This window comes from Curtobacterium sp. PhB128 (assembly GCF_004340725.1).
GTDB lineage: Bacteria > Actinomycetota > Actinomycetes > Actinomycetales > Microbacteriaceae > Curtobacterium.
The window spans coordinates 802,560-860,230 of the sequence record NZ_SLUR01000001.1 but is presented as its reverse complement, the minus strand read 5'-3'; the positions used below and the strand labels follow the sequence as shown (position 1 = coordinate 860,230).

The 57,671-nt window shown below is 69.6% G+C and carries 42 protein-coding genes and 1 pseudogene (1 of these 43 only partly in view); 32 read left to right on the top strand and 11 right to left on the bottom strand.

Annotation, left to right across the window (positions count from 1 at the left end; genetic code table 11):
• Window positions 1-65 precede the first annotated feature (65 nt).
• The 3 genes from EDF23_RS03885 (at window position 66) to EDF23_RS03875 (ending at window position 2,809) form a co-directional block, all read left to right on the top strand.
• Window positions 66-887: an ABC transporter permease gene (locus tag EDF23_RS03885; RefSeq protein ID WP_131920587.1), complete on the top strand. Its 822-nt coding sequence runs from the start codon at window positions 66-68 to the stop codon at window positions 885-887.
• Between the two features lie 44 nt (window positions 888-931).
• Window positions 932-1,612 carry an ABC transporter ATP-binding protein gene (locus tag EDF23_RS03880; RefSeq protein WP_111039170.1) on the top strand — a complete coding sequence of 227 codons (681 nt, stop codon included), beginning with the start codon at window positions 932-934 and terminating at the stop codon, window positions 1,610-1,612.
• 90 nt (window positions 1,613-1,702) lie between these two features.
• Entirely contained in the window at window positions 1,703-2,809 is a 1,107-nt protein-coding gene (locus tag EDF23_RS03875; protein WP_131920585.1) for an acyltransferase, read from the top strand.
• 169 nt (window positions 2,810-2,978) lie between these two features.
• Here the strand turns inward: EDF23_RS03875 and EDF23_RS03870 are convergent, their stop codons facing one another.
• The gene (locus EDF23_RS03870) at window positions 2,979-5,627 is read right to left on the bottom strand and encodes a CDP-glycerol glycerophosphotransferase family protein (protein WP_131920583.1); all 2,649 of its coding nucleotides are present in this window, start codon (window positions 5,625-5,627) and stop codon (window positions 2,979-2,981) included.
• Window positions 5,628-5,771: 144 nt separating this feature from the next.
• On the opposite strand from EDF23_RS03870, the gene EDF23_RS03865 reads away from it, so the two are divergent.
• Complete coding sequence (locus EDF23_RS03865; protein WP_131920581.1) at window positions 5,772-8,483, top strand: CDP-glycerol glycerophosphotransferase family protein; 2,712 nt, start codon at window positions 5,772-5,774, stop codon at window positions 8,481-8,483.
• A 6-nt stretch (window positions 8,484-8,489) separates the two neighbouring features.
• Here EDF23_RS03865 and EDF23_RS03860 read toward each other — a convergent pair whose 3' ends face one another.
• Window positions 8,490-10,094 (bottom strand): hypothetical protein, encoded by a 1,605-nt coding sequence (locus EDF23_RS03860; RefSeq protein WP_131920579.1) that lies wholly within the window; start codon window positions 10,092-10,094, stop codon window positions 8,490-8,492.
• Between the two features lie 97 nt (window positions 10,095-10,191).
• Here EDF23_RS03860 and EDF23_RS03855 point away from each other — a divergent pair, with 97 nt between their 5' ends.
• The 4 genes from EDF23_RS03855 to EDF23_RS03840 are packed head-to-tail and all read left to right on the top strand — an operon-like array spanning window position 10,192 to window position 15,787.
• Complete coding sequence (locus EDF23_RS03855) at window positions 10,192-11,907, top strand: glycosyltransferase family 2 protein (protein WP_131920577.1); 1,716 nt, start codon at window positions 10,192-10,194, stop codon at window positions 11,905-11,907.
• 24 nt (window positions 11,908-11,931) lie between these two features.
• Window positions 11,932-14,019 carry an acyltransferase family protein gene (locus tag EDF23_RS03850; RefSeq protein ID WP_131920575.1) on the top strand — a complete coding sequence of 696 codons (2,088 nt, stop codon included), beginning with the start codon at window positions 11,932-11,934 and terminating at the stop codon, window positions 14,017-14,019.
• Between the two features lie 55 nt (window positions 14,020-14,074).
• Window positions 14,075-14,752, top strand: coding sequence for an SGNH/GDSL hydrolase family protein (locus EDF23_RS03845; RefSeq protein ID WP_165900992.1), 678 nt, complete (start codon window positions 14,075-14,077; stop codon window positions 14,750-14,752).
• 42 nt (window positions 14,753-14,794) lie between these two features.
• Window positions 14,795-15,787 carry an acyltransferase gene (locus tag EDF23_RS03840; protein WP_131920571.1) on the top strand — a complete coding sequence of 331 codons (993 nt, stop codon included), beginning with the start codon at window positions 14,795-14,797 and terminating at the stop codon, window positions 15,785-15,787.
• A 51-nt stretch (window positions 15,788-15,838) separates the two neighbouring features.
• Here the strand turns inward: EDF23_RS03840 and EDF23_RS03835 are convergent, their stop codons facing one another.
• The 5 genes from EDF23_RS03835 to EDF23_RS03820 form a co-directional block, all read right to left on the bottom strand.
• Window positions 15,839-16,891: a glycosyltransferase gene (locus EDF23_RS03835; RefSeq protein WP_131920569.1), complete on the bottom strand. Its 1,053-nt coding sequence runs from the start codon at window positions 16,889-16,891 to the stop codon at window positions 15,839-15,841.
• 41 nt (window positions 16,892-16,932) lie between these two features.
• Window positions 16,933-17,088 carry a hypothetical protein gene (locus EDF23_RS19105; RefSeq protein WP_165900991.1) on the bottom strand — a complete coding sequence of 52 codons (156 nt, stop codon included), beginning with the start codon at window positions 17,086-17,088 and terminating at the stop codon, window positions 16,933-16,935.
• A 101-nt stretch (window positions 17,089-17,189) separates the two neighbouring features.
• Window positions 17,190-19,838 (bottom strand): glycosyltransferase family 2 protein, encoded by a 2,649-nt coding sequence (locus tag EDF23_RS03830; protein ID WP_165900990.1) that lies wholly within the window; start codon window positions 19,836-19,838, stop codon window positions 17,190-17,192.
• The gene (locus tag EDF23_RS03825) at window positions 19,838-21,289 is read right to left on the bottom strand and encodes a glycosyltransferase family 2 protein (RefSeq protein ID WP_131920565.1); all 1,452 of its coding nucleotides are present in this window, start codon (window positions 21,287-21,289) and stop codon (window positions 19,838-19,840) included. The genes EDF23_RS03830 and EDF23_RS03825 overlap by 1 nt, the downstream gene beginning before the upstream one ends.
• Window positions 21,286-22,662 (bottom strand): hypothetical protein, encoded by a 1,377-nt coding sequence (locus EDF23_RS03820; protein ID WP_131920563.1) that lies wholly within the window; start codon window positions 22,660-22,662, stop codon window positions 21,286-21,288. The genes EDF23_RS03825 and EDF23_RS03820 overlap by 4 nt, the downstream gene beginning before the upstream one ends.
• Window positions 22,663-22,714: 52 nt before the next feature.
• Between EDF23_RS03820 and hisD the strand changes: the two genes are divergently transcribed.
• From hisD to EDF23_RS03805, 3 genes are read left to right on the top strand one after another with little or no spacing between them, the layout of a single operon-like run.
• On the top strand, window positions 22,715-24,022 hold the full coding sequence (hisD, locus tag EDF23_RS03815; protein WP_131920561.1) for a histidinol dehydrogenase: 1,308 nt from the start codon (window positions 22,715-22,717) through the stop codon (window positions 24,020-24,022).
• A 13-nt stretch (window positions 24,023-24,035) separates the two neighbouring features.
• On the top strand, window positions 24,036-24,557 hold the full coding sequence (gene nrdR, locus EDF23_RS03810) for a transcriptional regulator NrdR (RefSeq protein ID WP_131920559.1): 522 nt from the start codon (window positions 24,036-24,038) through the stop codon (window positions 24,555-24,557).
• Window positions 24,554-25,630 (top strand): quinone-dependent dihydroorotate dehydrogenase, encoded by a 1,077-nt coding sequence (locus EDF23_RS03805; protein WP_131920557.1) that lies wholly within the window; start codon window positions 24,554-24,556, stop codon window positions 25,628-25,630. Before nrdR ends, EDF23_RS03805 begins: the two co-directional genes overlap by 4 nt.
• A 379-nt stretch (window positions 25,631-26,009) precedes the next feature.
• Here EDF23_RS03805 and EDF23_RS03800 read toward each other — a convergent pair whose 3' ends face one another.
• A complete protein-coding gene (locus EDF23_RS03800; protein WP_235035956.1) occupies window positions 26,010-26,585 on the bottom strand; it encodes a DUF3043 domain-containing protein in 576 nt (191 codons plus the stop codon).
• A gap of 53 nt (window positions 26,586-26,638) precedes the next feature.
• On the opposite strand from EDF23_RS03800, the gene EDF23_RS03795 reads away from it, so the two are divergent.
• The 6 genes from EDF23_RS03795 to EDF23_RS03770 all read left to right on the top strand — a co-directional run bounded on the left by EDF23_RS03795 (window position 26,639) and on the right by EDF23_RS03770 (window position 33,443).
• The gene (locus EDF23_RS03795; protein WP_131920555.1) at window positions 26,639-28,066 is read left to right on the top strand and encodes a dipeptidase; all 1,428 of its coding nucleotides are present in this window, start codon (window positions 26,639-26,641) and stop codon (window positions 28,064-28,066) included.
• 58 nt (window positions 28,067-28,124) lie between these two features.
• Window positions 28,125-28,496: an iron-sulfur cluster assembly accessory protein gene (locus EDF23_RS03790; protein WP_111085771.1), complete on the top strand. Its 372-nt coding sequence runs from the start codon at window positions 28,125-28,127 to the stop codon at window positions 28,494-28,496.
• 268 nt (window positions 28,497-28,764) lie between these two features.
• Window positions 28,765-29,667 carry a cytochrome c oxidase subunit II gene (gene coxB / locus EDF23_RS03785; protein WP_111085770.1) on the top strand — a complete coding sequence of 301 codons (903 nt, stop codon included), beginning with the start codon at window positions 28,765-28,767 and terminating at the stop codon, window positions 29,665-29,667.
• Window positions 29,668-29,678: 11 nt separating this feature from the next.
• The gene (gene ctaD, locus EDF23_RS03780) at window positions 29,679-31,415 is read left to right on the top strand and encodes a cytochrome c oxidase subunit I (protein WP_173168381.1); all 1,737 of its coding nucleotides are present in this window, start codon (window positions 29,679-29,681) and stop codon (window positions 31,413-31,415) included.
• A 4-nt stretch (window positions 31,416-31,419) separates the two neighbouring features.
• Window positions 31,420-31,836 (top strand): cytochrome c oxidase subunit 4, encoded by a 417-nt coding sequence (locus tag EDF23_RS03775; RefSeq protein ID WP_111085768.1) that lies wholly within the window; start codon window positions 31,420-31,422, stop codon window positions 31,834-31,836.
• 233 nt (window positions 31,837-32,069) lie between these two features.
• On the top strand, window positions 32,070-33,443 hold the full coding sequence (locus EDF23_RS03770) for a glucose-6-phosphate dehydrogenase (protein ID WP_131920554.1): 1,374 nt from the start codon (window positions 32,070-32,072) through the stop codon (window positions 33,441-33,443).
• Window positions 33,444-33,545: 102 nt separating this feature from the next.
• Here EDF23_RS03770 and EDF23_RS03765 read toward each other — a convergent pair whose 3' ends face one another.
• Window positions 33,546-35,477, bottom strand: coding sequence for a glycoside hydrolase family 15 protein (locus EDF23_RS03765; protein WP_131920552.1), 1,932 nt, complete (start codon window positions 35,475-35,477; stop codon window positions 33,546-33,548).
• Between the two features lie 97 nt (window positions 35,478-35,574).
• Entirely contained in the window at window positions 35,575-36,639 is a 1,065-nt protein-coding gene (locus EDF23_RS03760) for a phosphatase domain-containing protein (RefSeq protein WP_131920550.1), read from the bottom strand.
• 139 nt (window positions 36,640-36,778) lie between these two features.
• Between EDF23_RS03760 and EDF23_RS03755 the strand changes: the two genes are divergently transcribed.
• The 13 genes and pseudogenes from EDF23_RS03755 (at window position 36,779) to holA (ending at window position 53,946) form a co-directional block, all read left to right on the top strand.
• On the top strand, window positions 36,779-37,426 hold the full coding sequence (locus EDF23_RS03755; protein ID WP_166673162.1) for a TetR/AcrR family transcriptional regulator: 648 nt from the start codon (window positions 36,779-36,781) through the stop codon (window positions 37,424-37,426).
• A gap of 215 nt (window positions 37,427-37,641) precedes the next feature.
• The gene (locus tag EDF23_RS03750; RefSeq protein ID WP_123292493.1) at window positions 37,642-38,565 is read left to right on the top strand and encodes an ATP-binding cassette domain-containing protein; all 924 of its coding nucleotides are present in this window, start codon (window positions 37,642-37,644) and stop codon (window positions 38,563-38,565) included.
• The gene (locus tag EDF23_RS03745) at window positions 38,562-39,278 is read left to right on the top strand and encodes an ABC transporter permease subunit (RefSeq protein WP_123292494.1); all 717 of its coding nucleotides are present in this window, start codon (window positions 38,562-38,564) and stop codon (window positions 39,276-39,278) included. The genes EDF23_RS03750 and EDF23_RS03745 overlap by 4 nt, the downstream gene beginning before the upstream one ends.
• On the top strand, window positions 39,275-40,003 hold the full coding sequence (locus EDF23_RS03740) for an ABC transporter permease (protein ID WP_111085762.1): 729 nt from the start codon (window positions 39,275-39,277) through the stop codon (window positions 40,001-40,003). The genes EDF23_RS03745 and EDF23_RS03740 overlap by 4 nt, the downstream gene beginning before the upstream one ends.
• On the top strand, window positions 40,000-40,920 hold the full coding sequence (locus EDF23_RS03735) for an ABC transporter substrate-binding protein (RefSeq protein WP_123340387.1): 921 nt from the start codon (window positions 40,000-40,002) through the stop codon (window positions 40,918-40,920). Before EDF23_RS03740 ends, EDF23_RS03735 begins: the two co-directional genes overlap by 4 nt.
• 274 nt (window positions 40,921-41,194) lie before the next feature.
• Entirely contained in the window at window positions 41,195-42,607 is a 1,413-nt protein-coding gene (locus EDF23_RS03730) for a cytochrome ubiquinol oxidase subunit I (protein ID WP_131920548.1), read from the top strand.
• 1 nt (window position 42,608) lies between these two features.
• Window positions 42,609-43,613: a cytochrome d ubiquinol oxidase subunit II gene (gene cydB / locus EDF23_RS03725; RefSeq protein ID WP_131920546.1), complete on the top strand. Its 1,005-nt coding sequence runs from the start codon at window positions 42,609-42,611 to the stop codon at window positions 43,611-43,613.
• 10 nt (window positions 43,614-43,623) lie between these two features.
• Window positions 43,624-45,282, top strand: coding sequence for a thiol reductant ABC exporter subunit CydD (cydD, locus tag EDF23_RS03720; protein ID WP_131920544.1), 1,659 nt, complete (start codon window positions 43,624-43,626; stop codon window positions 45,280-45,282).
• The gene (cydC, locus tag EDF23_RS03715; RefSeq protein ID WP_131920542.1) at window positions 45,279-46,985 is read left to right on the top strand and encodes a thiol reductant ABC exporter subunit CydC; all 1,707 of its coding nucleotides are present in this window, start codon (window positions 45,279-45,281) and stop codon (window positions 46,983-46,985) included. The genes cydD and cydC overlap by 4 nt, the downstream gene beginning before the upstream one ends.
• 50 nt (window positions 46,986-47,035) lie before the next feature.
• Window positions 47,036-49,576, top strand: a complete 2,541-nt coding sequence (gene leuS / locus EDF23_RS03710) for a leucine--tRNA ligase (RefSeq protein WP_123938283.1) — start codon at window positions 47,036-47,038, stop codon at window positions 49,574-49,576.
• Between the two features lie 184 nt (window positions 49,577-49,760).
• The gene (locus EDF23_RS03705; RefSeq protein ID WP_243648795.1) at window positions 49,761-50,504 is read left to right on the top strand and encodes a helix-hairpin-helix domain-containing protein; all 744 of its coding nucleotides are present in this window, start codon (window positions 49,761-49,763) and stop codon (window positions 50,502-50,504) included.
• A 207-nt stretch (window positions 50,505-50,711) separates the two neighbouring features.
• A pseudogene (locus EDF23_RS19705) lies at window positions 50,712-52,307 on the top strand (ComEC/Rec2 family competence protein); the annotation flags it as partial.
• A 619-nt stretch (window positions 52,308-52,926) separates the two neighbouring features.
• Window positions 52,927-53,946 carry a DNA polymerase III subunit delta gene (gene holA / locus EDF23_RS19535; RefSeq protein ID WP_123292542.1) on the top strand — a complete coding sequence of 340 codons (1,020 nt, stop codon included), beginning with the start codon at window positions 52,927-52,929 and terminating at the stop codon, window positions 53,944-53,946.
• Window positions 53,947-54,173: 227 nt separating this feature from the next.
• Here holA and rpsT read toward each other — a convergent pair whose 3' ends face one another.
• On the bottom strand, window positions 54,174-54,434 hold the full coding sequence (gene rpsT / locus EDF23_RS03690; protein ID WP_111085752.1) for a 30S ribosomal protein S20: 261 nt from the start codon (window positions 54,432-54,434) through the stop codon (window positions 54,174-54,176).
• A 200-nt stretch (window positions 54,435-54,634) separates the two neighbouring features.
• Between rpsT and EDF23_RS03685 the strand changes: the two genes are divergently transcribed.
• Both EDF23_RS03685 and lepA read left to right on the top strand, forming a co-directional pair.
• Window positions 54,635-55,801, top strand: a complete 1,167-nt coding sequence (locus EDF23_RS03685; RefSeq protein WP_131920536.1) for an aminotransferase class I/II-fold pyridoxal phosphate-dependent enzyme — start codon at window positions 54,635-54,637, stop codon at window positions 55,799-55,801.
• A 144-nt stretch (window positions 55,802-55,945) separates the two neighbouring features.
• A protein-coding gene (gene lepA / locus EDF23_RS03680) for a translation elongation factor 4 (RefSeq protein ID WP_123292544.1) crosses the window boundary here: on the top strand, window positions 55,946-57,671 show its 5' portion. It continues 122 nt past the right edge of the window; only the first 1,726 of its 1,848 coding nucleotides appear in the window; its start codon is at window positions 55,946-55,948; its stop codon lies beyond the right edge, outside the window.

The window sequence follows — 57,671 nt, the reverse complement described above, 5'->3', positions numbered from 1 at the left end:
TGCCTCGTCCCTGAATCCCTGTGAGGAGCGCTCCGTTGCGCCCCGGAGGAGCCTGCACCCGAAGCATGACGTACCTGAACGAGCTCATGTCGTCGCGCGAGTTGCTGATGAACCTCACTGCGCGCGAGGTCAAGGGCAAGTACCGCCGCACGGTCTTCGGGCAGCTGTGGTCCCTGATCAACCCACTCGCGACGATGCTGATCTACACGATCGTGTACTCGTTCATCTTCCGGGCGCGTCTCGAGGTCGGTGACCCCAGCGGACTGAACATCTACCCGCTGTGGCTCATGTGCGGCCTGCTGCCGTGGATCTTCGCGCGCAACGTCATCAACTCGGGGATGACCTCGATCGTGGCCAACGGGTCGCTGATCAAGAAGGTCTACTTCCCGCGGATGACGCTGCCGCTCGCAGCGGTCGGGTCGTTCGGGTTCACCTGGCTGGTCGAGATGGGTGTGCTGCTGATCGCCCTCGCGATCGCGGGGTCGAACTTCTGGATCTACCTGCCGGTGATCGCGCTGACGATGGTGTTCCTCGCCATGTTCGCCGCTGGCCTCGGGCTGATCCTGTCGATCATCAACGTGCACTTCCGCGACATGCAGCACCTCGTCGGCATCGGCCTGCAGATGTGGATGTACCTGTCGCCGATCATCTACCCGCTGTCGCTCGTCGAGGACGCCGCGAACAAGGCCGGACACCCGTGGATCATCCACGTCTACAAGCTCAACCCGATCGAGCGGTTCTCCGAGGTCTTCCGGAACCTCATGTACGACAACCGACTCCCGAACTGGACCGACCTGGTCGCGTGCGCCATCGCTGGATGCGCCTCGCTCGCACTCGGCTACTTCGTGTTCTCCCGCAACGAGAAGAAGCTGGCTGAACTGCTGTGAGCGATGCTGCCGTCACCGTCGACCACGTGTCGAAACGATTCCGCATGTACAGCGAGCGCAACGACTCGCTGAAGAGCATGGTCATGCGCGGCAAGAAGTCCGTGCACGAGGACTTCTGGGCACTGAAGGACGTGTCGTTCGAGGTCCCGCAGGGCAAGACCTTCGGCCTGATCGGCAAGAACGGGTCCGGCAAGTCAACGCTGCTGAAGTGCCTGGCGAAGATCCTCTGGCCGGAAGAGGGCTCGATCACTGCCCGCGGCAAGCAGGCGTCGCTGCTCGAGGTCGGTTCCGGCTTCCACCCCGAGCTCTCCGGTCGCGAGAACGTGTTCCTGAACGGCTCGATCCTCGGGATGAGCCGCAAGGAGGTCACGCGGAAGTTCGACGACATCGTGTCGTTCTCCGGCGTCGGCCACTTCATCGACCAGCCGGTGAAGAACTACTCGTCGGGCATGTACGTCCGACTGGGGTTCTCCGTCGCGGTCGCGGTCACCCCGGACGTGCTCGTCGTGGACGAGGTGCTCGCCGTCGGTGACGCGACCTTCCAGAAGCGCTGCCGGACGAAGTTCAAGGAGATGAAGGACGAGGGCCGCACCGTCATCCTCGTCTCCCACTCGATGAGCACGGTCAAGGACATGTGCGACGAGGTGGCTTGGCTCAACGAGGGCGAGCTGAAGATGATCGGCAAGACGAACGACGTCGTCAAGGCGTACAACGAGACCGTCTGAGCGAGGGAATCCTCACCTGCTGAGCCACTCGCGGTAAGCGTTCCAATCGAAGGCGCGAGTGATGCTCTTTTTCAACACTAAGATGTTCCAGTGACTTCCGCCCCCCTGACGCAAGACGTTCGTGCGCGCGCGCGGAGGAGTCGACCGCGGTTCTCCATGCTCGATGGACTTCGTTTCGCTGCTGCCCTCGGCGTCGTTCTGTTCCACTTCACCGCTAAGCAGCACCAAGCATGGGGGCGACCAGTTCCCGAGGTCTTTCCTCACTTGCACACCTTCACGGCGCTGGGTTACTACGGTGTGCATCTCTTCTTTGTCATTTCCGGGTTCGTCATCCTCATGACCGCTTGGGGAAAGGACATACCGTCCTACGTTGCTTCAAGGATCAGTCGTCTCTATCCGGCGTACCTCGTCGCGGTTCCGACGGCTGCGGTCTTGTTGGGGGTGATCTGGCTCGAGCAGAAGCACATCACGATCTACCAGGTCGCGGTGAACCTGACCATGATGCAGGGCGCGTTCGGTGTGGACCACATTGATGGTGTCTACTGGACGCTCTGGGTGGAGCTGCGCTTCTACGTGCTGATCGCCATCCTGATGATGATCGGCATCACCAGGCAGAGAGTCCTCGCGTTCGCCGCTTTCTGGCCGGTCGCCGCAGCGTTCGTCCGCACTACTGACCAGGCGTGGCTCGCCGAGGCCCTCAACGCCGATTACGCTGCTCTGTTCTCCGGGGGCATGGCGATCTACTTGCTTTCCCGCAACCAGCGGGACCTCGCAGCGTGGTTGGTACTTGCGATGTCAGCCTTGCTGGCCATTGCAGTGCCCGGCCAGGCGAGCCAAGCCACCCTCGCGAGTTCGACAGGCGTCAGCTTCTCGGGCCACACCACGGCACTGGTCGTCCTGTCTTGCTTCGGCGCTGTCGCGGTCGTCACGTTGACTCCATTGGCGCGCGTCAACGTGAGATGGCTGACCGCACTTGGCCTCCTGACGTACCCGCTGTACTTGGTGCACGAATGGTGGGGCTGGTGGATGATCCACCTTCTCTCCGGGAAGCTGCCAGACCTTCTGGTACTTGCGATCACTCTTGCGTTCGTCGGTGGATTTGCAGTCCTGGTTTACTACTTCGTAGAAAGGCCCTTTGCGCCGCGAGTCCGATCTGCCGTGGAGAAGACCCTCCGCGGCGTCCCGACCCTCAAGTAGGAACCACTCGGTGTGCCGCTCGCGCTTGGTCACGCGGTCGGGTAGGGAACCTACGGGCTGCAGCGAGACGTCATCCAGCGATCGCCCCGGCCGTCGCTCGCCTTGCTTCCTGCCGGACATCTCCGCGGAGCGGCGTCCCAACGAGGAAGACGCCGCTCCACAAGACGGATCAGCTGCCCCCGGAGGAGATAAGTGCCTGCATCGCGCGGAACACTCGCTCGCTACTGTTCCCATCTCGGAACGGGAAGGCAGATTCTGTCCGGAGGGCGTACTGGTCCGGTTGTGTGAATGAACCGCCGGCGAGCCGCAGGAGTTCACGGACCGTCTCGGAAGCCGTGGTCGTGACCGGGCCGAATCCGTCCCTGTGGTAGTCGAAGTACCCGCGCCGGCCGATGTGGCTGCCACCGAAGAATCGGTCGATGTCGAAGTGCAAGTAGACAAGCGGAATGTCCAGTAGCGCTGCTTCAAACCCGAGGGACGAGTAATCGGTGACGACGGCGCGAGCGTGCGCGAGGACATCCTGGATGTTCTCAGTCTCGAAGTCGGTGACGCGAACGTCAGGGTGGATGGTGAAGTCGGCGAGGTACGGCTTCATATTCGGGTGCGGCATGAACACCACGTCGCAGCCTTGGTCCCTCGCAGCGGCGACGAACTCCTCGGAGGAAAGCAAGGCACTGTACTCGCGAGCGTAGTCACTTGAAGCGAACGATTCGGACCGAGACCGCATGCCGGTCAGCGGGTCCACCGCGCCGAGGAGGTAGTGCCGCCACGTCGGCATGACGACCACGAGATTTCGTTCAGTGGTCGCTGTGAACTCGCGCTTGTGGATCAACTTGTCGTGGCGCGGCATCCCTGTGAGCACCACTTCGCGATCCGTGAACGTGTAGGGGCCGTCACCAGCGATCGACTCCTGCTCGTCGACGGTAGTGGTCACGAACAGCCGGAACGGCTTGTTGTTCAGCCACCTCGACAAGTCGTAGTTGATCACGCCGTGCTGGAGGAACGTGAAGTGGTATCGCTGTCTCCCGAACCGTCGGGTCGGGAGCGGCTGGACTACTGGCTGATCCGCGTGGGAGGAGGCATAGTGGACCGCGCACATCATCAGGAGCTCCCAGTCCCTTGACCCGTGCGCGACGAGGCGGAAACCCTCCGCTTCGAGTCGGTTCCAATCAGCCGATTTCGGATGCAGGACGAACCACGCGTTCACCGAGGGGTGGTTGTCGCGGACGTACCGGTAGAGGTGTTCTGCGTTGTCGTTCGCGGCATGGATCTTGTCCATGAACACCCACGCATCGGTGAAGCGACTTCGAATCCGCTTCGAGCGGAGCTGCGCGGACATCTTGCGTTCCACGAGTGAGGTCTTCGAGAACCTGGAGCGAAGCTGTCGGAGTTCGTTACGAACGTCTGCCGCGATCCACTGCCCAGGTCTCTGGCTGTCCTGAGTGAAACGGCGGTAGACGGACCGGCGCTGCCCGGTGATGGCCGGGTCGAGCTGCGCACGTGAGAAGCTCTCGGAGACCAGACGCAGCTCGCGGTTCGACGCGAGCAGGCCACGGCCCTCGACGTAGATCTCGATACGGTGCCCGTTCGGGACCCAGAGATGGCGCCGCTTCAGGAGTTCGCGGCCATAGAACGTCAGAGTCTCCGTCGTCGCGTACGTCGGCGAGACGTCTTCCCCATTGACCACGATCCGAGTTTCAGGTGCGTCGCCGGTGAACCAGTACGTGAGGTGACTCAACTGCGCACGCTCGTCGACTTCCATCAAACGCGCCTCGACCGGTCGGTAGTCGGCCTTCTCGTAGCCCGTCAGGAGCGCGAACCGGACTGCGAACTCGACTCCCATCACGTCGAAGGATTTGATCGAGTCCTTGCTGAGTCGGGAAAGCATCTCACCGACGAGTTGATGGAACCGTGGGAAAGCGTCCGTCGGGGCGCCCGCGCTGGGAGAGTGCATCGCGCGCTCGTTCTTGAAGTACCAGAACAGGTCGTAGAGGACGGTGTTCTCGAGCCATCGCGGCAACGACCCACGTTCCTGCGCCACACGAAGGATGTCGAGGTACCCGAACTCGATCACATCGTCGTACTTCTCGCGCATCGAGTAACTGGTCTGGATCAGCGATGACTGGTCACCCCGTCGCCGATAGTGGTACTTAGCGGACGCGAGCAGGCCCACCTTGGGATCGGGCTGAAGCAACAGGTACCGAGCAATGAAGTGCGCGTCCTCGAAGTTCGGCTTGACACGTTCATCGAAACGCAGTTCCGCTTCGAGCACCCGTCCGGTGCGGAGGAAGGCCGAGGCTGCGCTCAGTTGGATCATCGGCTCAGCAGTCAGGTGGGCAATGCGCGTTCCCAGCGCGAACTTGCCCCGTAGCGGGTGCTGATCGTTGAGCTCAGTGCCGTCATTGTCGAGGTAGACGAGGTGGGAGGAGAGCAGCGCGACGTCCTTTTCCCCGTGGAGTCGGATGAACTTCAGCGCCTGGGCGAAGTAGTCGGGGTGGAGCACGTCATCGGGGTCGGGGAAGGTCAGCCATGGTCCTCGAGCGCGCAGCAAGCCCGTGTTGCGCGCCGCGGCGGCTCCACCGTTCTCTTGGCGGATCAGAACGGTGGCCTGTTCGGGGTGACTGGATGCCCATGCCTCGATGAGCGATGCGCTTTCGTCAGTCGCGCCGTCGTCCACGAAGATGAACTCGACCGCCCCCGCTGGGGCATCCTGCTGCGCGAGCGAAGCCAAGAACGCCGGAAGCCAGCGTGCGACGTTGTACGTCGGGATGACTGCGGAGATGATGGGCGCTTCGTGTTGGAACGTCTTCTCGGGCATGGATCTTTCTCGGTCGCCGACTGCGGGTCTCGGGGTTCGCGCGCGGATCGGCGAGTGCCCCAACACATGAGTCTAGGTCGAGACTGCGGTCCGCTAGGCTCCCCGAGCGACTGACAGCTGCTCACGCCGAAGATCGGCGTGCGGATGACCCGAGAGGACGAAAGCATCGTGACGACTGCGGGCAACGGGGGACGCTACGACTTCAAGATGGCGGCTGTGATCGCCGTCTACAACGTCGAACGGTACCTGCCCGAGTTCCTCGCGTCGCTCGAGGCGCAGACGATGCCGGTCGAGCAGGTTCAGGTGATCCTGGTCAACGACGGTTCGACTGACGAGAGCCTGCGGGTCCTTGAAGAGTGGGCGCACGGCCGCGCCTCGCACGTCACCGTCATCGACCAGGAGAACCAGTGGGTTGCGGCCGCCCGGAACGCGGGGATCCGGCACCTCCGAGCCCAGTGGGTGACGTTCGCCGACCCTGACGACGTCTTCGACGTCAACTACTTCGCCGAGGTCGAGAAGTTCATCGACCTCCACGGGGACGAGTCCGTGGGGATGCTCGTGACGCACCAGATGCGTCTCAATGAACGTCTCGAGCTCGCGAACACCCATCCGCTGCGCGTCAAGTTCTCCCGGGGGTCGCGCATCGTCGATCTGGCAGTGGATCCCATCATCCAGCTGGCGGTGAACTCCGCGTTCTTCCGCGTCGACCAGATCACCTCGGCGGAGATCGCGTTCGACGACCGCGTGCGCCCGGTGTTCGAGGACGCGCACTTCATCGGGCAGTACCTGCTGTCCCTCGATGACGCTCGAGTTGGGGTCCTCGCGTCTGCGAAGTACCACTACCGAGTGCGAGGCGACGGTACTTCGTTGATGGAGTCGCACTTCGACAAGCCGACCAAGTACACGAGCGTGCTGGAATTCGGGATGCTCGACCTCCTCGAACGAGCTCGGCGATCTCGGGGGGTCGTGCCGCGGTGGCTCGAGAACACCGTGCTCTACGACCTGTTCTGGTACTTCAAGAACGAGCGTGCGCTCAACTCCCCGTCGGCTCTTGCGCCCAGTGACGTGTTCGACGAGTTCCACGCTCTCGTTGCGAAGGTTCGTTCGTCCCTGACTGCCGACGCGATCATTGCGTTCGACATCATGGGAGTCGAGTTCGCAGTCAGGAAGGCGTTGCTCGACGGGTACGGAAGCTCCTCCAATCGACCGAACTACGTGAGGTTGGCCCGCGTCGACGAAGGTCCGCAGCAGGTCAAGCTGAGCTACTGGTTCAACGGGACTCGTCCGAGCGAAGAGTTTCGGGTCGACGGAGCGACCGTGCAGCCCGTCTTCGAGACGGTGCAGGAGTACGTGTTCTACGGCCGTGCCGTGATGAAGCAGCGCCATGTGTGGCTCGAGCGAGGAAGAACCACCACGGTCACTCTGGACGACGTGCAGATGCCGATCTCGACCGAGGAGTCCCTCGGACTTGAACTGAGCCTCACGCGTCACCAGCTGCATCCGCTGATCATGAAGCAGCGCGAAGCGTCCGAGCCCCGCTGGACTGACCTCGATCTGCCGGCCTCGCGGCAGGTGCGCCGCGCCGTCGGCAACGTGCTTCGCGAGGTGCGATCGGGTGCGGCACGTCGACGGGCGTCCGATGCGTTCGTCGGGCTCCGCGCGCGATCGAAGCGGTTCGGCTCAGAGTTCCGAGATGCTTGGGTGTTCATGGACCGGGACACGAATGCGAACGACAACGCAGAGCACCTGTACCGCTGGGTGAAGAATCACCACCCGGAGATCAATGCGTGGTTCGTGCTGCGACCGGAATCTCAAGACTGGCGGAGGCTGGAAGGAGAGGGCTTCCGGCTCGTGGCCTACGGAAGTTCGCGATGGAAGGTGCTCTTGCTGCACGCGATCCACTTGGCCTCCTCGCACATCGACCAGTACGTGGTCGACCCACTCGACAAGCGACGCTACGGGAAGCTGCCCTTCCGCTTCACATGGCTCCAGCACGGTGTGACGAACTACGACATCTCCCGATGGGTCAACCCCAAGCCCGTCGAGTTGTTCGTCACGGTGACGCCTCAAGAAACCGCCGCGATCGCTGGAACCGGTCCGTACTTCTTCAGCGACCGGGAAGCGGTCCTCACGGGCTTCCCGAGGCATGACGAACTCATCAGGAAGCGCAGCGAGGTCCCCGACGCGGACCGCGACCTGCTGTTGATCATGCCCACGTGGCGCAAGAAGCTCGCCGGCAGGCAGATCGCCGGGAGCAACGAGCGCGTCAAGAACCCCGATTTCATGCACAGTACGTACGCGCGCGCTTTCAACGGTCTCATCGGTTCGGAACGCCTCCGCGATGATGCGCGTCGTTCGGGGAAGCGGGTGGTGTTCATGCCGCACCCGAACATGCAGCCCTACCTGTCGGACTTCGACATCCCCGATTGGGTCGAGGTGTGGGACTTCGACTCCAAGAACGTGCAGGACGTGTTGGCTCGTGCGGCTCTCGTCGTCACGGACTACTCCTCCTTGGGATTCGAAGCCGCTTTCCTCGATGTGCCGCTGGTGTACTTCCAGTTCGATTCTGCTTCGTTCTTCGATGGGACCCACGTCGGACGCCGGGGGTACTTCGACTACGAGCACGACGGATTCGGACCGGTCGCCTTCGACGTCGAAGGCGTTGAAGACGCCATCGCGGAGATCGCTGCGAGCGGATGGCGGTCTTCCCCCGTCTACCTCGGGAGGACCGAAGCAGCGTTCGTGACGCGGGATGAGCGAAGCTGCGAGCGCGTGTTCGGAGCGATGCTCGCGCTCGACGGCGCCCCGCGCATCACTGAGCTGCAGCGAGAGGTGGGACGAGTGGCCAGCAACTGATTCCCGTCACCTCACGACTGGAACGCGGACCTTCGCCTCGATCATGTTGTGGTCGGAGGGGATCACCGACGTCCCGGGGTTCCAGTTGTTGACGAACTCGTCACTGCCCTGCAGCCCCTGGGTCAGGATGTAGTCGATCCGCTGACCGTCCTTGTTCGGGTCATCGGCTTGCTTCGACGGTGCCTGGTAGTTGTTGTACGTCGTCTTGGCAGTTCCGTAGCGGTGCTGTGATGCCGAGGCGTCGTAGAAGCCCCCTCGGATCAACGTGGGCTGCGCGCCGTCGATCGCGTCCTCCGGGTACCGGCTGTCGTTGAGGTCGCCGCCCAGCAGGACGGGAAGCCGCTTGCCCGCGGCGTTCGGGGTGTTGACCCGGTTGAAAGCCGTCAGGAGTTGCGTCGAGTTCTGACCGAGGAGCGTCTTCCGCGGTGTGCTGTACGCGCTCGACGGGATGCCGTAGTGCGCGGCGACGACGTAGAAGGTGGTCCCGCTGCCGTCCTTGGCCTGCAACTCCGCCCAGGGGGTGTTCGTGTCCGGCGCCGCCGAGGCAGGGGAGACCTCGTAGTCCTTGATGCCGGCGAGGACACCGTGGTCGAGGACCGTGTACTTCGCCGGGTCGTAGTAGATCCGGTTGCCCTGGTGGGACTTGCTGACGGTCATCGGGGCGGTGTCGACCAGCTGCAGGTTCGGGAGGCGTCGATCGAGATCCAGGTAGGCCTGCTCGGATCCGGCACCGTTCGAGAGACCACTGGCCTCGAGGACGGTGAGTACGTCGGGGGCCTTGTCGTTGATCACCTTGGCGATCGCTGGCGCACGCTTGGCCCAACCGGGAGCGCCGCTCGTCTCGCAGCCGGAGCACAGGACGTTGTAGCTGGCGAGGTGCACGGGCGTGCCGGAAGCGTTCGGCTTCGTGGGCGTGGGCCAGGCGCTCACCTGCGCAGACTTCCGGACGAAGGTCGAGTTGAAGTAGGTGTTGCGCGCCATCGCGCGGACGTAGATCGGGTTCCCGTACGCGACCGAGGTCAGGTCGCTGTCGGATCCCGGCAGGGTCCACGTGCGGGTGGCAGGGTCGAACGCCGACGACCACGGCGTGAAGTGGGGCGTCCACCGGTCAGGGGTCCGGTTCTCGTTGGGACCCGCTGACCATCGCACTTGGTAGTCGCTCGCGTTGGCGACCTCGGGGATCGACACCGTGACGCCGTTCGTCGCGGGCTTCGCCGTGATCGTGCCGAAGTTCGCCACGGCGTTCGGTTGGAGCTTCGTCGTGACTGTCTTCGCCCACGCGCCGGCCGTCGTGCCGGTCTTCGCCGCGACCGTCACGTAGTACGTCTTGTCGGGCTGGAGCTTCGTCATCCATGCTCCGACGGTGGTCGAGTCCTTGTAGACCGGGCTGCCGAGATCCGACCGCGTCGACCACTTGAGGACGTAGGCGGTCGCCTTCGGGACCGCTTTCCAGGTCATCTTGACGCTCTTACCGGCCCAGTCCTGTGTGGCCTTGGCCACTCCGGTGACCTGCGCGGGCTTCGCCGCAGCCTGAGCCGGTGCCACCACGAGCACCGACGACACCGCGATCGCGCCGACGACGGCGAAACGAGTGATCCAACGAGAAGACATCCCGACCCCCTGACCTGATCTCCGCTCGACGGTAGACTGTCTCGGCTCCGGGCGGTATCCACCGAACGGGGGACCGCAGACGAGGAGTGTCGAAAACGTGCCAGGTCCGCTCCTCTCGGTCGTCATCCCGGTGCACGACGCGGCGCCGTGGATCGGCGAACTCCTCGACAGCGTGCTCGACCAGGACGTCGAGGCGATGGAGGTGCTGGTCGTGGACGATCGTTCGTCCGACGGGTCGGCCGCGATCATCGACACCTTCCGTGCTCGTGACGCGCGCGTCCAGCGCCTCCGATCGGACGCCCCCGGCGGTGCGGCCGCGCGGAACACCGGAGCGGCAGCAGCCCGGGGGGAGTACCTCGTGTTCGCCGATGCGGACGACCTCGTCCCGCCGGGCGCGTACCGAGCGATGGTCGGGTCGCTCGAGGCGTCCGGGTCAGATCTGGTGATCGGCGACCACCTCAAGTTCTCGCCGACACGCACCTGGAGTCCCACCGCCCGCTGGCACGCATTCGACCACGCGGTGCAGGGGACGACCCTCGCCGAGACCCCAGCGCTCCTGACCGGTAGAGCGTGCTGGAACCGGCTCTTCCGACGGTCGTTCTGGGAGCGGGCTGCGCTGGGGTTCCCGAACGTCGGCCACGCCGATGACATCGAGCCGATGACACGGTCGGTCGTGGAGGCGCGTGCGATCGACGTCATCACGACGTGCGTGTACCTCTACCGCGAGCGCGCCGGGGGAGCTGGCGGATCGATGTCGAACCAGGTGGATGAGGCCGCCCTGCTCGACTACCTGCGTGAGGAGACGGCGTGCGCGACACTCGTGCGTGCGGCATCCCCGGCGGTCGTCCGACAGCAGTCACTGCTGGTCCTCGACGCGGACGGCTGGGTGCACCTCGATCGGTACTTCGCATCGGTCCCGTCCGGCTCGCCGATGCCGGGCGGTGTCGAGCAGTCCCTCGACCGCCTGCTCGACGAGTTGGACGCAGCGGTCCTCGACGACGTCGCCGCCGAGCGCCGGTGCTTCTTCGCCCTGCTCTGGGCCGGGCAGCCCGATGCCGCGTCCGACTTCGCCGCTGCGATGCGTGCTCGGGAGTCAGAGCCCGAACGGTTCCTCCGGGAATGGGTGTCGGCCACTGCGGTCCTGCTCGACTCCGTGGCACCCGCTGGCCTCGACCGGCCGGCGCTGGTCGATGACGGTCTCCTGACCGCCCTGCTGCACGCGGCGGACCGGATCGATGCCCCGGGCCTCGCACCGCTCGTTGCCGCTGCGGAGCGTGTCGTCCGGCGCGCTCCGACGGGCCCCGGCGGATCCGAACTCCTCGGGGCGACCCGTCGAGCTGTGCTGTCTGCTGATCCCGAGGCTGTCCGCCTCATCTCGCTGTTGCGGCACCACGCTCCGGTGGTCGTCGACCAGGTCACGCCCAGCGTCGACGCGCTCCGTGTCGAGGGGCCGGCGCCGTCACCGTCCCTCTCATCGTCCATGCGGCTGGTGCTGCGTTCGGGCGATCAGGTCCGCACGGTCGACCTCGATGGGGCAGGTCCCCGATGGCTGGGGCGGATCCCCGCCGACGGGGGTCCCGACGCAGCGGGGCGTTGGACGGTCACCGCCGGGTTCCGGCTGTCCACCATCGACGTCGAAGTCCCGGTCGTGACCGCGCGGATGCCGTTGCCTCCGCTCGACGCGCGCCACGTGCTGCAACCACTGAGCAATCGGCGCGACGGCTGGCGTTTCCTGGTCGAGCACCGGGCGCCCCGATCGGTGCTCAGCCGGGTCCGGTCGGCCGCGGAGCGACTGCGCCGTTCACGGACCTGAGCGCCGCTCCGGTAGCATCGCCGGGTGCGTCGTGCGAAGGACGGGTCCGATGGGCCCCAGCGAGGATTCCGAGCCGACATCCAGGGGATCCGAGCGGTCGCCATCGCCCTGGTGATCCTGTACCACCTCTGGCCGAACCGGATCACCGGCGGGTACGTGGGCGTCGACGTCTTCTTCGTCATCTCCGGCTTCCTGATCACCGGTCACATCCTGAAGGCTGCCGAGCGCGAACGGCCGGTCCCGATGCTCATCGGGTTCTACGCACGCCGGATCCGACGGCTGGCGCCCGCCGCAGTCGTCGTGCTGGTCGCGGTCCTGGTGTTCACGGTGCTCCTGCTGCCGGCATCGACCTGGTCGGCGACGGGCTCGAACGTGCTCGCCGCGTCGTTGTTCTCCGAGAACTGGTTCCTCGCCGCCCAGTCGGTCAGCTACCTCGACGCCGATGCCGTCCCCTCCGCGGTGCAGCACTTCTGGTCGCTCTCGGTCGAGGAGCAGTTCTACATCGTCTGGCCGCTCGTCCTGCTGGCCGCGATCGCCCTCCTCGCACGTCGTCGTGCAACCTGGATCGTCGTCGTGATCGGCGCGGTCGGCATCGTGAGCTTCTGCTGGGGGCTCCTGCACACCGCGACCAACCCGGATGCGGCGTTCTTCGACACCACCGCTCGGGCCTGGCAGTTCGCGGTCGGGGCGCTCGTCGCGTTCGTGCCCCTGCCCGGCCCGCGCACACGGCTCTGGGCGCCGTGGGTGGGGCTGGCCGCCATCGCGGCCGCCGCACTGCTCTACTCCGAGGCCACGCCGTTCCCCGGCATCGCTGCGGTGCTGCCGACGGTCGGCGCTGCGGTCGTGATCGCCGGACGCGCACCCGCAGCGGAACCGTGGTCGTTCGGGTTCCTCGCTTCGTTCGGACCGGTGCGCTGGCTCGGCGACGTCTCGTACTCCGCGTACCTCTGGCACTGGCCCCTCATCATCCTCGTTCCGCAGTGGCTCGGCGTGGACCTCGGCCTGCGGTTGAAGCTCGCCATCCTGTGCGCCACGGTCGCCCTGGCGTGGGCTTCCCACCGGTACGTCGAGAACCCGGTCCGTCGGAGTGCGGTCCTCACGAAGCGACGTCGACGCAGCTTCGTGGCCGGCGGTGCGACCCTCCTCGTGTTGGTCGCCGGGTGCTTCGGCACGGTGGGGGTGGCGAACGCCCAGATGGACGCTGCGGACGACCGACTCCTCGCGCAGGTCACCGGAGGGCAGACGTGCCTCGGCGCAGGTGCGATCGGCGACCGGTCGTGCGCTGACCCGTGGGGCGACATCGACGTGGCCGACGTTCCAGCGCCACTGTCGGACAAGCCGCTCGTCTGGAAGGACGACTGCATCGACGACGTCACGGAGAACACCGAGAAGTACTGCACCTACGGTGACCCCGACGCATCCGAGACCCTCTTGCTCTGGGGAGACTCGCACGCTGGCGCCTGGTCGAGTGCCTTCGACATCGCGGGGAAACTCGACCACGTGAAGGTGATCGTCGCGGCGCGGAACCGGTGCCCGTCGAGCATGGAAGCCCCGACCGGCACGACCTACGGGGACGTGATCCCGGCCGATCAACGCGGGTGGTGCGCGGCGCGGAACGACTGGGTGATGAAGACCCTGGTCCCACGTGCCGATCGCGTCGTGCTCGCTGACCTCTGGGCGAACTACCGTTTCGTGGGGACGGACTCGGCCCAAGCGGACGGCTACTCCGAGCTCATCGACGGCGTTCGGGATGCTGGGCTGCCGGTGACGATGCTGCAGCACGTGCCGCTCACCGGACAGACCCTCGAGGACAAGGTGATCGGCCCGTCGTGCCTCGCCTCGGGTCGGTCGTGCACGAACGACGTCGCACACGCTCTGCCGCCGTCGACCTCGCTGCCGCAGCGCCTGCTCGTGGACGAAGGCTACGGGGACGTCGTGCGTTGGGTACCGGTCGAGTCGCAGTTCTGTCACGACGGTCGCTGTTACTCGGCGATCGGTGGCGTCTCCGTCTACTTCGACGGGTCCCACCTCTCCAACACCTACAGCGCTTCGCTCGGTCCGTGGCTCGCGACCGCTCTGGACCGCACCCAGCCACTCAGCGTCGTCGGCTGATCTGGGGGTACCCGCACGGGCCGTGGCAGACTCCTGGTGCGGGATAATGTCGTTCGTGCGTCGCTCTCGGTACCTGGTGGCTGCCGTTGCGCTGGCAGTCGCCGTCGCGGTCCCCGTGGTGACCGTCGAGCCGAACGCCCTCCGAGCAGCCGAGGTCGCGCCCGAGCACGATCTGCGTGTTGCCGTGGTCGGGGACTCCCTGAGCGCGGGACGATCGGGTTTCCTCGGGAACGGCCTGGACGACGAGAGCTGGATGACGTACGCACAGGGCGACGGCATCGAGTACGCCGGTGGATGGGCACGGGCCGGCGCGACCCCGGACGCCATGGCGGCAGCCGTCAGACCGCTCGGCGACGTCGACGTGCTGGTGATCCTGGCGGGCACGAACGCCGTCCGCCTCGGGAAGTCGCTCGACGAGGAGCGCTCGGCGTACGAGCGGATCGTCGAGACGGTCGGCGCCCGCAGGGTCATCGTGGCGGACCTGCCGCCGTACCGGTGGCGGCCGGGAGCAGCGGCCACCTACCGGACGGCGCTGCAGCAGTTCGTCGCCGACGAGGGGTGGACGTGGGCGGATCCGTGGACCTTCGCCCGGTCCGGGTCCTCGTGGGCGGCCGGAGTGAGCACCGACGGCACACATCCGGCGGGCCCCGCCGAGTACCGACAGCTCGGCGAGGCGTTCCGGAGCATCATCCTCGCCGTGGGGACGTCCGCCGCACAGGACGATCGCCGCTGACGCTGCGGCCGGCCCGTCCTCTGTCGGTCGGTACGATGAAGCATGCTCTCGACGCCGGCCGTCCCGGAACACCTCGCGACGCGCCGGAGCCGATCAGACCGTTCGGTCGCGGTCGACCTCATCCGGGTGGTGGGCGTCGTCGCGATCGTCGCCGGGCACACCTGGGACCAGCGGCACTTCGCCCAGGCGGGTCTCTACACGTGGCACGTCCCGGTCTTCTTCGTCCTGACCGGGTACCTCTGGAAGCCTGGTCGTTCAGCCTCCGACGAACTCGGGAGGCGTGCGCGCACCCTCTTGGTCCCGTACCTCAGCTGGCTCGTCCTGGTCACCCTGATCTGGTTCGGCTTCCGCGCTGCGTTGGGCGAGTCGCTGGACACGAAGACGCTCACCCTGCTGCCCCTCGGCGGTGACTGGATCTCGCGGCCGTACTCGGCGTTCTGGTTCGTCACCTGCCTCTTCGTCGCCGCAGTGCTGATGCGGTGGCTCGAACGCGTCCACCCGGTCCTGCCCTGGTTCGTCGCTGGTGTCGGCATCGCCTGGTGCATCGGGGACCGGTTCCCCATCTCGCACATCCCCGAGTCGGCGGGCATGGCGATGCCCGCTCTCGCGTTCATGCTCGTCGGGATGCTCCTCCGTCGCTTCCGCGCCACGATCGACCGCCCCGTCGTCACAGGGCTGGTCCTGCTCGTGCCGTCGTGGTGGCTCGGCTGGTCGGGAGCCCTCGACACGCTCAACGTGAAGGGCGGGAACCTCGGGACGCCGGTGCTCAGCGTGCTGATGGCGGCGGCGATCTCGTGCGGCATGCTCCTGGTCGCTGAGGGGACGGAACGCTGGATCCCGCGCTGGGGCCGCACCGTGGTCTTCGCCGTCGCCGCCTGCGCGATCCCGATGATCCTGACGCACACGCTGTCACTGGCGATCACGGAGCGTCTCGGCCTGCCGTCGTCGAAGTGGACGTTCCTCATCGCGTACTTCGTGCCGCTCCTCGTCGCGCTCGTCCTGCGGGCGACCCCGGCGAAGCGCTTCCTGTTCTGAGCCGACGGCCCTGGGGCAGTCGACACCTGGGCCCGATGAGTGGCCGCTCCGCTACCCCCGAACGGCGTCGAGCAACTCCGCGTACCGCCGCGACGATGCGAACGGCGCCAGCCGACGGCTGAACTCCGCGGCCACGGCAGCACCCGCAGCAGGCCCCGCCAGCACCACACGCAAGGACTCCACGGCATCGCCGGCGTCGAACCACCTGATCCACCCCTCGTCGCCGAACTCGGCACGCAGGTGCGGCTCGTCCGGCAGGACCGACGGCACGCCGAATGACGCGGCGAGGTGCAGGACGCCCGAGTTGAGCACCCGCCGGTAGGGGAACACCGCAGTGTCTGCCGCTCGGAACCACCGCTGGACGTCGATGTCCTCGACCTGGTCGTGCTCGCGCACTGCACGCACGTCGTCGCCGAGCGAGCGGTCGATCTCCTCGAGGTCGTCGGACGTGGTCCGGCCGGCCAGCAGGAGGACGGGGCGCTCGGACGGCTCCGTCCGACGCACGGCCTCGACCAGGACGTCGATGCCCTTGTACGGGCGCATCTGGCCGAAGGCGAGGACGGCGTGGTCGCGGTCCGTGAGTCCGAGCGAGGCACGCGCTTCCTCGCGCGACACCGAGTCCGGGTACACGCCCTGGTAGCTCGGGTGCGGGAGGTGCACGACCTTTGCCGGGTCGAGCTCGTAGTACGAGGACACGGCCGTGGGCGTGTCCCTGTTCATCACGTGCACGACGTCTGCGGCGCCGGCCAGGTAGCGGTTCAGTTCGAGTTCGAGCTCGAGGTGCCGTGCGTCGTGAGGGAGGACGTTGTGGATGGTCCAGACGAGACGTGCTCCGCGCGTGCGTGCCGCGTCGACGGCGGTGCGGAAACGATCGAGCCGCGCCTGCGCTTCGTCGAGATCGTCGTCGTGTCGCTGCACGATCGGGGACGTCCAGTGCATGTGGAAGACGTCGCCAGTGCCGAACCGACCGAGGTGCTGCTCGAGCTGCTCCAGACGCAGGCTTTCGAGGACGTTCCAGCCGCGTGCCCGCGGGGCCAGCAGCATGAGGTTGAGGTACGGGTTGTCGCGGTAGGCAGGGAACACCGCGAGGAGGCGATCGGGCACCGACCGATCCTACGGGGACTCGGCCGGAGAGCGGGGTGGCGTCAGTCGAGCGTGGCGACGATGTACTCGGCCTCGTGCAGGACCGAGCAGAACGCCTGGCCCTCGTGGTCGAGCGCATCGCGCTTCAGGATGACTGCGCCGCACACCGAGCACTTGGTCGTGAAGGTCGACCGCACGACGTCTGAGATGAGCGACATGGGACCATGCTGCGCGCCGAAGGTGAACAACGGGGAGCGATCGCCTCGGAAGCGGGTGAACGACCCCGAAGAATCCGCCTGGGACGCGACGAAGCCTCGGGTCAGAGCGTCCGGATGACCTGATCGGCACCGGCACCGGCCGGCACCACCTCGGCGAAGTCCCCGTCCGCCACGACCTGCCCCGCCGCGAGCCACACGACGTTCCGCGCGCCCGGCTGCGGCACGAACGACGAGACGTCCGATCCCGCGCCGCCGCTGACCAGCACCGTGACGTCGTCGAGTCCGCTCGACCCCCGGTACCAGGACGTCGGCAGGTCGATCTGCACGGCGTGACCGACCGCCTCGAGCGAGGTCACCAGCGCGGTGACGTCTGCCACCCGACTCCCGTCGTGCTTCACCGCGACCCGAAGACCGGCAGCACCGGGACCGCCGGCAGCGCCGGCAGGACCAGCAGCACCAGCGGCCCCGGCGAAGTCCCGGACGACGATCGGCTGCGACGACCGCACCATCACGGCGTGCCCCTTCGGCAGCCCCGGCTCGACACCGAGCCACCGCAGCCCGGCCGCCTCGTAGTGTCCTCCGGCGTCCGCCGCCGGGTACCGCCCACGCCAGCGCTCGTCGAACACCCGCCGGTTGTCGACCCGGGCGTCGTCGCGACCGGGGGTGCGGCTCTCGTGGTGCACGACGACCGACGACGGCACGACGGCGAACGCCGAGCCGTCCGGCGACGCATCGAGGGCCCGCAGGCACAGGTCGACGTCCTCGAGCCCGTTCGCGAACACCGGGTCGAACCCGTGCCAGCGGATCAGGTCGACGGCCCGGAACGCAGCGGCAGCAGCAGTGATCGCCGAGAAGCGGCGACCACCGGCAGCACCCAGCCGTGCGGTCCCGGCACCTGCCAACGCCCGCGAAGCATCGTGCCGCGGGTGGTCGCCCAGGAAGTGCCAGGGCAGCACCTTGTCCCCGCCGAACACCGTGCCCGCTGCCTGCACGACCCCGTCCGGGTACACGAGCAGCGGTTGCGCGCCGAGCACGGACGGGTCGTCCAGCGCGGAGACCAGCGGCCGCAGCCACCCGGTCGTGACCTCGGTGTCGTTGTTGAGCATGACGACGGTGCCGCCAGAGGACCGGGCCAGGCCGAGGTCGCTGCCCAGCCCGAAGTTCCGGTTGCGGTCCTCGCGCTGCAGCAGGACCCGCGGCTCGTCGCCGAACCAGGCGCCGAGCACGGCCGAGACCGAGCGCGGTGAGCCGTTGTCGACCAGGACCACCTCGACCCGGTCGCCCTCGTGGTCGGCGGCGTGCAGCACGGCGTCCACGGCACGCCGGGTCATCGTCCAGTCGCGGAACACCGGCACGACGACCGAGACGAGTCCGGCGTCGCGCACCGGCGCGGCCTCGGCCAGGGCGTCCCAGTCGATGCGGTGGCGGGCGAGCGCGACCTCCTGCCACGAAGCGGGCTGTGCGGAGGAGACCCGCCGCGGGTCGCGGACGTTGTCGTAGTCGACACCGATCACGGGCACGTACGCGGGCACGCCGGAGCGCTTCCCGATGCGCAGCAGCCACTCCCAGTCGATCCAGCGGCGCAGGGTCTCGTCGAACGGCCCGACGGCAGCGGCGACGTCACGACGGACGACGAGCGCGTTCAGGTCGATGAAGTTGCCGGCGAGCAGGTCGTCGAGCGTGCCGTCCTCGCCGCGGTACGTCTCGGCGGGCGCGGTGGAGTCGTCGGCGTTGTTCGCGCCGATCATCCGCACGCCGGTGTGCACGCCGGGGCCGTCCGTCTCGAGCAGCCCGGCGAGTGCGGCGGACAGGTGCTCGGGTCGCCAGGTGTTGTCGGCATCGAGGAACGCGACGAAGTCGCCGCGCACCGCCGCGAGTCCGGTGTTGCGCGCGGCTCCCGCCCCGCCGTTCTCCCGCTCGACCAGGCGGACGCGCGGTTCGTCGGCGGCGATCCGACGCACGACCTCGGCGGTCTCGTCACCGGATCCGTCGTCGACGACGAGGAGCTCCCAGTTCGCGTGCCGCTGCGCGCGCACCGAGGCGATCGCCGCACCGACCACGTCGGCGCGTCGGTACACGGGCATCACGATCGACACGAGCGGTTGCTCCGCGTCGCGTCGCGCGACACCGCGCGGGTACCGGCCGAGCGCCTCGGCGACGTCGGGCCCGTCCCACGTGGCCCGGTAGCGGCGCCGGGTCCGGTGCTGCGCGTCGGCGAAGGCGCGAGCAGCGGAGACGGCTGCGTCGCGTGCGGCGCCCCAGGTCGGTGCGTGGCCACGGCGGCCGGGAGGCACGGGGAGCGTGGTCGCGTCGGTCGCGTCCCGCAGGAAGTCGCGGAGCGCATCGAGCGTGGACGCCGGGCGGTCGGCTTCCGGCACCGAGGCGGCGTACACGCCAGCGTCGAAGAGGGGTCCGGTCTGGAAGAGCTCCGGGCCCTCCTGGTGCAGGGCGTCGTACCAGGACATCGCCGGGACGGGCTGGTGCTCGCGCATCCACTCGTGCTCGATGAGCGGGTGCAGCGAGAGTCCTCGCTGCCCGTCGTTGTGCACGTAGAACGCGATGGCGTCGGCGTCGCTGTCGAACGTCCGTCCGGTCTGGGCCTCGAAGTACGCGCGGTCGAGCACACCGAACTCGGCGATCCGCCGGGCCCAGCGGTCGAGCCGGTCCGTGACGGTCAACGGCTTCTCGGGGCCACGGAACGGGCGCGCCAGGCGTCGCGCGACGCGGCCGAGGCCCTTCGCCTCGGCCATCAGCGGCGACCCGGCAGCCGTGCGGCGACCTTGGCGATCGCCTGGCCGGTGCGGAACGAGCGGCTCGCGCGCAGGTCGTCGAGCTCGCGGCGGAGCCGGGTGACCTCGTCGGAGGCGTTCCCCGCCGCGACCTCGGCGGCGGTGAGGTCGAGGGGGAGGAGCGCTGCCCATCGGCCCTCGAGGGCCTCGGAGCGCGACGCGAGCGGCGCGGTCAGGCGACGGTCGAGCTGCTCGCGCGCCGCGACGAGTCCGCCGCGGGTCGTGGCGACGGCGTGCGGGTCCAGCAGCACGGCGACCTGGTCGGCTCCGGCTCGGTGCGCCGGGGACGACCACGGCAGGGCGGTCGGCGCGGACCGCACGACCACGAGCTCGAGCGACCGTCGGTTGGCGGCGACGACCTCGGCGGGTGTGGGGTCCACGAGGACCGTGACGGTGACGAGGTCGTCCGGGTTCGGGGCGTCGGAGGTGACCGTCCACCCCACGGGGGCCGACGTGCCCGGGGCGAGCCGGGCCTCCAGGTCGAAGCCGTCCGCGAAGGCCGCGTCGATCTCGCGGACCAGACCACCGGCGTCCTCGACGTGCCGCAGGTCGACGGCGAGGCGGGGCGGGGGACCCGCGGGGACCAGGGCGTCGGCGAAGCGCTCCGTCGCCGTCGAGCCGTGCCGCTGGTAGGCGGCGACGGCGTCCGGCAGGAACGGGTACCGGCGCTCGAGTTCGCGCTGGTGCGCAGCGCGGAGGGCGTTGCGGTTGCCCGAGAAGCTCTTGCCACCGGCGTGCAGCACCAGCGCGCGGTTGGCGATCCGCGACGTCCAGCTGTGCTCGGCGAGGCGCAGGCAGTAGTCGTTCTCCTCGCCGTACCCGGGGGCGAAGGCGTCGTCGAACAACCCGTGCTCGGTGATCAGCTCGCGGCGGGTGAGGAAGCAGAAGCCCATCGCGACGGGCAGGACCTGCGAGACCGGCAGCAGCGGGGCGACCGCGCCCCAGACGGCCCGCGTGCGCTCCTCGGTGCGTGCGGCACCCCGGTTGGTCAGGCGGTACGGGATGCTCGCGATCGTGGCGTTGTCGCTCCGTGCCGTGACGACGCCGGTGCGGTCCTCGTCGAGCACGTCGAGCATGGCGTCCAGGAACCCCGCGGTGGGCACGGCGTCGCTGTTGAGCAGCAGGACGGCCTCGCCGGCGTCGTCGGTGCCGCGGTCGAGTTCGAGGACGGCGCGGTTGCAGGTGCCCACGAACCCGAGGTTGCGGTCGTTGCGCTCGTACCGGAACCCCGGTCGGCCGTCGATCCGCTCGAGCAGGGCGCGTTCGATCGCGTCGGCGTCGGGGCCGCAGTCGTTGACGAGCAGCACCCGGTGCGCGGACGTGTCGAGGTGCTCGACGAGCCCGTCCACGCAGCGCAGCAGGGACTCGAGGTCCCCGTAGACGGGGACGACGACGAGGGTGGTGCGGGTCATCGGGCGGGCTCCTCGTGGTCGTGCTGCTCGTCGTGCTCGATGGCGGTGGCGAGTGCGTCGACGGCCGCGTCGAGCGGACCGCCGAGCGCGTGCTCGGCGAGCGGGGCGAAGCCGGTGGGGCCCTCGGCCGCGGCACGGCGGACGGCGTCGGCGACGGCCAGGCCGAGCGACCGGGCGTCGGCGGGCACGGCCGCCAGGTTGGGGTGCAGGTGCGCACGAGTGCCGCGGAACTCGTTCGTGACCACGCGAGCGCCGGAGATCGCACCGTCGAACGGCGGGTGGCTCGGGTGCGGACTGTGCTGCAGCGAGAGCACGACGTTGGTCGAGGCGATGAAGCGGAAGTAGTCGTCCCAGGGCATCGTGCCGTGGCTCACGAGCTTGACGTCGCCCCTGCCGCTGTCGAGCTCGACGTCGCCGTGCTGCTCGCCGGCCGAGTGGAACTCCACCCGGATCCCGTCGGCCGCGAGCTCCTGCACCGCGACGCGCAGGGCGGCGACACCGAGCCGGAACAGGTTGCGGTGCTTGCTCGGGCGGCCGTAGAACAGCACCCGGACGACGTCCTCGTGCCGTCGGGCCGTGGCGACGCGTTCGAGCAGCTCCACGTCGAGGTGCGGTGCGAAGGTCCGCTCCGCCGGCACGTCCAGGTCCTCGACGTCGGCCAGGTACTTCCGCAGGGGCTCCGAGTTGACGAGCACCCGGAAGCCGGCACGGTAGGTCGAGGCGGCGACGGCGTACTCGGTCGACCACGGGCTGAAGCCGGGCTCGTAGTCCTGCACCAGGTACACCACCCGGTCGCGCGGGACGACCCCGGCGGTCACGGCGACGTCGATCGGGTGCGCGGTCTTCCAGTGCGTGGCGATCCAGACGTCGTCGCGGCCGAACTCGGTGTCCAGGACGTCCTCGCGTCGGACCACGCGGACCCCCGGGCGGCCGTCGACCCGCGACTCCGGGAACCGGTCCGCCACGAGCGCCGCGGCCGCGGCCGCACTGTTGCCGGGCGTGGTCCAGCGGACCATGACGACCCGGACCGACCGGCCCAGGCGTGCACCGAGCGCGATCGCGACGGCCAGCGCCGTCTGCACCCCGGCGAACGCCGCGCCCTCGCGGAGCTCGTCGACGACGAGCACCACCTCGGGCTCCCGGTCGACCGTCCGGATGCCCGCCAGGGCGAGGCTCGTCTCGACCAGCCCCTCGAACGGTCGGGCAGCCAGTGGTGCGCGGTCACGCTCGCGCCGGGCCACGCCGACGTCCACGCGGGACACCGTGCGCCCGAGCCGTTCGCGGACGTCGTTGCGGTAGTGGCCGTCCCGCGCGTACCGCTCGTTCACCCGGACGAGGTCGCTGACGAGGCGCCGTGCCTTCTCGAAGTTCATCGACCCTCACGTTACTGGGCGTGGGGGAGCACCTCGGTAGGCTTGTCCCCTGATGATGCAGCGAATCGACCTCCGTGGCGGCCTGCCCGCCCGTGCCGAACTCCTCCGACTCATGCCGCGCGCCGTGGGCGACGTCTCGCACGCGGTCGACGCCGCCCGCGAGCTGGTCGAGGACGTCCGACACCGCGGAGCGGACGCACTGCACGACCAGGCCGAACGCTTCGACGGCGGCGCCCCGGCGAACGTCCGGGTGCCGGTCGCCGAGATCGCGGCAGCCGTCGCCGGGCTGACCCCCGAACTGCGGGAAGCGCTCGACGAAGCCATCCGCCGCGTCCGAGCCGCCAGCGCCGCACAGGTGCCGGCCGGCTCCGTCACCACGCTCGCCGACGGCGCCGAGGTGCACCAGCGCTGGCAGCCGATGCGCCGCGTCGGCCTCTACGTGCCCGGTGGCAAGGCCGTCTACCCGTCGAGCGTCGTCATGAACGTCGTGCCCGCGCAGGTCGCCGGGGTCCGGTCGATCGCACTCGTGTCCCCGCCGCAGCGCGACCACGGCGGTGCGGTCCACCCGACGATCCTGGCCGCGGCCGGACTGCTCGGCATCGACGAGGTCTTCGCGATGGGCGGCGCCGGGGCGATCGGCGCGCTGGCGTACGGCGTCCCCGCGATCGACCTCGAGCCCGTCGACCTGGTCACCGGTCCGGGCAACAACTACGTCGCCGCCGCGAAGCGTCTGGTGCGCGGTGTCGTCGGCATCGACGCCGAGGCCGGTGCGACCGAGATCCTCGTGATCGCCGACGAGACCGCCGACCCCGGGTTCGTCGCTGCCGACCTCATCAGCCAGGCCGAGCACGACGAGCAGGCCGGCAGTGTGCTGGTGACGACGTCGGCGACGTTCGCCGATGCGGTCGAAGCCGCCATCCCGGAACGCACGGCGGTGCTCGGGACGGCTGCGCGCCTCCAGACCGCCCTGGACGGACCGCAGTCCGCGATCGTGCTGGTGGACTCGCTCGCCGACGCCGCGACCGTGAGCAACGCGTACGGGCCGGAGCACCTCGAGATCCAGACGGCCGACGACGAGGCGGTGCTCGCCGACATCGACGCCGCCGGAGCGGTGTTCGTCGGGCCGAGCACGCCCGTCAGCCTGGGGGACTACCTGGCCGGGTCGAACCACGTGCTGCCCACCGGCGGCCAGGCGCGCTTCGGTTCCGGGCTGTCCGCGTCGACGTTCCTGCGTCCGCAGCAGGTCATCCGGTACTCGGCGTCGGCGCTCGACGAGGTCGCCGCCCACATCGTCGCGCTGTCGACCGAGGAGCAGCTCCCCGCGCACGGCGCCGCCGTGACGGAGCGCACGAACCGATAGCCTGGGCAACGACATGTTCTGCCCTTTCTGCCGCCACCCGGACTCCCGCGTCGTCGACTCACGGACGAGCGACGACGGAACCTCCATCCGCCGCCGTCGACAGTGCCCGAACTGCGGACGACGCTTCTCGACCACCGAGACCGCGTCGCTCAACGTCGTCAAGCGCAACGGCGTCACCGAACCGTTCAGCCGCGACAAGATCGTCTCCGGCGTGCGCAAGGCCTGCCAGGGGCGCCCGGTCACCGACGGCGACCTGGCCGTGCTCGCGCAGCGCGTCGAGGAGACCGTCCGGTCGTCCGGCTCGAGCCAGATCGACGCCAACGACATCGGGCTCGCGATCCTGGCGCCGCTCCGTGAGCTCGACGAGGTCGCGTACCTGCGGTTCGCCAGCGTCTACCAGGCCTTTGACTCGCTCGAGGACTTCGAGGACGCCATCGGCCAGCTCCGCCGTGACCACCACGCTGCGGGCGCGTCGTCGGGTGCCGCAGGCTCGCCGGCGGGTGCCGCCGGTTCGTCGGCCGGTGCCGGCGCGTGAGCGGGGTCGCGGAAGGCCTGGTCCGCTCCGGGTACGCCGTCGTCTTCCGGTCGGTCTTCGCCAAGATGGATCCCGAGCGGGCCCACCACCTGGCGTTCGCCGTCATCAAGGCGCTGCCGCACGTGCCGTTCGTGGGCGGTCTGGTCGAGCGGTACTCCCGCCCGGCAGCCGCCGACGGCATCACGACGATGGGCATCCACTTCCCGTCGCGCTTCGGCCTCGCCGCCGGGTTCGACAAGGACGCCCGCGGCATCGGCGGCCTCGGCCTGCTCGGCTTCGGTCACGTCGAGGTCGGCACGATCACGGCGAAGCCCCAGCCCGGCAACGAGCGTCCGCGCCTGTTCCGCCTCGTCGAGGACCGCGCCCTCATCAACCGGATGGGCTTCAACAACCACGGCGCCGGTGCTGCTGCCCGACGGCTCGAGCGCGCCCGACGCAATCCCGGTCGCCCGGTCATCGGCGTGAACATCGGCAAGAGCCGGGTCGTCGCGGTCGAGGACGCCATCGACGACTACCTCGAGTCGACGCGTCGCCTCGCGCCGTTCGCCGACTACCTGGCGGTCAACGTCAGCTCCCCGAACACGCCCGGACTGCGCGGCCTGCAGGAACTCGACCAGCTCCGACCGCTGCTGTCCGCCGTCCGCGACGCCGCCGGAGACACGCCCGTGCTGGTGAAGATCGCGCCGGACCTGACCGACGAGCAGGTCGACGCCATCGCCGGCCTCGCGGTGTCGCTCGGGCTGTCGGGCATCATCGCCAACAACACGACGATCTCCCGTGAGGGGCTCACCGCGGACCCGGCCGCCGTCGAGGCGATGGGTGCCGGGGGACTCTCCGGTGCTCCTGTCGCCGCGCGTTCGCTCGAGGTGCTGCGTCGGGTCCGTGCCGCGGTGCCCGCCGAGTTCTGCGTCATCGCCGTCGGCGGGGTGACGACCGAGCAGGACGTGCAGGACCGCATCGACGCCGGGGCCACCCTGGTGCAGGGTTACACGGCGTTCCTCTACGAGGGGCCGAGCTGGGCCACGCGCATCAACCGCTTGCGTCGCAAGCGGCTGCGCCGCGCCGCGCGCTGAGCGCGGGGGCGGGCGGGCGCGCGTCCCGCCCGGCGCCCTCCAGGTTCCGAAATCTCGGCATCTCGCGGCCATCGGCGGCCGTCTGTGGAACCTCGGCGACGCGCACGCGGCGAGTCGTGGAACCTCGCCGACCACCCCTGGGACGGGAGGCCCGGTGCGGTCCCGCCACGGGCCTCCCGTCCGCCGGTGCGTGGCCACGCCCGGACGCGGCCGCTGAGTGTCCGAGATTTCGGAACCTCGGCGCGCGGGCGGGCCGTCTGTGGAACCTCGGCGACGCGCACGCGGCGAGTCGTGGAACCTCGGCGACCGCCGCTCGTACGCCAGACGACGAAGCGCCGCCCGGCGAGGCCGGACGGCGCTTCGGACAGCGACCCTGGGGTCAGAGGGCGGGGTACTGCCCGCGCTTGACCTGGGGCTTCGGCAGGCGCAGGAACCGCAGCTGCCACGCCCGCGTCAGGATGTAGAGGAACGTGCCGCGCTGCATCTCGCCGAACTTGGTGGTGAGCTTGCGACGCATCGACAGCCAGAGGACCACGCAGTCGATCACGAACAGGGCCACGAACGCCCACACGAGCAGGAGCGAGTACGAGGCGATCGCGGTCTGCGAGGCGGCGAACCCGACGATCAGGAACAGCACGAGCACCGGCATCATGATCTCGCCGACGTTCCAGCGCGCGTCGATCCAGTTGCGGACGAAGCGACGCTGCTCACCGCGGTCCTTCGCCGGCAGGTAGCGCTCCTCGCCGTTGGCCATGCCGACGCGGGCACGCTCGCGGTCGGAGTTGAGACGCGCGCGGGCGGCCTTCTTGTCGACCGGCGTGTTGCCGACGAGGGGGCGGCGGTTCGCTGCCTCGCGCTCACGGCGGGACGGCGTCGGGCGGCCCTTGCCCTGCTCGAGGAGTTCTTCCTCGGTGGGGTTCACGGTCGTGTTGGTCTTGGGGGCTGCCTTCGCCACGGTGCGTTCCTAACGGCGTTGTGCGTGCGGGATCGTCCTCTAGATTACCGGGCATGACCGACACCGCACAGCCCAGCTCCGCGACCGACCCCGCTCTCCTCGACGCCCTGCGCGAACAGGTGCAGGGTGCGCTGCCCACGACGATCGCCGATCTGTCCGCGCTGGTGCGGATCCCGTCGGTGTCGTGGTCGGCGTTCGACGAGTCGCACGTGCTCGCGAGCGCGCGTGCCGTGGCGGACCTGGCGCTGAGCACCGGTGTCTTCGCCGAGGACCAGGTGGAGATCATCCGTTCGGCCATCAGCGACGACGAGCCGCTCGAGCTCGGTCAGCCCGCCGTGCTCGCCGTCCGCCCGGCCCGGAACGGCAAGCCGACCGTCATGCTCTACGCCCACCACGACGTGCAGCCGCAGGGCGACGACGCCCTGTGGGAGACGCCGCCGTTCGAGCCGACCCTCCGCGGTGACCGGCTGTACGGTCGTGGCGCCTCGGACGACAAGGCCGGTGTGATGACCCACATCGCGTCACTCCGAGCGATCCACGCGCAGTTCGGCGACGACCTCGACCTCGGTGTCGTCCTGTTCGTCGAGGGCGAGGAGGAGTTCGGCTCCCGGTCCTTCCGCACCTTCCTCGCCGACCAGAAGGAGCGCCTGGCAGCCGACGTCATCGTGGTCGCCGACAGTGACAACTGGTCGGTGGACGTGCCGTCGATCACGGTCTCGCTCCGCGGCAACGTCACCTTCAAGCTCACCCTGACGACCCTCGAACACGCCAGCCACAGTGGGATGTTCGGGGGAGCGGCGCCGGACGCCATGATCCCGATGGTCAAGCTGCTCGCGTCGCTGCACGACGACGCCGGTTCGGTCGCCGTCGACGGGCTCACCTCGTACGAAGCCGACGTCCCGGCACGGACCGACGACGAGCTCGCCGTGGACGCGGCCCTGGTCGAGGGCGTCCGACCGATCGGCACCGGCGAGGTCCTGTCGCGCATGTGGTTCCAGCCGTCGATCACCGTGACCGGCATGGACGTGCCGAGCGTCGCGAACGCCTCCAACACGCTGCTGCCGACCGTCTCCGCCCGCGTGTCGGTGCGGGTCGCGCCCGGCCAGCCCGCCACGGAGGCGTACGCGGCCGTCGAGCGGCATCTTCGGGCACACGTGCCCTTCGGTGCCCGCATGGAGATCTCCGAGCCGGACAGCGGCGACGGCTTCCTCGTCGACACGGCCGGCTGGGCCGTCCAGGAGGCCCGCACGGCCATGCGCGAGGGCTGGGGTGCCGAGGCGGTCGAACAGGGCATCGGCGGCTCGATCCCGTTCGTCTCGGACCTCGCCGCGGAGTTCCCGGAGGCCCAGATCCTGGTCACCGGGGTGGAGGACCCGGACACCCGCGCCCACAGCCCGAACGAGTCGCAGCACCTCGGCGTCCTGCACCGGGCCATCGCGTCCGAGGCGATCCTGCTCGCCAGGCTCGCGACGCGCAGCTGACGGTGCTTACAATCGACGCCAGGCGCGGTGAACCGCACCGCCCGGAGGGAGACGCGCGATGAGCGACACCATCACCACCGACGCACCGGTGACCGAGGCGGCCTCGCACGGCGTCCTCCTGAGCGACGCCGCGGCCGGCAAGGTGGCGAGTCTCCTCGAGCAGGAGGGCCGCGACGACCTGCGCCTGCGCCTCGCCGTCCAGCCCGGGGGCTGCTCGGGTCTGATCTACCAGCTGTACTTCGACGAGCGCCTGCTCGACGGTGACGTCACCGCCGAGTTCGACGGGGTCGAGGTCGTCGTCGACAAGATGAGCGTCCCGTACCTCGACGGCGCGACGATCGACTTCGAGGACACCATCCAGAAGCAGGGCTTCACGATCGACAACCCGAACGCGCAGGGCAGCTGCGCGTGCGGTGACAGCTTCCACTGATCACCAGCCGATCCGACACGCGAGCGGGGAGCGACCGACACGGTCGCTCCCCGCTCGCGTTCGTCGCGGGGTGCGGTCGCAGTGTGACCGGGGAAAACGGCCGGTCAGGAGTGCGGATCGCGGCGATGAGCGTGTCGGGTGTGCGCGAGCGGTACCGAGCTGCGAGTAAGCTAGGAGTGTTCCAATCAAGCTGGGAGCCAGCCAAGTGTCGCCTTCGTGCGGCTCGGCGGGTTCGGCTCCGGGCTCACGTCTTTTGCGAGAGGTAACAGTGCGTTCGAATCGCCGTATACGTTGGGCGGCCGTCCCGGTGGCCGTCGGTCTGGTCATCGCACTGGCTGGCTGCACGCAGCAGCAGATGAACGGATGGCTCCCCGGCACGGAGGAGACGAAGGACGTCACCAACCACACGAGCCGCATCGTCGGCCTGTGGACCACCAGCTGGGTGGTGCTCCTCGCCGTCGGTCTCATCGTCTGGGGCCTGATCATCTGGGCCGCCATCGTGTACCGCCGCCGGAAGGGCCAGACCGGCCTGCCCGTGCAGATGCGCTACAACATGCCGCTCGAGATCTTCTACACGATCGTGCCGCTCATCCTGGTGCTGGGCTTCTTCGCCTTCACCGCGAAGGACCAGGCCGCGATCGAGAAGCCGTTCGACGACCCCGACGCCACTGTGCACGTGTACGGCAAGCGCTGGGCGTGGGACTTCAACTACATCAACAAGGACAACCCCGAGGACAGCGTCTACTACCAGGGCATCCAGGCCCAGGAAGAAGAGAACGCCAAGGGCGCCATCGACGAGTCGCAGCTGCCGACCCTCTACCTGCCGCAGGGCAAGAAGGTCGCGATCGAGCTCTCCTCGCGCGACGTCGACCACTCCTTCTGGATCATCGACTTCCTGTACAAGAAGGACATGCTCCCGGGCAAGACCAACTGGGAGTACTTCATCCCGGAGAAGCTCGGGACGTACCAGGGCAAGTGCGCGGAGCTCTGCGGTGAGTACCACTCGCTGATGCTCTTCCAGGTGAAGGTCGTCACGCCGGCGCAGTACCAGGACTACCTCGACACCCTGAAGGACCAGGGCAAGGTCGGGCTCCTCGGCGACGAGTACAACACCAACACGAACGAACCGAACAACAAGGCGCCGGTCGAGGCGTCCAGCGAGAACAAGTAGGGGCTCGTCAGATGACAACGTCTTTCGTCGGCCAACCGACCCAGACTGCTTCGCCGGACTTCCAGGCGTCGAAGGTGGGCCGGAAGGGCAACATCATCGTCCGGTGGATCACCTCCACCGACCACAAGACCATCGGGTACATGTACCTGATCGCGTCCTTCGTCTTCTTCCTGCTCGCGGGTGTGATGGCCCTGGTCATCCGTGCCCAGCTGTTCGAGCCCGGCCTGCACGTGGTCGCGACGAAGGAGCAGTACAACCAGCTCTTCACGATGCACGGCACGATCATGCTGCTGATGTTCGCGACGCCGCTCTTCTCGGGCTTCGCGAACGCGATCATGCCGCTCCAGATCGGTGCTCCCGACGTCGCCTTCCCGCGACTCAACGGCTTCGCGTTCTGGCTCTACCTGTTCGGCTCGCTCATCGCGGTCGGCGGCTTCCTCACCCCGCAGGGTGCGGCCTCGTTCGGCTGGTTCGCCTACGCGCCACTGAGTGACACGACGTTCACACCAGGGCTCGGCGGCACACTCTGGGTCTTCGGACTCGGCATGACCGGCTTCTCGACGATCCTCGGCGCGGTGAACTTCATCACCACCATCATCACGATGCGTGCCCCGGGTCTGACGATGTTCCGCATGTCGATCTTCACGTGGAACACCCTCGTGACGGCGCTGCTCGTCCTGATGGCCTTCCCGGTGCTCGCCACCGCGCTGTTCGGCCTCGGGCTCGACCGGGTGTTCGACGCCCAGATCTTCAACCCGGCCAACGGCGGTGCGCTGCTCTGGCAGCACCTGTTCTGGTTCTTCGGGCACCCCGAGGTGTACATCATCGCGCTGCCGTTCTTCGGCATCGTGTCCGAGGTCTTCCCGGTCTTCAGCCGCAAACCGATCTTCGGGTACAAGACCCTCGTCTACGCGACCATCGCGATCGCGGCCCTGTCGGTCACGGTCTGGGCGCACCACATGTACGTGACCGGTGGCGTGCTGCTGCCCTGGTTCTCGCTCATGACGATGCTCATCGCGGTCCCGACCGGCGTGAAGATCTTCAACTGGGTCGGCACCATGTGGCGCGGCTCGGTGACGTTCGAGACCCCGCTGCTGTGGGCCGTCGGCTTCCTCATCACGTTCACGTTCGGTGGCCTCACCGGTGTGATCCTGGCGTCGCCGCCGCTCGACTTCCACGTGTCCGACTCGTACTTCGTCGTGGCGCACTTCCACTACGTCGTCTTCGGCACCGTCGTCTTCGCGATGTTCTCCGGCTTCTACTTCTGGTGGCCGAAGTGGACGGGCAAGATGCTCAACGAGCGTCTCGGCAAGATCCACTTCTGGCTCCTGTTCATCGGGTTCCACACCACGTTCCTCATCCAGCACTGGCTGGGCGTCATCGGCATGCCGCGTCGTTACGCGACCTACCTGCCGAACGACGGCTTCACCTGGATGAACCAGCTGTCGACGATCGGCTCGATGATCCTCGCGATCTCGTTCCTGCCGTTCATCTTCAACGTCTACGTGACGGCCCGGAACGCACCGAAGGTCGCCGTGAACGACCCGTGGGGCTACGGCCGCTCGCTCGAGTGGGCCACCAGCTGCCCGCCGCCCCGCCACAACTTCACGTCGATCCCGCGGATCCGTTCCGAGTCCCCGGCCTTCGACCTGAACCACCCCGAGGCAGGTGTGCCGATCGGTGTCGGCCCCGCGAAGGACGCCCCGGATGCCCCGACCTACGACGCCGCGAAGGGCGAGGTGAAGTAAGCCGATGCGCGCGAACACCAACCTGTTCTGGATCCTCTTCGGGTTCTTCATCCTCGCGGACGCCGCGTACACGATCTGGGCGCTGCTCTACTACGGCCACCCGGAGTGGGTCGGCACCGTGGCGATCGGCCTGACCGGCATCATGTCCGCGTTCATCGCCTTCTACCTCGGCAAGGTCATGGCGTCCCAGGGCGGCGTGCTGCCCGAGGACCGCCCCGACGCCAACATCGAGGACGGCGACGCCGAGCTCGGGCACTTCAGCCCGTGGTCGTGGTGGCCCATCCTGCTGGCCGCAGCGGTCGCAGTCTGCTTCCTCGGTGTCGCAGCCGGCCTGTGGATCGTCCCGATCGGACTCGCCCTGGTGGCGGTCACCCTGGTCGGCTGGGTCTACGAGTACTACCGCGGCAACTTCGGGCACTGACCTGACGCTGCAACGCACCTGACACTTCGGGCGGCACCACATCCGGTGCCGCCCGAAGTGCGTCCAGGCGCTGCACGACCACAGCACACGACCCTGCGCTGCCGACGCAGCGCACGACTCGGCGCTGCACACCACAGCGCCCCACGATCTCCGGTCCCCGATCCGGAACAAACGGGCCCGCCCGCGGCTTGACTGGAGCGGACCTCCCACCACAGCGAAAGGAGTCACCTCAGGTGACCGACAAGCGCACCCTCATCATCTTCGGCGCGACGGGCGACCTCGCCTCCCGCCTGCTGCTGCCGGGCCTCGGCACGTTCCTGCAGAGCGGTCGAGCGGTTCCCGTCCAGCTCATCGGCACGGGCCGCAGCGCCCGCAGCGAGGAGCAGTGGAAGGACATCGTCACGAAGTCCTTCGCGTCGCAGGACGTCAAGGGACCCGAGGTCGACGCGACGCTCGCGTCGACCCAGTTCATCCAGGGCGACCCCACCGACCCGGAGCACCTCACGGCACTGCTCGACGCGGCCGAGGCCGAACCGATCCTCTACTTCGCCCTGCCCCCGCAGATCGCCTCCGACATCTGCGAGGCACTGCAGCAGGTCGAGCTCCCCGCCGGCACCACCCTCGCCTTCGAGAAGCCGTTCGGCACCGACGTCGCGAGCGCCCAGGCCCTCAACGAGACCGTGCTGAAGCTGGTCCCGGAAGAGCGCGTGCACCGCACCGACCACTTCCTCGGACGCACCACGGTCCTGAACATCATCGGTCTGCGCTTCGCGAACCGCCTGTTCGAGCCGATCTGGAACGCGGACAACATCGAGAAGGTCGACGTCTTCTACGACGAGACCCTCGGTCTCGAGAACCGCGCCCAGTACTACGACGAGGCCGGCGCGATGGTCGACATGATCCAGTCGCACCTGCTGCAGATCCTCGGCATCGTGACGATGCACGCCCCGGCGGACATCGACGCGGTCGAGTTCCGCTCGTCCCTGGCCCGGGTGCTCCGTTCGACGCGGCTCAAGGGCGACGACGCGAAGATCGCGTCGCGCCGCGCTGTCTACACGGCCGGCACGATCGACGGCAAGGAGCTGCCGTCGTACCAGGACGAGGACGGCGTCGACAAGTCGCGGAGCACCGAGACGCTCGCCGAGATCTCGGTCGAGGTCGACACGGCCCGCTGGAAGGGCGTCCCGTTCACGCTGCGGTCCGGCAAGGCACTCGGCAACAGCCGGAAGGAGGTGCTGATCACCTTCAAGCCGGTCACGCGCCTGCCCTCCGGCCTGAGCGGTCGCCCGAAGGCGGACACGCTCCGCATCGTCCTGAACCCGGACGAGATCGAGCTGACCGTGTCGGCCAACGGCGGTGGCAACCCGTTCGAGATGGGCCAGGTCACCCTGTCGTCGTCGTTCAGCGACGGCGAGCTGACCCCGTACGGCGAGGTCCTGAACGGCATCTTCCACGACGACCCGTTGCTCTCGATCCGCGGCGACGTGGCCGAGCGCTGCTGGGAGATCGTCGAGCCGGTCGTCAAGGCCTGGAAAGCCGACGAGGTCCCGCTCGAGGAGTACCGCGCCGGTTCGCGCGGCCCGGCGGACTGGGAGTCGTCGTCCTGACGGACGTGACCGTCGCGCCCTGAACGGGCGGAACTGCGGACGGGAGGCACGGTGCCAGCTGGCACCGTGCCTCCCGTCCGTTTCGTGGTCAGCACCACCGCATCAGGCGGGGGTGCCGGCGCGCTCGCCCTCGCCGGTCCACGAGCGGGTGCCGCCGTCGTGCACCGGCAGCCGCGTGCGGTGCCCGGTCGACGCGCCCCGCGCCCGCGCGATCGCGTCGGAAGCGGACACGAGCGTCAGGTGCGACAGCACCTGCGGAGTGTTGCCGACGTGGTGTCCGGAGGCGACGTCGATCTCCTCGGAGAGCATCCCGACGTCGTTGGCGTACCCGACGAGCACGTCCATGAGGCGCTCGGCGTCGTCGATCCGGCCCGATGCCGCGTACTGCTCGACCAGCCAGAACGAGCACGCCAGGAACGGGTGCTCCGCGCCGGCGAGCCCGTCGAACCCCGACGACGTCCGGTACCGCAGCACGAGACCGTCGGAGCCGGTGGACAGGTCCTGCTCGATGGCGGCGACGGTGCCGGTCATGCGGGCGTCGTGGGCGGAGACGTAGCCGATCTGCGGCAGGACGAGCAGGCTCGCGTCGACCTCGTCGGTGTCGTAGTGCTGCCGGTAGCTGCCCCGTGCAGCGTTCCAGCCGTGCTCCTCGATCTCGGCCCGGACCTGGTCGCGCAGGGTGCGCCAGCGATCCACGGGGCCTTCGAGACCGAACTCCTCGACCGCGGCGACCCCACGGTCGAACGCGGCCCAGATCATCGCGCGCGAGTGCGTGAAGTGCCGTCGCGGGCCGCGCATCTCCCAGATGCCGTTGTCGGGCTCCTGCCAGTGCTCCTCGACGTAGCCGAGCAGGGCGCGCTGCAGGGCCCACGAGTCGGCGTTCTCCTCGACCCCGAGCTCGCGGGCGTCGTGCAGGGCGGCCAGGACCTCGCCGAACACGTCGCCCTGGTACTGCGTGTACGCGCCGTTGCCGACCCGGACGGGCGTCGAGCCGGCGTACCCGGGCAGGTGCGGGAGCTCCCGTTCCGGCAGTTCGCGCTCCCCGGCGATGCCGTACATGATCTGCACGTCGGCGGGGTCGCCGGCGATGGCGCGGAGCAACCAGCCGCGCCAGTGCGCCGCCTCGTCGCGGTAGCCGTGCGCGATGAGCGAGGCGAGGGCGAGGGAGGCGTCGCGGAGCCAGACGTAGCGGTAGTCCCAGTTGCGTTCGCCGCCCGGGTCCTCCGGCAGGCTCGTGGTCACGGCGGCCACCACCCCGCCGGTCTCGCCGTGGGTCATCGCGCGGAGCAGCAAGAGCGAACGGCGGGCGGCGTCGGCGTAGCGTCCCTCGGTGCGTGCCGTCGCCATCCAGTCGGTCCACCACGTCACGGTGCGGTCGAGCTCGGCGTCGACGTCGACGGGCTCCGGGGGCTCGCGGTGCGAGGGGTACCAGGTGAGGACGGTGTCGAGCACGTCACCGTCGTGGATCGTCGCGGTGGCCGTGTGCCGGTGGTCCGAGGCCCGGAAGCGCGGGCCGCGCACGATGACCGACCCCGGGCCGGCGGTGGCGAGCAGTGCCGGGTTCTCGTCGCCGCCGATCTGGCGCACCCACGGCAGCGCGAGGGCGTAGTCGAACCGGATCCGCAGGGTCTGCTGCACCTCGACCGAGCCGCTCAGGCCGCGGACACGCCGGACGATGGACGGGCGGTGGGCGCCGACGGGCATGAACTCGGTCACCTCGACGGCACCGTCCGCCGTGGTCCACACCGTCGACAGGACGAGGGTGTCGCCTCGGTACTTCCGGTGCGCCGTCGCGGCGGGGTCGGTCGGTCGGAGCGTCCAGTGCCCGTGGTCCTCGGAGCCGAGCAGCGAGGCGAACGTGGCGGCGCTGTCGAAGCGCGGCAGGCACGCCCAGTCGATCGTGCCGTCGCGACCGACGAGTGCGGCGGTCGAGGTGTCGCCGATGACGGCGTGGTCCTCGATCAGGTTCGGGGGAGTCGCGGGGGGCGCGGGTGCTCGCTCGGTGTCGGCGGTCCGGTCCGTGTCGGTGCTCATGCCCCGATCGAACACCCGGAGGCCGAGCGTCGTGGCCGCGCGGACGGGCCGCCGGCCGTCTGGCGGCCGTGTGCCGTCGGTGTGCCTGAAGCCTCGCTCAGGCCGGGTCGGAGGCGTCCGCCTCGGCGAGCCCGACCCGCGCGAGTTCGGACCACAGCCCGGCACCGTCGGGTGCGTAGACCCACGGCGCCGAGGTGTCGCGGGAGCGTTCCTGCGCCCGGGAGCGTCCGCCGGCCAGGACCGCCTCGCTCGTGGACAGCTGCCGGATGGCGACGCCCGCGACGTTCTCCGGGTGCTCGCGGGCGAACTCGCCGTACAGCGACTCGTCGTGCTGGCCGTCGTCGCCGACGAGCAGCCACTGCACGTCCGGGAAGTCCTTCGCCAGGCGCCGCAGGTTCTGCTGCTTGTGCAGCTGCCCGCTCCGGAAGAAGCGGTCGTGCGTGGGGCCCCAGTCGGTGAGCAGAAGCGTGCCGGACGGGTACATGTTGCGGGTCAGGAAGCGCTGCAGGGTCGGCGCGACGTTCCAGGCACCGGTGGACAGGTACACGGTCGGGGAGCCGGGGTGCTGCGCCTGCACGCGTTCGTACAGCACGGACATGCCCGGCACGGGGCGGCGGGCGTGTTCGGTGAGGACGAAGGAGTTCCACGCCGCCAGCATCGGACGGGGGAGCGAGGTCACCATGACGGTGTCGTCGATGTCGGACAGCAGCCCGAAGCGGGTGTCGGGGTGCACGACGAACACGTCGGCCTCGACGTCGCGCCCGCCGCCGGCCGACAACCGGACGGTGCGCCAGCCCGGCTCGAGGTCGATCGGCACGATGGTGTCGACGACCCCGCCACGGTCGGTCTCGACGACGTGCGAGACCCCACCGGCGGTGATGGTGACCTCGGCGTGGTCGACCGCGACGCTCGTGAAGCTCTTCCACCCGCGGACACCGGCGTACGAGACGTCGGAGGCGAGGCCACGGCGGGTCAGCAGCACGCGGCAGAGGATGCGGACCCATCCGGGAGCGCCGTAGCCGGTGTAGGGGACGACGGTCGGGACCAGGCCACGGCTTCGGGCGCGGTGCTCGCGGAACTCCTGGACGGCGTCCTCGATGCGGGCCGCGCGGTGCAGGAGCGGCTCGGCCAACGACGGCTCGTGGGGCGTCGGGTCGGGCATCGCCCCATCATCCCATGCAGGACCCGGAAGTCCACGTCCCGCGGCACCTGTGGTGAGTCGCAGCCATGTTCCAGCCGGTCTCTGCGAAAATCGTCCTCGTCACACCAACGAACCGCGCTGGAGCGCAAGAGGAGAACACGTGCTCGTCACCGAGGTAACGAACGCTCTGCCGGGGGGATCATCACTGCTCAGGAACGAGCCGGTCCAAGCCCGCAGTTCGGCGCGCCTCGCGGGTCTGCTCGACGCTGCTGCCGCGGTGATCGACGAGATCGGGTTCGAGCGACTCACGACCGCGATGGTCGCCGAGCGGGCCGGAGCGTCCATCGGCACCGTCTACCGCTACTTCCCGGACCGCATCGCCGTGGTCGACGCGCTCGCCATCCGCTGCACGCAGCGGCTGGCCGCGCGCTTCGTCGCGGCGCTCGACGCGAGCGGCGCGGAGACCTGGCAGCAGGCCTGCGACGCGCTGATCGACGAGACCGCCGAGCTGTACCGCACCGAGCCCGGCTTCCGCGCGATCCGCTTCGGCGACACCGCGGACACCGGCACCGGTGACGCCGAGGACCGCATGGGAGCGCTCGGCGCCGCCGTCGGGCAGATCATGCGCGACCGGTTCGGGCTGCCCGACAACGAGCGCATCGCACGTGCCTGGGTCGTGCTGGCCGAGTCCGGCCACGCCGTGCTGGCGCGGGCGCACCGCGACCGCGAGCACCCCGACTCGGCGCTCATCGCCGAGTACCGCACGATGAGCCGTGCCCACATGGAGTCCGTGGTCGCCGCCGGCTGACCGCCGCGGGGTCCCGCACCCATCCGACGACGCCCGTGCTTCCGAACAGGAGGCGCGGGCGTCGTCGTCCGCGCTGGTTCCGTCGTGCGCTCGGTCCGGTCCACGGCGGTGCGCACCTGTCCGGGACGCGCCGCGTGCCGGAACGGGTGAACCGCTGTCGGACCCGACGGGTACTCTCATCCGGAGTCGGGCTACCTCCGAACAGAAGGGCACCCATGATCGAGTTCCGCTCGGTACGAAAGACCTACCCGGACGGCACCACCGCGGTCGACGACTTCGACCTCGTGATCCCGTCCCGGACCACGACCGTCTTCGTCGGCTCCAGCGGCTGCGGCAAGACGACGCTGCTCCGGATGATCAACCGCATGGTCGACCCCACCTCGGGTTCCGTGCAGATCGACGGATCCGACGTCTCCGGCGTCGACCCCGTGAAGCTCCGGCGGAGCATCGGGTACGTCATGCAGAACTCCGGTCTGCTGCCGCACCGCAAGGTCGTCGACAACATCGCGACCGTGCCCCTGCTCACCGGGGTGTCGAAGGCCGACGCCCGCACGCGTGCGCTCGAGCTCATGGACACCGTGGGACTCGACCGGGCGTTCGCCGACCGGTACCCGTCCCAGCTGTCCGGCGGGCAGCAGCAGCGCGTCGGTGTGGCCCGTGGCCTGGCCGTGGACCCGAACATCCTGCTCATGGACGAGCCCTTCGGCGCCGTCGACCCGCTGGTCCGCAACGACCTGCAGGACGAGCTCATCCGCCTGCAGCGTGAACTCGGCAAGACCGTCGTGTTCGTGACGCACGACATCGACGAGGCGTTCAAGCTCGGCGACCAGGTCGTCATCCTGAAGAAGGGCGGCGAGATCGCCCAGCAGGGCACGCCGTCCGAGATCCTGGCCGAGCCGGCGGACGACTTCGTCGCGAACTTCATCGGTGTGGGCCGTGGGCGTCGGTCGCTGCGCGTCGAGCACACCCCCACGGGCCCCATCGTCGTGGACGGCGACGGGCGTGCAGCCGGTGTCCTCACCGGACCGGTCAACGTCGTCGACGCCGCCGCAGCGGTGCAGGCCGACCCCGCATCGAACCAGGCCGGAGCGTCGCTCGACGCCCCGGGTGCTCCGGCGCAGGGTGAGGGCACGCGGTGAAGTGGGTCCTCGCGAACCTGGACACGATCCGTGACGCCACGGTCGCGCACCTGGCCATCGCCATCCCGCCGATCATCATCGCGTTCCTGCTGTCCATCCCCATCGGCTGGCTCGTCGTCCGCCTCCAGCGCCCCGGTGGATCGCGGTTCGCCTCGGGTGTCGGCAGCGGCATCGTGACGTTCGCCGGGCTGCTCTACGCGATCCCGTCCCTGGCGCTGTTCGTGGCGCTGCCGGGCATCATCGGCACCGGGCTGCAGAGCCCGGTCAACGTCGTGATCGGGTTGACCCTGTACGGCCTCGCGCTCATGGTCCGGTCGACCGTCGACGGGCTCACCTCGGTGGACTCGGGGACGAAGTCGGCCTCGACCGCGATGGGGTACTCGTCGGCGCAGCGGTTCTTCCGCGTCGAACTGCCGCTGGCCGGGCCGGTGCTGCTCGCCGGGCTACGGGTGGTCTCGGTGTCCACGATCTCGCTGACCACCGTCGGCGCCGTCCTCGGCATCCAGAGCCTCGGGTCGCTGTTCACGGACGGCCTCGGGCGCGGGATCTACGAGGAGATCATCTCCGGCATCGTCATGGTCCTCGTCCTGGCGTTCGTGCTCGACGGGATCCTGGTGCTGCTCGGCCGGATCGTCATGCCGTGGACCCGGACGACCTCGGTGTCGCGCCGCCGGACCCGCCGTGTCCTGCAAGCAGCGGAGGTCGCCTCGTGATCATCGGACAGGCCTTCGCCTGGGTCTTCGACCCCACCAACTACTCCGGGTACAACGCGATCCCCGGCCGCCTCTGGGAGCACATCTGGATCACGCTGCTCGCCGTGGTGATCGCCTCGGTGATCGCCGTGCCGATCGGGTACGCCATCGGCCACACGCGCCGCGCACGGGGCTTCTCGATCGCCGTGTCCGGCGGGATCCGCGCACTGCCGACGCTCGGCGTGCTCTCCCTGTTCGGACTCCTGCTCGGCATCGGCCTGCAGGCTCCGCTCCTGGCGCTCGTCGTGCTCGCCATCCCCTCGGTGCTGGCTGGTGCGTACTCGGGCATCGAGTCGGTCGAACCCGTGACCGTCGACGCCGCCAAGGCCCAGGGCATGACGGGCTGGCAGATCCTGTGGAAGGTCGAGGTCCCGCTCGGCCTGCCCCTGCTGATCGGCGGCTTCCGCGCAGCCGTGCTGCAGGTCGTGGCCACGGCGACGCTCGCCGCGTACGTCGGCGCCGGCGGCCTCGGCGGCTACTTCTTCCTCGGTCTGAAGACCCAGGACTACGCCGAGATGCTCGGCGCCTCCATCCTCGTGATCGCACTCGCGATCGCGTTCGAGATCGTGTTCGCCGTGCTGCAGCGGGCGTCGGTGCCCAAGGGCACCGCCGACCCGTCGGCCCGGCAGCGCCAGGGATCGCGCGAGCGAGCCCGCAATCCCATCCCGGAAGGAAATCCATCGTGATCACAGCAAAGATCCGTGCGGGCGTCGCAGCAGCGCTCGCACTGGGCGTCGCCGCCGCCCTGACCGGCTGCGCGTCGAGCGACCCGCTCGACAGCGGCTCCAGCGCGTCGTCCGACTCGAAGACGATCGTCGTCGGCTCGCAGCAGTACTACTCGAACGAGATCATCGCCGAGCTGTACGCACAGGTCCTCGAGAAGAACGGCTTCGAGGTCAAGCGCAACTTCAACATCGGGCAGCGCGAGGTCTACATCCCGCAGCTCGAGAAGGGCGCGATCGACGTCATGCCCGAGTACAGCGGCAACCTGCTGCAGTACTTCGACAAGGACTCCACGGCGAAGACCGCCGACCAGATCGACGACGGCCTCGAGACGGCGCTGCCGAAGGGCCTCCGGGTCCTCGACGAGGCCGAGGCGACCGACCAGGACAGCTACACCGTCACGAAGAAGTTCTCCGAGGACAACGACGTGACGAGCCTGGCCGACCTGAAGGACGTCACGTCGAAGCTCACCGTCGGCGCGAACTCCGAGTTCCAGACCCGTCCGTACGGTCCGAAGGGCCTGAAGTCGGTCTACGGCGTCGACGTCGACTTCAAGGCGGTCGAGGACTCCGGCGGAGCCCTGACGGTCAAGGCGCTGAAGGACGGCACCGTCCAGCTCGCCGACATCTACAGCGCCGACCCGAGCATCAAGGCGAACGACTTCGTCACGCTCGAGGACCCGGAGAACCTGATCCTGCCGCAGAACGTCATCCCCGTCGTCTCCGACAAGGTGAACGACAAGGCCGCGGACGCGATCGACTCGGTCAACGAGAAGCTGACGCCCGAGGCCCTGATCGAGCTCAACACCAAGAGCACGGCGGACAAGGAGAAGGCGTCCACCATCGCCAAGGAGTTCCTGACCGACGAGGGCCTGCTGTAACAACAGTGCTCGTGCGTTAGACGACAGGCGTCGGGCAACTGCCCGGCGCCTGTCGTCGTTCGGCGGAGCGGGAACCGGCACATCCGTGCCGCACGGTTGTGCCGTGCAACACCCTTGCACGTTCGTGCACGGAACATTTCTACAAGTTGTCGAAGTCGGCGGTGACGCGGTACCGTTGAAGAGTCCCAACGGCTGTGACATCTGATGTATCCGTTCCACAGGAAGACACTGACGTGCACCGACTGCGCGCGGCGACCCGACTGGGAAGTGCCGCATGACCGACCTCCTCGACCCGCTCATCCTGTCGCGGTGGCAGTTCGGTCTGACGACCATCTACCACTTCCTCTTCGTCCCACTGACGATCGGCATGGCCGCCGTGGTGGCCGTGTTCCAGACCGCCTGGTACCGGACCGGTCGCGCGCACTACCTGCAGCTGACCCGGTTCTTCGGACGCATCTTCCTGATCAACTTCGCGATGGGCGTCGTGACGGGCATCGTGCAGGAGTTCCAGTTCGGCATGAACTGGTCGAACTACTCGCGCTTCGTCGGTGACGTCTTCGGCGCCCCGCTCGCGCTCGAGGGGATCCTGGCCTTCTTCTTCGAAGCCGCGTTCATCGGCGTCTGGATCTTCGGCTGGGACCGCTTGCCGAAGGGACTGCACCTGGCGAGCATCTGGTGCGTCAGTGCCGGCACGATCATGTCGGCGTACTTCATCATCGCCGCGAACGCGTTCATGCAGCACCCGGTCGGCTTCTCGATGAACGAGGCCAAGGGGCGCGCGGAGCTCACCGACATCTGGGCGGTCCTCGGCAACAAGGTCGCCCTGGCCGCCTTCCCGCACACGTTGTTCGCCTGCTTCATGGTCGCCGCAGCAGTGATCATCTCGGTCGCCGCCTACCACCTGGCGCGGAACCAGAACCTCGAGACGATGATGCCGGCGCTCAAGTTCGGCATGTGGACCATGGTGGCGGCGGGCGCGCTGACGGTGCTCACCGGCGACCAGCTCGGCCTGACCATGGTCGACACCCAGCCGATGAAGATGGCCGCAGCGGAAGCGCTGTACAACACGGCGACCGGCAAGGACGCCTCGTTCTCGATCTTCACGCTCGGCACCCCCGACGGCGTGCACGAACTGTTCTCGATCCGGGTGCCCTACCTGCTGTCGTTCCTGTCCACGCACACCTTCAACGGCACGGTCGAGGGCATCAACGACCTGCAGGCGCAGTACACCCAGGTGTACGGGCCCGGCGACTACAAGCCGATCATCTGGGTCACCTACTGGTCGTTCCGCTGGATGATCGCGCTCGGCGTCGGTGCGGTCATGGTGTCGCTCGCCGGCCTCTGGCTGACCCGCAAGGGCCGGTTCCCGACGAAGCGCTGGATCTGGCGCGTCGCCACCTGGACCGTCCCGCTCCCGATGGCCGCGATGATCGTCGGCTGGATCTTCACCGAGATGGGTCGCCAGCCGTGGCTCGTGTTCGGGTTGCTCAAGACCAGCGACGGCGTCTCGCCGAACGTGACCGGGCTCGAGGTCCTCATCTCGCTCATCGTGTTCACCGTGATCTACGGCTCGCTGGCGGTGGTCGAGTTCAAGCTCATCAAGAAGGTCGCGCAAGAGGGCCCTGCCGCTCCGGCAGAGGTCGACGAGGAGACCGGCGAGGTCAAGCACGAAGTGACGGTGTACTGAGATGGATCTGCCTGTCCTCTGGTTCGCGATCGTCGGCGTGTTCTTCGTCGGCTACTTCGTCCTCGACGGCTTCGACTTCGGGGTCGGCATGTCCCTGCCCTTCCTGGGCAAGGACGACACCGACCGTCGGGTGCTCATCAACACGATCGGCCCGGTCTGGGACCTCAACGAGACGTGGGTCATCGTCGCCGGCGCCTGCCTGTTCGCGGCGTTCCCCGAGTGGTACGCCACGATGTTCTCCGGGTTCTACCTGGCGCTGCTGCTCATCCTCGCGGCGCTGATCCTGCGCGGCGTCTCGTTCGAGTACCGCCACCAGAACAAGCACCTCGAGTGGAAGCGTCGCTTCGACCTGATGATCATCGTCGGGTCCGCCCTGCCGTCCTTCCTCTGGGGCGTCGCGTTCGGCAACGTCGTCCGCGGGATCCCGATGGACTCCGGGCACAACTACACGGGCACCCTCTTCGACCTGCTCAACCCGTTCGCACTCCTGACCGGCGTGGCGACGCTGCTGGTGTTCTTCACGCACGGCGTCGTGTTCGTCGCGCTGAAGACCGAGGGCGAGATCCGCGAGCGGGCGAAGCGCCTGGCGACCCGGGCCGGCATCCTGACGATCGTCGTCGGCGCCGCGTTCCTGGTCTCGATGGCGTTCGTCCGGGCGACCCCGGCCTCGCTCGTGCTCTCGGTGGTCGCGGCACTCGCGCTCGTCCTGGCCGTGCTCTGCAACGCCTGGGGCAAGGAGGGCCGGGCGTTCACGCTCATGGCCGTCACCATCGCCGCGATCGTGCTCGCCATGTTCACGGCGATCTTCCCGGACGTCATGCCCGCCACCAACGACCCGGCGAACAGCCTGAACGTGTACAACGCCTCGAGCGGTTCGTACACGCTGACGGTGATGAGCTGGGTGGCGCTGATCTTCGTCCCCCTCGTGTTCGCGTACCAGGCCTGGACGTACTGGGTGTTCCGCAAGCGTGTCTCGCGGGCCCAGGTCACCCAGGCCGCGCACTAGGCAGGCGACGGTGAAGCCGCTCGACCCGCGACTCCTGCGCCTGTCGCGGACGGCGCGCGGCTTCATCGTCGCGGCCGCCGGCACCGGCGTCCTCCGCACGGTCGCGACCATCGCGATCGCGTGGGGGATCGCCGCCGCCGTGACCCTCGGCATCGACGCGGTCCAGGACGGCCGTGTCCCGAGCGTCTTCGGGCAGGCGCTCGCGCTGCTGGGCGGCGCGTTCGTGCTCCGTGCCGTGGCGGCCTGGGCGACCGACGACCTGGCGGCCCGCGCCGCGGCGAAGGTGAAGAGCGAGATGCGCACCACGGTGCTCGCCCGCGCCGCCGAGCGGGGTCCGTCCTGGCTGGCGGGCCGGTCGAGTGCGGGGTTCGCCACCACCCTCGGGCCGGGCCTCGACGCGCTCGACGCCTACTTCGGTCGCTACCTGCCGCAGCTCGCACTCACCGCCATCGCCACACCGCTGCTTCTCGTCGCGATCGGCCTCGGTGACCTGACGAGCGGGCTGATCATCCTGTTCGCCCTGCCGGTCATCCCGGTGTTCATGATCCTGATCGGACTCGCGACCCAGTCGTTGCAGCGGAAGCAGTCCGACGCCCTCGCCAAGCTCGGCGGCGCCTTCCTCGAGGCCGTCGAGGGCCTGGCCACCCTCAAGGTGTTCGGTCGCGCCCGGCGCCAGGTCGGCCGCATCGGCGCCGTCACGGACGAGTACCGTCGTGGCACGCTCGGGGTGCTCCGGCTGTCGTTCGTCAGCGGGTTCGCGCTCGAGCTCGCCGCGAGCCTGTCCGTCGCCCTCGTCGCGGTGTCGATCGGCATCCGGCTGGTCGACGGCTCGCTCGGGCTCGGCGCCGCGATGTTCGTCCTGGTCCTCGCCCCCGAGGCGTTCGCCCCCATCCGCCAGGTCGGCGCGGACTTCCACGCCGCCCAGGACGGCGTCGAGGCATCGGCAGCGGTCCTCGACGTCCTCGACGACGACACGGAGCCCGCGCCGCACCACGACACGGACCCCGCGGCGACCGCTCCGGGGGCCACGGCGCTGGCCGTGCACGGTCTGACCGTCCGCCGACCCGACGTGGTGATCGGCCCGCTCGACCTGCACGCCGACCCCGGCACCGTCGTCGTGCTAGCCGGCCCGAGCGGCTCGGGCAAGTCGAGCGTCATCGCCGCACTCCGCGGCGTCCTGCCGCACGACGGCACCGTGGTCGTCCCGGGCGCCGCCGGTACGACCGCCGCCGGCCGCACCACCTGGGCCGACCAGCGACCCCGCCTCGTGCGCGGGACCGTCGCCGAGAACGTCGCGCTCAGCGCGACCCCCGACGCCGTGGACGTCCAGACCGCGTTGCGCGACGCGGGGCTGGGGGTCGACCCGGGCCTCCCGATCGGTGCCGGCGGCAGCGGACTGTCCGGCGGCCAGGCGCAGCGCGTCGCCGTCGCGCGGGCGCTGTACCGCGCCCGCCGCGTCGGCACGCCGTTGGTCCTGCTCGACGAACCGACGTCGGCGCTCGACGCCGAGGCCGAGGCCCACGTCGTCGCCGCGATCCGCGGCCTGGCGGCCGACGGCGCGGTCGTCGTGGTGGCCAGCCACCGACCGGCGGTCGTGGCCGCGGCCGACGTCCGGGTCGACATCGGCACCGGTGGGTCGGTCACCGTCCGGACGGGGGTGCGCGCATGAGCCGGCAGCGGGTGCTGTCCCGGGAGGCCCGTGGAGCGTCCGTCCTGCGGCTCGCGATGCCGCACGGGTCGGGTTGGGCCAAGGCGGTCGCCGCCGGCGCGCTCAGCGCGGTCTGCGCCGTGGCGCTCCTCGCCGCGAGCGGCTACCTCATCACCCGTGCCGCGGAGCACCCGCCGATCCTCTACCTGACCCTCGTGATGGTCGGCGTGCGGGCGTTCGCACTCGGGCGTGCGGCGCTGCGCTACGTCGACCGGCTCGCCGGGCACGACGCGTCCTTCCGGCAGCTCGCGGTGGTGCGCACCGAGATGTACCGGCGGCTCGCCTCGGTCGCACCGGCAGGGCTCGGCAGCACCGGCCGTGGCGACCTGATGACCCGCCTGGTCACCGACACCGACCGGCTGCAGGACCTGCCCATCCGCGTCGTCGGGCCGCTGGTGTCCGCCGGGGTCGTCGCCCTGCTGTCCGTCGTCGCGGTGGCGATCGTGTCGGTGCCGGCCGCCCTCGTGCTCCTGCTCGGCCTGGCGGTCGCGGCGCTGCTCGGGTCGGTCGTGACACGGTCGATCGCCGAGCGCTCCGACCGTGAGACCGCAGCGGACCGTGGTCGGGTCGCCGACCTCGTGCTCGACACCGTACGGACGCTCGACGTGTTCGCGGCCTACGGCACCGTCGACGAGCGGCTGGCGCACATCGCCCGTCTCGACGTCGGCGTCACCCGTGCGGTGCGCCGCCGTGGCACGGTCGAGGCGCTCGTCGGTGCCCTGGTCGGGCTGGTCGGCGGCGGCGCGGTCATCGGGATCCTGGCCGTCGGTGCACCGGTCGTGGTGTCCGGGGCGCTCGACGGACCGCTCTGGGCACTGACCGTGTTCGTGCCGCTCGCCCTGTTCGAGGTCGTCGGCGGGGTCCCGCTCGCCGTCCTCACGCTGCGCCGGGTGCGCGCCGCCGCTGAGCGGGTCGAGCAGGTCGTCCCGGCACGGGTGCCCGCGGGCATCGTGCCCGAACCCGAGCAGGACGCCGACCCGGCCGAACTGGCGGTGTCCGGTCCGGTCACCGTGGCGGTGCGCGACCTGACCGTGCAGTGGCCCGGAGCCACGACGCCGGCGGTCGACGGGGTCTCGCTCGACCTGCACCCCGGCGAGGTCGTCGTGCTCGAAGGGCCGAGCGGCGCGGGGAAGTCCACGCTCGTCGACGCGCTGGTCCGGTTCGTCGACCACCAGGGCTCGTACACGCTCGACGGGGTCTCGGCGAAGGACATGCACCCCGACGCCGTCCGTGCCCGCATCGGGCTCATCGAGCAGGACCCGTTCGTCTTCGACCAGTCCGTCCGACAGAACCTGCTGTTCGCCCGCGAGACCGCGACCGACGACGAGCTGCTCGCCGTGCTCGACCGGGTCGGCCTCGGCGAGTGGGTCGGACGTCGCGGCGGGCTCGATGCCTCGGTGGGGGAGCGCGGTGGCCTCGTCTCCGGCGGACAGGCGCACCGGCTCGCCCTGGCACGTGCGCTCCTGCACGCGTTCCCGGTGCTGGTGCTCGACGAACCCACGGCCGACATCGACCCGGACCTCGGCGACGCCGTCCTGCACGACCTCGTCACGACGGCCCGCGCAGCGGGCCGGACGGTCGTGATCGTGTCGCACGTGCCGGTCCGGGCGGACCTGGTCGACCGCACCCTGCGGATGGTCGCCGGCCGCCTGCTCGTCGGATGACCCGACAGGCGGACGCTGGACGGGCCTCCCGGCTTGTATCGTTGACGTCCGTGACCACCGAGCAGCACGCCGAGGACCCGAACGCCTACGACTTCCGTCGTATCCAGGAGAAGTGGCAGCCCCGCTGGGAAGAGCTCGGGCTCTTCACCACCGACCTGGACGACACGCGTCCGCGCAAGTACATCCTCGAGATGTTCCCGTACCCGTCCGGCGACCTCCACATGGGGCACGCCGAGAACTGGGCCCTCGGCGACTTCGTGGCGCGCTACTGGCGCCAGCAGGGCTTCAACGTCCTGCACCCCATCGGCTGGGACTCCTTCGGCCTGCCCGCCGAGAACGCCGCGATCAAGCGCGGGGTGGACCCGAAGGACTGGACCTACGCGAACATCGCGCAGCAGAAGGCGTCCTTCAAGCGCTACGCGCCGTCGTTCGACTGGAGCACCGAGATCCACACCTCGGACCCCGAGTACTACAAGTGGAACCAGTGGCTGTTCCTGAAGATGTACGAGAAGGGCCTGGCGTACCGCAAGGACAGCTGGGTCAACTGGGACCCGGTGGACCAGACCGTGCTCGCGAACGAGCAGGTCCTGCCCGACGGCACCTCGGACCGCTCCGGCGCCGTCGTCGTCAAGAAGAAGCTCACGCAGTGGTACTTCAAGATCACGGAGTACGCCGACCGCCTGCTCGACGACCTCAACCAGCTCGAGGGACGGTGGCCCGCCAAGGTCATCGCGCAGCAGCGCAACTGGATCGGCCGGTCGGTCGGCGCCGACGTCGACTTCGTCATCGAGGGCCGTGACGAGCCCGTCACGGTTTTCACGACGCGCCCCGACACGATCCACGGCGTGACGTTCCTGGTCGTTGCACCGGACTCGGACCTGGCGGCGTCGCTGGTCGCTTCTGCGTCCTCCTCCGTCCGTGCGGACTTCGATGCCTACCTCGTCGCCACGCAGAAGACGTCGGAGATCGACCGGCAGAACGCGGACCGCCCGAAGACCGGTGTGCCGCTCGGCCGTTTCGCGATCCACCCGCTGACGGGGGAGCGCCTGCCCATCTGGGCCGCCGACTACGTGCTGGCCGACTACGGTCACGGCGCCGTCATGGCCGTCCCGGCGCACGACCAGCGCGACCTCGACTTCGCCCGGGCGTTCGACCTGCCCGTGAAGGTCGTCGTCGACACCAACGCCGCGGTCACCGGAGCGATCCCGGTGATCACCGAGGACACCGAGCTGCCCGACCTCAACCCCGCCACCACGGGCGAGGCACTGACGGGTCAGGGCCGGATGATGAACTCCGGCCCCCTCGACGGCATGTCGAAGCAGCACGCGATCACCGCCGCGATCTCCCTGCTCGAGGAGCGCGGGACCGGTCGCGCCGCCAAGACCTACCGCCTGCGCGACTGGCTCATCTCGCGCCAGCGCTTCTGGGGCACGCCGATCCCGATCATCCACGGCGCCGACGGCAGCGAGCACCCCGTGCCGCTCGACCAGCTGCCGGTGCGGCTGCCCGACACCGAGGGGCTCGACCTCAAGCCCAAGGGCACCTCGCCGCTCGGCGGAGCGACCGACTGGGTCAACGTCCCGAACCCCGTCGACGGTACGCCCGCGCTCCGTGACACCGACACGATGGACACCTTCGTCGACTCGTCGTGGTACTTCCTGCGCTTCCTGGCGGCGAACGACGACACCCAGGCGTTCGACCCCGCCGTCGCTCGCAAGTGGGCGCCGGTCGACCAGTACATCGGCGGCATCGAGCACGCGATCCTGCACCTGCTGTACGCGCGCTTCGTCACCAAGGTGCTCTTCGACCTCGGTTACCTCGACTTCACCGAGCCGTTCTCGGCACTGCTCAACCAGGGCATGGTGCTGTCCGGCGGCTCGAAGATGTCGAAGTCCAAGGGCGGCGTCTCGCTCGGCGACGAGCTCGACGCGAACGGCGTCGACGCGATCCGCCTGGTGATGGGCTTCGCCGGCCCGCCCGAGGACGACATCAACTGGGAGGACGTCTCGCCGTCCGCCTCGGCACGCTTCCTGGCCCGCGCCTACCGCCTGGCGACCGACGTCACGTCGACCCCCGACGTCGTCTGGGCCGAGGGCGACCGCGCCCTGCGCCAGGTGACGCACCGGTTCCTGGCCGATGCGCCGGGCCTGATGGAGTCGTTCAAGTTCAACGTCGTGATCGCGCGGCTCATGGACCTGGTCAACGTGACCCGCAAGGCGATCGACAGCGGCCCCGGTGCCGCCGACCCCGCCGTGCGCGAAGCCGTCGAGACCGTCACGCTCGGCCTCGCCGTGTTCGCGCCGTACACCGGCGAGGAGATGTGGGAGCAGCTCGGGTACGAGGCCACCGTCGCGCTGCACGGTTGGCGGAAGGCCGACCCGACGCTGCTGGTGCAGGAGACCCTCACCGCCGTCGTGCAGGTGAACGGCAAGGTGCGCGACTCGTTCGAGGTGTCGAAGTCGATCGAGCCGTCCGAGCTCGAGGCCCTCGCCCGTGCCTCAGCGAACGTGCAGCGGTACATCGGTGACCGCGAGATCGTGAAGGTCATCGTGCGGGCGCCGAAGCTCGTGAACATCGCCATCAAGGGGTAGCCCTCGGGCGGCGCGGCCGTCCACGGGGTGGGCGTCTGGCCGTCCACAGGGTGAGCGTCTGGCCGTCCACAGGGTGGGCGTCCGACGCACCTGTCCACAGACCAGCATTCCGGAGCCCGGCCGATCGGCCGGGCTCCGTAGCGTTCGGGGCATGTCGTCGCCCTCGTCACCGGACCCTCGGTCAGTGGACGGCGCGCCCGCATCGGGACGCGTGCTCTGGTCGCGACTGGTGCTGTCGCCGCGGGCCGCGGTGGTGCTGGCCGGGGTCGTTGTGGCTGTGGCGCTGGTGGTGGTCCTGGTCGGGTCGCTGACGGGCCGTGGTGGTGCAGGGGCGGGCGGGGTCGTCGTCAGTGGTGCGCCCACCGCCGGCGCGCCGACTGCCGGGGTGCCGACCGCCGGTGCGCCCACCGCCGGGGTGCCGACCGCTGGGTCTGGTGCGGCGCGCGTGGTGGTGCACGTGCTCGGAGCGGTCGAGCGCGACGGCGTGGTGCGCCTGCCGCCGTCGAGCCGGGTCACCGACGCGATCGAGCGGGCCGGCGGCGCGACGGCGGACGCGGACCTCGACCGACTGAACCTGGCGCGGGTCCTGACCGACGGCGAGCGGCTGTACGTGCCCCGCGTGGGCGAGGACGAGGTGCCAGCGGCGCTCGATCCGGTCGACGGCGGTGCGGCCGCGGCGGGCAGCAGCGGGGACGGCAGTACGGGTGCCGCGGGTGCCTCGGGAACCGGCGCCGACTCCGTCGTCGACCTGAACAGCGCCGACCAGGCTGCGCTCGAGACCCTGCCCGGCATCGGCCCGGGGTTGGCCGGCCGGATCCTCGCCTGGCGCGACGAACACGGCCGGTTCACCGCGGTCGAGGACCTGCTCGACGTCAGCGGCATCGGCGACGTCCGGTTCGCGGAGCTGCGTGACCGCGTGCGGGTCTGAGCCGTGCCCCTGCAGCTGCGACCCAGTGCGACGGACCTGCGGGTGGCGGTGCCGGTGGCGATCGCCTGGATCGTGACGACCGTGCTCGTCGGGGGACCGGCGGCAGCCCCCGTGGTCGGGATCGTGGGCGCCGTGCTGGCCGTGCTGGCCGGAGGGAGCGCGATCGTCGCTGGTCGTCGTCGACCGGGCCGTCATTGCCCGACCGTGATGGCCTGCGCCGGCCAGGTGCTCGTCGCAGCAGGGCTGACCGCGCTGCTGGCGGTCTCGGTCACCGTGGGGGAGACCCGCCGTGCACCGGAGCCGCTCCGGGCTCTCGCCTCCGGCTCGGGAGCCGTCCCGTTCGACGCGGTCCTGTCGCGCGACCTGGGCCCGGGTGACCGATCCGTGCTCACGACGCTCGAGCGCGCCGACAGCCTGGGCGCGCTCCGGGCACCGGTCCGGCTCGTCCCGGCGGGTGACGACCACGACAGGGTGCTGGCCGCGGGCACGCGGGTGACCGGCACCGGGACCCTCGAACCCGACGCCCCCGGAGCCGCGACCGCGTTCGTGCTCTTCGTCCGGGGTGCGCCGACCACTGAGCCTCCCGGCGGACTGCTCGGAGTGACCGACGCCGCTCGCCAGGCCTTCGTCCGCGCGACGGCCGGCCTGCCCGACCCGGGGGCCGCGCTCCTGCGCGGCCTGGCGATCGGTGACCGTTCCGGCCTCGACCCGGAGACCGAGGCGGCCATGGAGACGTCGGCGCTGACCCACCTGACCGCGGTGTCCGGGTCGAACTGCGCCGTGGTGGTCGGCCTGGTGGTGGTGGTCGGGCGGCTCTGCGGTGCTCCCCGTGGCATCCGGGCTGCGTCGGCCGTCGCCGTCCTGCTCGCCTTCGTGGTGCTCGTCCGGCCCGACCCGTCGATCGTCCGGGCCACGGTGATGGCGGTCGTCGTGCTGGTCGTGCACCTGTCCGGCCGCCCCGTGCGCGGTGTGCCGCTCGTCGCACTGGCCGCGATCGGCATGCTCGTGGTGGACCCCTGGTTCGCGCGATCGTTCGGGTTCGCGCTGTCCGTGCTCGCCACGACCGGCATCGTGGTGCTCGGACCACCGCTCACAACGCTGTTCGCCCGACGGCTGTGGAACCCGGCGGCCGCCGCCCTCGCCGTGCCGGTGGCGGCACAGGTCGCCTGCTGGCCCGTGACGATCCCGCTGTCCGCGGCGCTGCCGACCTACGCGGTGCCGGCGAACCTGCTCGCCGAGCCCCTGGCACCGATCGTCACCGTCGTCGGCCTCGGCGCGTGTCTGCTCGCGCCGGTCTGGCCGTGGGGCGGGTCGGTGCTCGCAGCCGTCGCCTGGGCCCCCGCGTCGGCGGTCGGTGGCATCGCCCACGGCGCAGCGCTCCTGCCGTACGCGTCGGCGCCGTGGCCGGGTGGGACCGTCGGGGTGGTCGGCGCAGTGGTCGTGAGCACGTGCCTCGCGGTCGCCGTGCTGAGCACGCCGACGGTGCGGAGCCGCTTGCTGCTCGTCGCAGGAGTCGTCGTGGTGGTCGGTGTCGCCGCCGTCGCGGTGCCCGTGCTGGTCGTGCGCGGTACCGTCCCGCGCGACTGGGCGGTCGCGGCGTGCGACGTCGGACAGGGCGACGCCGTGCTGGTCCGGGGCGGCGACAGCACGGCCCTGATCGACACCGGGGACGACCCGGACCGCCTCCGGGCCTGCCTCGACCTGCTGCGGGTCCGCCGGATCGACCTGCTCGTCCTCACGCACTTCGACCGCGACCACGTCGGGGCGGTCGACGAGGTCGCGGGCATCGTCGACACGGCGCTCGTCGGACCCGTCGGCCGTGCGTCGGACAGCCGCGTCGTGCAGGACCTGCAGCGCGGTGGCGTCGACGTCCGGCAGGCCGACGACCGGGTGTCCGGCGTGCTCGGGCCGCTCGGTTGGCGCGTGGTGTGGCCGCGCGCGGGCAGCCCGGACGCCGGCAACGACGCGAGCATCGTGCTCGTGACCGAGCCGCCGCCAGGTGCCGACTGCCCGACGTGCCTGTCCGGGGTGTTCCTCGGCGACCTGGGGGAGACCGCGCAGCGTCGGGTCCGCTCCGGCAGTGCGCTGCCAACAGGCCCCGTCGACGTCGTGAAGGTCTCGCACCACGGTTCGGCCGACCAGGACCCGCTGCTGTACCGGCAGCTCGCGGCCCGCGTCGGACTCGTCGGCGTCGGCGCGGACAACACCTACGGCCACCCGACACGGTCGGCGCTGTCGATGCTCGCATCGTCCGGGACCGCCGCGTACCGGACCGACGAACTCGGCACCGTCGTGGTGGGTCGGGCGGCCACCGACGACCTGCGGGTGTGGACGGAGCACACGCCGTCGGTGGCCGCCCGTAGGATCGTCGGAGCACTCGTCGCACCGGCACCGTCCGGGTCGGCACCACCGGAAGGACCGCATGCCCGCCAAGAAGCCCGCGCGCGCCGCAGCGAAGATCGACCAGGTCCCCTGGTCGGGGATCCGCCCGGCCCCGGTCGTGCTCGTCACCGGGCCCGAGGCGTTCCTGGCGGACCGGGCCAGCAGCGTGCTCAAGGACCTGCTCGTGGGCGAGGACCCGGCGCTCGAGGTGCACGACCTCGAGGCCGACCAGTACGCTCCCGGGCTGCTCGCGACCCTCGCCAGCCCGTCGTTGTTCGGCGAGCCGCGGCTCGTGCGGGTCACCAACGTCGAGAAGTGCACCGACGCCTTCATCACCGAGACCATCTCGTACCTGCAGGCCCCGGCCGACGACGTCACCCTGGTGCTCCGTCACGGCGGCGGGGTGCGTGGCAAGAAGCTGCTCGACACGATCCGCAGCGGGGTCGGCGGTGGGGTCGAGGTCCTGTGCGACGAGCTCAAGCGCGAGACCGACCGCATCGACTTCGTGAACGCCGAGTTCCGCGCCGCTCGACGCAAGATCGCGCCGTCGGCGGTCCGCACCCTCGTGGTCGCCTTCGCGGACGACCTGGCTGAGCTCGCCGCCGCGTGTCGGCAGCTCCTGGCGGACGAAGCGCAGGAGATCACCGACAAGGTCGTCGACAAGTACTACGGCGGTCGCGTCGAGACGAACGCGTTCAAGGTGGCCGACATCGCCCTGGCCGGACGGTCCGCTCCGGCGATCGTCGAGTTGCGGCACGCGCTGGCGACGGGCGAAGCACCGGTGCCGATCGTCGCGGCGTTCGCGAGCAAGATCCGCACGATGGCGAAGGTCAGCGCGTTCCGCGGGCCGAGCGGTCAGGCGGCGTCGGCGCTCGGCATGGCCCCGTGGCAGGTGCAGCGCGCGCAGCGTGACGTCGCCTCGTGGAGTGAGACGGGTCTCGCGAACGCGATCACGAGCATCGCTGAGGCGGACACCGCGGTGAAGGGCGGCTCGCGCGACGCGCACTACGCACTCGAGGTCATGGTCCGCACCATCGCCCGACGCGGCGAGGCGCGCTGAGGCGACCCGCGCCTCCCGGTCGTCGCACGCTCGCGCGCCCACACCCGCGCACTTGGTGAGCAGAAATGGTCGAGTGCCGACCGGCCACTCGACCATTTCTGCTCACGAAGCGTGCGGCCCGCCGCCGCCACCCCGCCGCCCACGCCACCCCGACGCCCAACACACCCCCGCACACGACGAAGGCCCCACACCGTTCGGTGCGGGGCCTTCGTGCGGCGCTCAGGAGATCAGAGCGACGCAACCTTCTTCGCGATGGCCGACTTGCGGTTCGCGGCCTGGTTGCGGTGGATGACACCCTTGCTCACGGCCTTGTCGAGCTTCTTCGACGCGGTGGCCAGGGCGGCAACGGCCTTGTCCTTGTCGCCAGCGGCAACGGCGTCGTTGGTGTGACGGATGAACGTCTTCAGCTCCGACTTGTAGGCCTTGTTGCGCTCGGTGGCCTTGAGGTTGGTCTTGATGCGCTTGATCTGCGACTTGATGTTCGCCATGTGTAGCTCCTGCTTCGTCTCGTACGGGTGGGCGCGACCGCGGGGTAGAGGGGCCCTCGGTCGCATCGCGTTCCACCCGTGGGCGGGGAACGCGCAAGCCAGCCACCAACATTACCAGGCGAACGGCCCGCCACCAAAGCACGAAACACCGCTGGATCGGCGTGATCTCGCGGCAACACGCACCGGATACGGTGTCGGGCATGCCATCCCTCGCTCCTCGGATCGACACCGTGCCCGCCTCCGGCATCCGGAGGGTCTTCGAGCAGGCAGCGCTGCTGCAGTCCGCCGGCACCCCGGTCACGATGCTCGTGATCGGCGAACCGGACGTGCCCGTGGCACCGCACATCGGTGACGCGGCCCGCCGCGCGTGGACCGAGGACCGCACCGACTACACGCCGAACGGCGGCATCGCACCCCTGCGCGAGGCGATCCGCGACAAGCTCCGCCGCGAGAACCGCATCGAGGCCGACCTCGAACAGATCTGGATGACGATCGGTGCGACGCAGGCCCTGTTCCAGGCGATGACGCTGACGCTGAGCCCCGGCGACGAGGTCCTGGTGCCGGATCCTGGTTACACGACCTTCACGATGAACGCGCACATCCTCGGGGCCACGCCGGTGCCGTACCGGCTCGAACCGCAGCACGGGTTCGAACCCGACCTCGATGCACTCGAGGCGAGCGTCACCGAGCGCACGCGCGTGCTCGTGGTGAACTCGCCGTCGAACCCGCTCGGCTCGGTGTTCGGCGAGGACACCCTCCGCGCGCTGCTCTCCTTCGCGAAGCGGCACGACCTGTGGGTGATCAGCGACGAGGTCTACGAGTACTTCACCTACGGCACCCGCCACGTCAGCCTGGCTGCGCTCGACGAGGACGACCGGGTGTTCTCCGCGTTCTCGCTGAGCAAGACCTACGCGATGACGGGGGTCCGGGTGGGGTACCTCGTCACGCCGAAGGGCCTCGGCGCGACGATGCGCACCACGCAGGAGGCGATGATCAGCTGCGTCGCCGAGCCCGACCAGTACGCGGCGCTGGCGGCGATCGTGGGGGACCACTCCGCGGTCCGCGACGCCCGCGAGCACTACCGGGCGAACCTCGAGGTCGCGAAGGAGGTCCTCGACGCCGCCGGCATCCGGTACCTCGACCCGCGCGGCGCCTTCTACCTCTGGGTCGACGTGTCGCACGCCTCCGACGGCGACGTCGCGGCGTGGGCGCTCGGCCTCCTGCAGCGCGAGGCCGTCGCGGTCGCGCCCGGCAGCGCGTTCGGCCGCACCGGCGAGGGCTGGATCCGCGTCTGCCTGGCCGCCACTCCCGACGACCTGCGGCGCGGGCTGGGCGCGTTGCCGGCGCCGGCGCACGCTTCCGTCTGACGGCGGCGACCGTCCGGACCGGGGCGGGTGACGCACGGGAGGCCCGCCCCGCGTTCCGCATCGCACGTCGCGCAGCCGCGCCGTGCCTCCAGAGCGGGTGAAGCATGGGAGACTGGGCCGACCGTCCGACCCACCTGAGGAACCGTGAGCCCACAAGCATCCGCTCCGCTCGAGCCCGCCGCGACCCCGGCCGGCGCGATCCGCAACTTCTGCATCATCGCGCACATCGACCACGGCAAGTCCACGCTGGCCGACCGCATGCTGCAGATGACCGGCGTCGTCGAGGAGCGCGCGATGCGCGCGCAGTACCTCGACCGCATGGACATCGAGCGCGAGCGCGGCATCACGATCAAGTCGCAGGCCGTCCGCATGCCGTGGGAGCTCGACGGTGAGACCTTCGCGCTCAACATGATCGACACCCCCGGGCACGTCGACTTCTCGTACGAGGTCTCCCGTTCCCTTGCGGCGTGCGAGGGCGCGATCCTGCTCGTCGACGCCGCCCAGGGCATCGAGGCGCAGACGCTGGCGAACCTGTACCTGGCGCTCGAGAACGACCTCGAGATCATCCCGGTCCTCAACAAGATCGACCTGCCGGCAGCAGAACCCGAGAAGTACGCGGCCGAGCTCGCGCAGCTCATCGGCGGCAAGCCGGAGGACGTCCTGCGCGTCTCCGGCAAGACCGGCGTCGGTGTCCCCGAGCTCCTCGACCTGGTGGTCCGGCGTGTGCCGGCACCGGTCGGCGACGTCGAGGCCGCGCCCCGCGCGATGATCTTCGACTCGGTCTACGACAGCTACCGCGGCGTGGTCACGTACATCCGGATGATCGACGGCTCGATCAAGCCGCGCGAGAAGGTCCAGATGATGTCGACCAAGTCGACGCACGAGATCCTCGAGATCGGGGTGTCGAGCCCCGAGCCGATCCCGACGAAGGGGCTCTCCGTCGGCGAGGTCGGCTACCTCATCACCGGCGTGAAGGACGTCCGCCAGTCCAAGGTCGGCGACACCGTCACGAGCGCGCAGAAGCCCGCGACCGAGGCCCTGCCCGGCTACACGGACCCGAAGCCGATGGTGTTCTCGGGCCTGTACCCGATCGACGGGTCGGACTACCCGGACCTCCGCGACGCGCTCGACAAGCTCAAGCTCTCCGACGCAGCGCTGGTCTACGAGCCCGAGACGTCCGTGGCGCTCGGCTTCGGCTTCCGCTGCGGGTTCCTCGGCCTGCTGCACCTCGAGATCATCACCGAGCGGCTCTCGCGCGAGTTCGGCCTCGACCTCATCACGACCGCGCCCAGCGTGATCTACGAGGTCACGAACGAGGACAACTCCGTGACCGAGGTCACGAACCCGTCCGAGTTCCCCGGCGGCCGCATCGTCGAGGTCCGCGAGCCCATGGTCCGCGCGGCGATCCTCGCCCCGAAGGACTACGTCGGCGCGATCATGGAGCTGTGCCAGTCGCGTCGCGGCTCGTTGCTCGGCATGGAGTACCTCGGCGAGGACCGCGTCGAGATCCGCTACGAGATGCCCCTCGGCGAGATCGTGTTCGACTTCTTCGACCAGCTGAAGAGCAAGACGCAGGGCTACGCCTCGCTCGACTACGAGCCCATCGGCGACCAGGCGGCCGACCTCGTCAAGGTCGACATCCTGCTGCAGGGCGACCAGGTCGACGCGTTCAGCGCGATCGTGCACCGCGACAAGGCCTACGCCTACGGCACGCTGATGACCGAGCGGCTGCGCAAGCTCATCCCGCGCCAGCAGTTCGAGGTCCCGATCCAGGCGGCCATCGGCGCGCGGATCATCGCTCGCGAGAGCATCCGCGCGATGCGCAAGGACGTCCTGGCGAAGTGCTACGGCGGTGACATCACCCGCAAGC

Coding starts and splice junctions, on each gene's coding strand:
- EDF23_RS03790 (WP_111085771.1), top strand. CDS start 28,125: ATGAGCGACACCATCACCACCGACGCACCGGTGACCGAGGCGGCCTCG.
- EDF23_RS03825 (WP_131920565.1), bottom strand. CDS start 21,289: ATGACCCGCACCACCCTCGTCGTCGTCCCCGTCTACGGGGACCTCGAG.
- holA (WP_123292542.1), top strand. CDS start 52,927: ATGCCCGCCAAGAAGCCCGCGCGCGCCGCAGCGAAGATCGACCAGGTC.
- EDF23_RS19105 (WP_165900991.1), bottom strand. CDS start 17,088: ATGTCGCTCATCTCAGACGTCGTGCGGTCGACCTTCACGACCAAGTGC.
- EDF23_RS03885 (WP_131920587.1), top strand. CDS start 66: ATGACGTACCTGAACGAGCTCATGTCGTCGCGCGAGTTGCTGATGAAC.
- EDF23_RS03795 (WP_131920555.1), top strand. CDS start 26,639: ATGACCGACACCGCACAGCCCAGCTCCGCGACCGACCCCGCTCTCCTC.
- EDF23_RS03870 (WP_131920583.1), bottom strand. CDS start 5,627: ATGCCCGAGAAGACGTTCCAACACGAAGCGCCCATCATCTCCGCAGTC.
- EDF23_RS03760 (WP_131920550.1), bottom strand. CDS start 36,639: ATGCCCGACCCGACGCCCCACGAGCCGTCGTTGGCCGAGCCGCTCCTG.
- cydB (WP_131920546.1), top strand. CDS start 42,609: ATGGATCTGCCTGTCCTCTGGTTCGCGATCGTCGGCGTGTTCTTCGTC.
- cydC (WP_131920542.1), top strand. CDS start 45,279: ATGAGCCGGCAGCGGGTGCTGTCCCGGGAGGCCCGTGGAGCGTCCGTC.
- EDF23_RS03775 (WP_111085768.1), top strand. CDS start 31,420: ATGCGCGCGAACACCAACCTGTTCTGGATCCTCTTCGGGTTCTTCATC.
- EDF23_RS03840 (WP_131920571.1), top strand. CDS start 14,795: ATGCTCTCGACGCCGGCCGTCCCGGAACACCTCGCGACGCGCCGGAGC.
- EDF23_RS03830 (WP_165900990.1), bottom strand. CDS start 19,838: ATGGCCGAGGCGAAGGGCCTCGGCCGCGTCGCGCGACGCCTGGCGCGC.
- EDF23_RS03820 (WP_131920563.1), bottom strand. CDS start 22,662: ATGAACTTCGAGAAGGCACGGCGCCTCGTCAGCGACCTCGTCCGGGTG.
- EDF23_RS03685 (WP_131920536.1), top strand. CDS start 54,635: ATGCCATCCCTCGCTCCTCGGATCGACACCGTGCCCGCCTCCGGCATC.
- EDF23_RS03765 (WP_131920552.1), bottom strand. CDS start 35,477: ATGAGCACCGACACGGACCGGACCGCCGACACCGAGCGAGCACCCGCG.
- rpsT (WP_111085752.1), bottom strand. CDS start 54,434: ATGGCGAACATCAAGTCGCAGATCAAGCGCATCAAGACCAACCTCAAG.
- ctaD (WP_173168381.1), top strand. CDS start 29,679: ATGACAACGTCTTTCGTCGGCCAACCGACCCAGACTGCTTCGCCGGAC.
- EDF23_RS03865 (WP_131920581.1), top strand. CDS start 5,772: ATGACCCGAGAGGACGAAAGCATCGTGACGACTGCGGGCAACGGGGGA.
- EDF23_RS03880 (WP_111039170.1), top strand. CDS start 932: ATGTACAGCGAGCGCAACGACTCGCTGAAGAGCATGGTCATGCGCGGC.
- EDF23_RS03750 (WP_123292493.1), top strand. CDS start 37,642: ATGATCGAGTTCCGCTCGGTACGAAAGACCTACCCGGACGGCACCACC.
- nrdR (WP_131920559.1), top strand. CDS start 24,036: ATGTTCTGCCCTTTCTGCCGCCACCCGGACTCCCGCGTCGTCGACTCA.
- EDF23_RS03730 (WP_131920548.1), top strand. CDS start 41,195: ATGACCGACCTCCTCGACCCGCTCATCCTGTCGCGGTGGCAGTTCGGT.
- EDF23_RS03860 (WP_131920579.1), bottom strand. CDS start 10,094: ATGTCTTCTCGTTGGATCACTCGTTTCGCCGTCGTCGGCGCGATCGCG.
- hisD (WP_131920561.1), top strand. CDS start 22,715: ATGATGCAGCGAATCGACCTCCGTGGCGGCCTGCCCGCCCGTGCCGAA.